This window comes from Pseudomonas sp. 300, from assembly GCF_055803035.1.
The window spans coordinates 3,011,847-3,068,174 of sequence record NZ_JAVLRV010000002.1 but is presented as its reverse complement, the minus strand read 5'-3'; the positions used below and the strand labels follow the sequence as shown (position 1 = coordinate 3,068,174).

Annotated in this window: 47 protein-coding genes, 5 tRNA genes and 1 pseudogene (1 of these 53 cut by a window edge); 29 read left to right on the top strand and 24 right to left on the bottom strand. The window is 58.1% G+C overall.

Annotated features, from left to right (window positions below):
* Nucleotides 1-1,391, bottom strand: a 1,391-nt coding sequence (locus Q7W83_RS20470) for a class II fumarate hydratase (protein ID WP_150636000.1), incomplete at its 3' end; no start/stop codon positions are given.
* Nucleotides 1,392-1,583: 192 nt separating this feature from the next.
* On the opposite strand from Q7W83_RS20470, the gene Q7W83_RS20465 reads away from it, so the two are divergent.
* From Q7W83_RS20465 to Q7W83_RS20445, 5 genes are all read left to right on the top strand, one after another.
* Nucleotides 1,584-2,105, top strand: a complete 522-nt coding sequence (locus Q7W83_RS20465; RefSeq protein WP_150631677.1) for a DUF2059 domain-containing protein — start codon at nucleotides 1,584-1,586, stop codon at nucleotides 2,103-2,105.
* A gap of 12 nt (nucleotides 2,106-2,117) precedes the next feature.
* Nucleotides 2,118-2,417, top strand: a complete 300-nt coding sequence (locus Q7W83_RS20460; protein WP_150631676.1) for a BolA family protein — start codon at nucleotides 2,118-2,120, stop codon at nucleotides 2,415-2,417.
* 102 nt (nucleotides 2,418-2,519) lie between these two features.
* Nucleotides 2,520-3,461 carry an oxygen-dependent tRNA uridine(34) hydroxylase TrhO gene (gene trhO, locus Q7W83_RS20455; protein ID WP_008035679.1) on the top strand — a complete coding sequence of 314 codons (942 nt, stop codon included), beginning with the start codon at nucleotides 2,520-2,522 and terminating at the stop codon, nucleotides 3,459-3,461.
* A 3-nt stretch (nucleotides 3,462-3,464) separates the two neighbouring features.
* A complete protein-coding gene (locus Q7W83_RS20450; RefSeq protein ID WP_473656725.1) occupies nucleotides 3,465-4,103 on the top strand; it encodes a DsbA family protein in 639 nt (212 codons plus the stop codon).
* A complete protein-coding gene (locus tag Q7W83_RS20445) occupies nucleotides 4,096-5,913 on the top strand; it encodes an ABC transporter ATP-binding protein (protein WP_150631674.1) in 1,818 nt (605 codons plus the stop codon). The genes Q7W83_RS20450 and Q7W83_RS20445 overlap by 8 nt, the downstream gene beginning before the upstream one ends.
* 1 nt (nucleotide 5,914) lies before the next feature.
* On the opposite strand, the gene Q7W83_RS20440 is transcribed toward Q7W83_RS20445, so the two are convergent.
* Entirely contained in the window at nucleotides 5,915-10,468 is a 4,554-nt protein-coding gene (locus Q7W83_RS20440; RefSeq protein WP_473656722.1) for a hypothetical protein, read from the bottom strand.
* A 377-nt stretch (nucleotides 10,469-10,845) separates the two neighbouring features.
* Between Q7W83_RS20440 and Q7W83_RS20435 the strand changes: the two genes are divergently transcribed.
* Nucleotides 10,846-13,305, top strand: coding sequence for an EAL domain-containing protein (locus Q7W83_RS20435; protein WP_150654626.1), 2,460 nt, complete (start codon nucleotides 10,846-10,848; stop codon nucleotides 13,303-13,305).
* A 78-nt stretch (nucleotides 13,306-13,383) separates the two neighbouring features.
* Complete coding sequence (locus Q7W83_RS20430; protein WP_412071008.1) at nucleotides 13,384-14,145, top strand: TenA family transcriptional regulator; 762 nt, start codon at nucleotides 13,384-13,386, stop codon at nucleotides 14,143-14,145.
* Nucleotides 14,146-14,218: 73 nt separating this feature from the next.
* On the opposite strand, the gene sugE is transcribed toward Q7W83_RS20430, so the two are convergent.
* The 3 genes from sugE to rdgC all read right to left on the bottom strand — a co-directional run bounded on the left by sugE (nucleotide 14,219) and on the right by rdgC (nucleotide 16,685).
* Nucleotides 14,219-14,533 (bottom strand): quaternary ammonium compound efflux SMR transporter SugE, encoded by a 315-nt coding sequence (gene sugE / locus Q7W83_RS20425; protein WP_010456757.1) that lies wholly within the window; start codon nucleotides 14,531-14,533, stop codon nucleotides 14,219-14,221.
* A 119-nt stretch (nucleotides 14,534-14,652) separates the two neighbouring features.
* Complete coding sequence (locus tag Q7W83_RS20420) at nucleotides 14,653-15,618, bottom strand: bile acid:sodium symporter family protein (protein WP_150631672.1); 966 nt, start codon at nucleotides 15,616-15,618, stop codon at nucleotides 14,653-14,655.
* A 146-nt stretch (nucleotides 15,619-15,764) separates the two neighbouring features.
* Entirely contained in the window at nucleotides 15,765-16,685 is a 921-nt protein-coding gene (gene rdgC / locus Q7W83_RS20415) for a recombination-associated protein RdgC (RefSeq protein WP_008035659.1), read from the bottom strand.
* Between the two features lie 160 nt (nucleotides 16,686-16,845).
* On the opposite strand from rdgC, the gene Q7W83_RS20410 reads away from it, so the two are divergent.
* Together Q7W83_RS20410 and Q7W83_RS20405 are read left to right on the top strand one after the other, a co-directional pair.
* Nucleotides 16,846-16,921, top strand: a tRNA-Val gene (locus Q7W83_RS20410).
* 19 nt (nucleotides 16,922-16,940) lie between these two features.
* Nucleotides 16,941-17,017, top strand: a tRNA-Asp gene (locus Q7W83_RS20405).
* A gap of 144 nt (nucleotides 17,018-17,161) precedes the next feature.
* Here the strand turns inward: Q7W83_RS20405 and Q7W83_RS20400 are convergent.
* Together Q7W83_RS20400 and Q7W83_RS20395 are read right to left on the bottom strand one after the other, a co-directional pair.
* Complete coding sequence (locus Q7W83_RS20400; RefSeq protein ID WP_150635993.1) at nucleotides 17,162-18,331, bottom strand: catalase family protein; 1,170 nt, start codon at nucleotides 18,329-18,331, stop codon at nucleotides 17,162-17,164.
* The gene (locus tag Q7W83_RS20395; protein ID WP_473656717.1) at nucleotides 18,328-20,145 is read right to left on the bottom strand and encodes a di-heme-cytochrome C peroxidase; all 1,818 of its coding nucleotides are present in this window, start codon (nucleotides 20,143-20,145) and stop codon (nucleotides 18,328-18,330) included. Before Q7W83_RS20395 ends, Q7W83_RS20400 begins: the two co-directional genes overlap by 4 nt.
* Before the next feature lie 260 nt (nucleotides 20,146-20,405).
* On the opposite strand from Q7W83_RS20395, the gene Q7W83_RS20390 reads away from it, so the two are divergent.
* The 12 genes and pseudogenes from Q7W83_RS20390 (at nucleotide 20,406) to Q7W83_RS20335 (ending at nucleotide 26,125) form a co-directional block, all read left to right on the top strand.
* Nucleotides 20,406-21,122 carry an FKBP-type peptidyl-prolyl cis-trans isomerase gene (locus tag Q7W83_RS20390; RefSeq protein ID WP_150631668.1) on the top strand — a complete coding sequence of 239 codons (717 nt, stop codon included), beginning with the start codon at nucleotides 20,406-20,408 and terminating at the stop codon, nucleotides 21,120-21,122.
* Nucleotides 21,123-21,415: 293 nt separating this feature from the next.
* Entirely contained in the window at nucleotides 21,416-21,871 is a 456-nt protein-coding gene (locus Q7W83_RS20385) for a YkvA family protein (RefSeq protein WP_150635991.1), read from the top strand.
* A gap of 113 nt (nucleotides 21,872-21,984) precedes the next feature.
* Nucleotides 21,985-22,326 (top strand): helix-turn-helix domain-containing protein, encoded by a 342-nt coding sequence (locus Q7W83_RS20380; protein WP_150631666.1) that lies wholly within the window; start codon nucleotides 21,985-21,987, stop codon nucleotides 22,324-22,326.
* Nucleotides 22,323-22,694 (top strand): hypothetical protein, encoded by a 372-nt coding sequence (locus Q7W83_RS20375; RefSeq protein ID WP_003223109.1) that lies wholly within the window; start codon nucleotides 22,323-22,325, stop codon nucleotides 22,692-22,694. The genes Q7W83_RS20380 and Q7W83_RS20375 overlap by 4 nt, the downstream gene beginning before the upstream one ends.
* On the top strand, nucleotides 22,695-23,099 hold the full coding sequence (locus Q7W83_RS20370; protein ID WP_150631665.1) for an SEL1-like repeat protein: 405 nt from the start codon (nucleotides 22,695-22,697) through the stop codon (nucleotides 23,097-23,099).
* Between the two features lie 241 nt (nucleotides 23,100-23,340).
* Nucleotides 23,341-23,532 carry a hypothetical protein gene (locus Q7W83_RS20365; protein WP_473656709.1) on the top strand — a complete coding sequence of 64 codons (192 nt, stop codon included), beginning with the start codon at nucleotides 23,341-23,343 and terminating at the stop codon, nucleotides 23,530-23,532.
* Nucleotides 23,527-23,602 (top strand) — tRNA-Val (locus tag Q7W83_RS20360). Before Q7W83_RS20365 ends, Q7W83_RS20360 begins: the two co-directional genes overlap by 6 nt.
* Nucleotides 23,603-23,621: 19 nt before the next feature.
* Nucleotides 23,622-23,698 (top strand) — tRNA-Asp (locus Q7W83_RS20355).
* Between the two features lie 195 nt (nucleotides 23,699-23,893).
* Nucleotides 23,894-23,953 (top strand) — tRNA-Val (locus Q7W83_RS20350).
* Nucleotides 23,938-24,903 (top strand): annotated as a pseudogene (locus tag Q7W83_RS20345) (RHS repeat domain-containing protein); the annotation flags it as partial. The gene Q7W83_RS20350 and the pseudogene Q7W83_RS20345, both read left to right, overlap by 16 nt.
* 8 nt (nucleotides 24,904-24,911) lie before the next feature.
* Nucleotides 24,912-25,322: a hypothetical protein gene (locus tag Q7W83_RS20340; RefSeq protein WP_150654632.1), complete on the top strand. Its 411-nt coding sequence runs from the start codon at nucleotides 24,912-24,914 to the stop codon at nucleotides 25,320-25,322.
* A gap of 479 nt (nucleotides 25,323-25,801) precedes the next feature.
* Nucleotides 25,802-26,125 carry a hypothetical protein gene (locus Q7W83_RS20335; protein WP_150635975.1) on the top strand — a complete coding sequence of 108 codons (324 nt, stop codon included), beginning with the start codon at nucleotides 25,802-25,804 and terminating at the stop codon, nucleotides 26,123-26,125.
* 128 nt (nucleotides 26,126-26,253) lie between these two features.
* Here Q7W83_RS20335 and Q7W83_RS20330 read toward each other — a convergent pair whose 3' ends face one another.
* Nucleotides 26,254-28,044, bottom strand: a complete 1,791-nt coding sequence (locus tag Q7W83_RS20330; RefSeq protein ID WP_150632243.1) for a bifunctional diguanylate cyclase/phosphodiesterase — start codon at nucleotides 28,042-28,044, stop codon at nucleotides 26,254-26,256.
* A 131-nt stretch (nucleotides 28,045-28,175) separates the two neighbouring features.
* Nucleotides 28,176-30,257, bottom strand: a complete 2,082-nt coding sequence (locus Q7W83_RS20325; protein ID WP_191623703.1) for a carboxy terminal-processing peptidase — start codon at nucleotides 30,255-30,257, stop codon at nucleotides 28,176-28,178.
* A gap of 140 nt (nucleotides 30,258-30,397) precedes the next feature.
* Here Q7W83_RS20325 and Q7W83_RS20320 point away from each other — a divergent pair, with 140 nt between their 5' ends.
* The gene (locus tag Q7W83_RS20320; RefSeq protein WP_150635973.1) at nucleotides 30,398-31,360 is read left to right on the top strand and encodes a zinc-binding dehydrogenase; all 963 of its coding nucleotides are present in this window, start codon (nucleotides 30,398-30,400) and stop codon (nucleotides 31,358-31,360) included.
* Between the two features lie 110 nt (nucleotides 31,361-31,470).
* Here Q7W83_RS20320 and Q7W83_RS20315 read toward each other — a convergent pair whose 3' ends face one another.
* The 6 genes from Q7W83_RS20315 to Q7W83_RS20290 all read right to left on the bottom strand — a co-directional run bounded on the left by Q7W83_RS20315 (nucleotide 31,471) and on the right by Q7W83_RS20290 (nucleotide 36,775).
* On the bottom strand, nucleotides 31,471-32,124 hold the full coding sequence (locus Q7W83_RS20315) for an HAD family hydrolase (RefSeq protein WP_150632240.1): 654 nt from the start codon (nucleotides 32,122-32,124) through the stop codon (nucleotides 31,471-31,473).
* Between the two features lie 34 nt (nucleotides 32,125-32,158).
* Nucleotides 32,159-33,148, bottom strand: coding sequence for an ABC transporter ATP-binding protein (locus Q7W83_RS20310; RefSeq protein ID WP_150632239.1), 990 nt, complete (start codon nucleotides 33,146-33,148; stop codon nucleotides 32,159-32,161).
* Nucleotides 33,145-33,945, bottom strand: coding sequence for an ABC transporter permease (locus Q7W83_RS20305; protein WP_150632238.1), 801 nt, complete (start codon nucleotides 33,943-33,945; stop codon nucleotides 33,145-33,147). The genes Q7W83_RS20310 and Q7W83_RS20305 overlap by 4 nt, the downstream gene beginning before the upstream one ends.
* On the bottom strand, nucleotides 33,932-34,768 hold the full coding sequence (locus tag Q7W83_RS20300; RefSeq protein ID WP_191623702.1) for an ABC transporter permease: 837 nt from the start codon (nucleotides 34,766-34,768) through the stop codon (nucleotides 33,932-33,934). Before Q7W83_RS20300 ends, Q7W83_RS20305 begins: the two co-directional genes overlap by 14 nt.
* 5 nt (nucleotides 34,769-34,773) lie before the next feature.
* Entirely contained in the window at nucleotides 34,774-35,580 is an 807-nt protein-coding gene (locus Q7W83_RS20295) for an alkaline phosphatase family protein (protein WP_150654634.1), read from the bottom strand.
* Between the two features lie 130 nt (nucleotides 35,581-35,710).
* A complete protein-coding gene (locus tag Q7W83_RS20290; protein ID WP_150632235.1) occupies nucleotides 35,711-36,775 on the bottom strand; it encodes an ABC transporter substrate-binding protein in 1,065 nt (354 codons plus the stop codon).
* Nucleotides 36,776-37,124: 349 nt separating this feature from the next.
* Here Q7W83_RS20290 and Q7W83_RS20285 point away from each other — a divergent pair, with 349 nt between their 5' ends.
* Entirely contained in the window at nucleotides 37,125-37,838 is a 714-nt protein-coding gene (locus Q7W83_RS20285; protein WP_150632234.1) for a UTRA domain-containing protein, read from the top strand.
* 30 nt (nucleotides 37,839-37,868) lie between these two features.
* Here Q7W83_RS20285 and Q7W83_RS20280 read toward each other — a convergent pair whose 3' ends face one another.
* Nucleotides 37,869-38,636: a DODA-type extradiol aromatic ring-opening family dioxygenase gene (locus Q7W83_RS20280; protein ID WP_150635969.1), complete on the bottom strand. Its 768-nt coding sequence runs from the start codon at nucleotides 38,634-38,636 to the stop codon at nucleotides 37,869-37,871.
* Between the two features lie 102 nt (nucleotides 38,637-38,738).
* On the opposite strand from Q7W83_RS20280, the gene Q7W83_RS20275 reads away from it, so the two are divergent.
* Nucleotides 38,739-39,395, top strand: a complete 657-nt coding sequence (locus Q7W83_RS20275) for a thiopurine S-methyltransferase (protein ID WP_150632232.1) — start codon at nucleotides 38,739-38,741, stop codon at nucleotides 39,393-39,395.
* A gap of 140 nt (nucleotides 39,396-39,535) precedes the next feature.
* On the opposite strand, the gene htpX is transcribed toward Q7W83_RS20275, so the two are convergent.
* Both htpX and Q7W83_RS20265 read right to left on the bottom strand, forming a co-directional pair.
* Nucleotides 39,536-40,423 carry a protease HtpX gene (htpX, locus tag Q7W83_RS20270; protein WP_008030365.1) on the bottom strand — a complete coding sequence of 296 codons (888 nt, stop codon included), beginning with the start codon at nucleotides 40,421-40,423 and terminating at the stop codon, nucleotides 39,536-39,538.
* A 318-nt stretch (nucleotides 40,424-40,741) separates the two neighbouring features.
* Nucleotides 40,742-41,953 (bottom strand): pyridoxal phosphate-dependent aminotransferase, encoded by a 1,212-nt coding sequence (locus tag Q7W83_RS20265; protein WP_150636425.1) that lies wholly within the window; start codon nucleotides 41,951-41,953, stop codon nucleotides 40,742-40,744.
* A gap of 226 nt (nucleotides 41,954-42,179) precedes the next feature.
* Between Q7W83_RS20265 and msrB the strand changes: the two genes are divergently transcribed.
* From msrB to Q7W83_RS20250, 3 genes are all read left to right on the top strand, one after another.
* The gene (gene msrB, locus Q7W83_RS20260; protein ID WP_150632231.1) at nucleotides 42,180-42,575 is read left to right on the top strand and encodes a peptide-methionine (R)-S-oxide reductase MsrB; all 396 of its coding nucleotides are present in this window, start codon (nucleotides 42,180-42,182) and stop codon (nucleotides 42,573-42,575) included.
* Between the two features lie 141 nt (nucleotides 42,576-42,716).
* A complete protein-coding gene (locus Q7W83_RS20255) occupies nucleotides 42,717-43,202 on the top strand; it encodes a glutathione peroxidase (protein ID WP_150635967.1) in 486 nt (161 codons plus the stop codon).
* Nucleotides 43,199-43,660: a MarR family winged helix-turn-helix transcriptional regulator gene (locus Q7W83_RS20250; RefSeq protein ID WP_150632229.1), complete on the top strand. Its 462-nt coding sequence runs from the start codon at nucleotides 43,199-43,201 to the stop codon at nucleotides 43,658-43,660. Before Q7W83_RS20255 ends, Q7W83_RS20250 begins: the two co-directional genes overlap by 4 nt.
* On the opposite strand, the gene Q7W83_RS20245 is transcribed toward Q7W83_RS20250, so the two are convergent.
* Entirely contained in the window at nucleotides 43,644-45,965 is a 2,322-nt protein-coding gene (locus Q7W83_RS20245; RefSeq protein ID WP_150632228.1) for a hybrid sensor histidine kinase/response regulator, read from the bottom strand. The two genes, Q7W83_RS20250 and Q7W83_RS20245, sit on opposite strands and share 17 nt — an antisense overlap.
* 165 nt (nucleotides 45,966-46,130) lie before the next feature.
* Between Q7W83_RS20245 and Q7W83_RS20240 the strand changes: the two genes are divergently transcribed.
* Nucleotides 46,131-47,021, top strand: coding sequence for an ATP-binding protein (locus Q7W83_RS20240; RefSeq protein WP_150632227.1), 891 nt, complete (start codon nucleotides 46,131-46,133; stop codon nucleotides 47,019-47,021).
* Nucleotides 47,018-47,500, top strand: a complete 483-nt coding sequence (locus Q7W83_RS20235; protein WP_150635966.1) for a GAF domain-containing protein — start codon at nucleotides 47,018-47,020, stop codon at nucleotides 47,498-47,500. The genes Q7W83_RS20240 and Q7W83_RS20235 overlap by 4 nt, the downstream gene beginning before the upstream one ends.
* On the opposite strand, the gene Q7W83_RS20230 is transcribed toward Q7W83_RS20235, so the two are convergent.
* From Q7W83_RS20230 to Q7W83_RS20210, 5 genes are all read right to left on the bottom strand, one after another.
* On the bottom strand, nucleotides 47,501-50,443 hold the full coding sequence (locus Q7W83_RS20230; protein ID WP_150654635.1) for an HD domain-containing phosphohydrolase: 2,943 nt from the start codon (nucleotides 50,441-50,443) through the stop codon (nucleotides 47,501-47,503).
* Between the two features lie 50 nt (nucleotides 50,444-50,493).
* Nucleotides 50,494-53,793 carry a transporter substrate-binding domain-containing protein gene (locus Q7W83_RS20225; protein ID WP_473656683.1) on the bottom strand — a complete coding sequence of 1,100 codons (3,300 nt, stop codon included), beginning with the start codon at nucleotides 53,791-53,793 and terminating at the stop codon, nucleotides 50,494-50,496.
* A gap of 8 nt (nucleotides 53,794-53,801) precedes the next feature.
* Complete coding sequence (locus tag Q7W83_RS20220) at nucleotides 53,802-54,428, bottom strand: response regulator transcription factor (RefSeq protein WP_150632247.1); 627 nt, start codon at nucleotides 54,426-54,428, stop codon at nucleotides 53,802-53,804.
* 512 nt (nucleotides 54,429-54,940) lie between these two features.
* On the bottom strand, nucleotides 54,941-56,272 hold the full coding sequence (locus tag Q7W83_RS20215) for a TolC family outer membrane protein (protein WP_150635962.1): 1,332 nt from the start codon (nucleotides 56,270-56,272) through the stop codon (nucleotides 54,941-54,943).
* 1 nt (nucleotide 56,273) lies between these two features.
* On the bottom strand, nucleotides 56,274-56,328 hold the final stretch of the coding sequence (locus Q7W83_RS20210; RefSeq protein ID WP_150654637.1) for an HlyD family type I secretion periplasmic adaptor subunit. 1,265 nt of this gene lie beyond the right edge of the window; the window shows 55 of its 1,320 coding nt (coding positions 1,266-1,320); the start codon falls outside the window, past its right edge — the gene reads right to left on this strand; its stop codon occupies nucleotides 56,274-56,276.

The window sequence follows — 56,328 nt, the reverse complement described above, 5'->3', positions numbered from 1 at the left end:
CCCTTGGCCCCGGCCTCCAGCATATTCTCCGGCCTCACCCACGCATCAAACTGTTCATCGGTCAGATAACCCAACTGCAACGCCGCCTCCCGCAAGGTCAGCCCCTCGGCATAGGCTTTCTTGGCAATCTCCGCCGACTTGTCATACCCGATATGCGGGTTCAGCGCGGTCACCAGCATCAATCCACGTTCCAGATGCTCAGCCATTTTCTCCGCGTCCGGCTCCAGGCCGGCGATGCAATGCTGCTGGAAGTTGCTGCAGCCATCGCCCAGCAAGCGTATCGATTGCAGCAGGTTGTGGATGATCACCGGTTTGAACACGTTCAGTTGCAGATGGCCCTGACTCGCGGCGAAGCCGATGGCCACGTCGTTGCCCAGCACCTGACACGCCAGCATCGACAGCGCTTCGCACTGGGTCGGGTTGACCTTGCCGGGCATGATCGAGCTGCCGGGTTCGTTGGCCGGCAGTTTCACTTCGGCAAAACCGGCACGCGGCCCGGAGCCCAGCAGGCGCAGGTCGTTGGCGATTTTCATCAGGGTCACGGCCAGGGTTTTCAGCGCGCCGGACAACGTGGTCAGCGGCTCGTGGCCCGCCAGTGCGGCGAACTTGTTGGGTGCGGTGACAAACGGCAGACCGGAGAGCGCGGCCAGCTCGGAGGCGATCGCTTCGCCAAAACCGTGCGGTGAGTTCAGTCCGGTGCCGACCGCGGTGCCGCCCTGAGCCAGTTCACACACGGCGGGCAGGGCGCTGCGGATCGCCCGCTCGGCGTAGTCCAGTTGCGCGATGAACGCCGAGAGTTCCTGGCCGAAGGTGATTGGTGTCGCATCCATCATGTGGGTGCGGCCGGTCTTCACCAGTTTCATGTGCCGCGCGGACAACTCGGCCAAACCTCCCGACAGCTCGTTGATCGCCGGCAGCAAATGCTGTTGCACAGCCTGGACCGCAGCGATGTGCATCGCGGTGGGGAAGCAGTCGTTGGAGCTCTGGGAGCGGTTGACGTGATCGTTGGGGTGCACCGGCGACTTGCCGCCTCGCAGGTTGCCAGCCAGTTCGTTGGCCCGCCCGGCAATCACTTCGTTGACGTTCATGTTGCTCTGGGTGCCGCTGCCGGTCTGCCACACCACCAGCGGAAACTGGTCGTCGTGGCTGCCGTCGAGCACTTCGTCGGCAGCCTGTTCGATCAACCGGGCGATGTCGGCGGGCAGGTCGCCGTTGCGGTCATTGACCCGCGCCGCGGCTTTCTTGATCAGCGCCAGCCCATGCAGCACCGCCAGCGGCATACGCTCGTTGCCGATAGCGAAGTTAATCAGCGAGCGTTGCGTCTGAGCACCCCAGTAGGCCTCATCCGGCACTTCCACCTCGCCAAGGCTGTCGGTCTCTATACGGCTCATCATGCACACTCCTGTCAGTCTGATAGCGCAGTTTAGGCCGTGATCGCCGGCCGTGGTTCCATCGGTCAGTATTTTGACCATTCAACCCCTCTAATTCAGGCCCGACAAGGCTTGGGGTTGAGCGACACACTTTTTTAGGCGCAGAATGGTCGCCCTTGGGGTTTTACCTCGCCTGCTAGAAAAGGAAACTCGATGACTCGTCTTCGTGCCATCTGTACCGCGGTTGCACTGGTTTGCGCCAGCGGCCCTGTTTTTGCCGATACCGCCAGCCACAACGCCAGTGCCGAAGCTTTCCTGACCCTGGCGCACGCTGACAAATTGGGTACTCCGGTGTACATGCAAGTGCAGCAAATGTTCGCTCAGCGCTTTGAACAAACCAAAGCCCCTGAATCGAAAAAAGCCTTGCTGGAAACCTACCAGGCCAAAGCCAACGCTGCTCTGGACCAAGCCATTGGCTGGAACAAGCTCAAGCCGGACATGGTCAAGCTGTACACCACCAACTTCAGCGAATCCGAGCTCAAGGACCTGGTTGCGTTCTACCAGTCGCCACTGGGCAAGAAAGTCCTGGAAAAAATGCCGCAGCTGACTCAGCAATCGGCCCAGATGACTCAAGCCAAGCTGGAAAGCGCCGTGCCTGTGGTCAACAAACTGCTGGCTGACATGACAGCCGAGCTGGAGCCTAAAGGCGCCGCTCCTGCCAAGAAAAAGCCTTAAGCGGAGCCGGGTATGACCATGCAACAACGCATCGAATCGACACTGGGCCTGTTACAACCCGAGTATCTTCAAGTGCTGGACGAAAGCCACATGCACAGCCGTGGGGTGCAGACCCATTACAAGGCCGTGGTGGTCAGCCAGCAATTCGAAGGGCTCAATCGCGTCAAGCGTCACCAGAAAGTCTACGGCACGCTCGGCGAGCTGATGGGCGAGTTTCATGCGTTGGCGCTGCATACCTACACGCCTGAGGAATGGGCACAGATTGACGCGGCTCCGGCCTCGCCGACCTGTGCTGGCGGCAGCAAGCATTAACCCTCGGTTTTTTGCTAGAATCCGCAACGCGCCGCTTACCCGGCGCGTTTTTTTTCGCATCCGGTTCACCCCTTACGAGGGTAGCCACCTGGAGAATCACCCATGACACAACAGATTGTCGTGGCGGCACTGTATAAGTTCGTCACCCTGGAAAACTACGTCGACCTGCGCGAGCCCCTGCTGCAGGCGATGGTCGACAACGGCATCAAAGGCACGCTGCTGATCGCCGAAGAAGGCATCAACGGCACCGTCTCCGGCAGCCGCGAAGGCATCGACGGGCTGATGGCCTGGCTCAAGAACGACCCGCGCATGGACGACATCGACCACAAAGAGTCGTACTGCGACGACCAGCCGTTCTATCGCACTAAAGTCAAACTCAAGAAAGAGATCGTCACCCTTGGCGTCGAAGGGGTGGACCCGAACAAAAAGGTCGGCACCTACGTTGATCCAGAGAACTGGAACGCGCTGATCAGCGATCCGGAAGTGCTGTTGATCGACACCCGTAACGACTACGAAGTCTCGATCGGCACTTTCGAAGGCGCCATCGATCCGAAGACCACCAGTTTTCGTGAATTCCCCGATTACATCAAAGCCAACTTCGACCCGGCCGTGCACAAGAAAGTCGCGATGTTCTGCACCGGCGGCATTCGTTGTGAAAAGGCCTCGAGCTACATGCTCAGCCAGGGTTTCGACGAGGTCTATCACCTCAAGGGCGGCATTCTGAAGTACCTCGAAGAGGTGCCGCAGGAAGAAACCAAATGGCAGGGTGACTGCTTCGTCTTCGATAACCGCGTGACGGTGCGTCATGACCTCAGCGAAGGTGACTACGATCAATGTCATGCCTGTCGTACACCGGTTAGTGTCGAAGACCGCGCGTCCGAGCACTACGTGGCGGGCATCAGCTGTCCGCATTGCTGGGATAAGCTGAGCGAGAAAACCCGTCGCAGCGCCATCGATCGGCAAAAGCAGATCGAACTGGCCAAGGCTCGCAACATGCCTCACCCGATCGGCTACAACTACAAGCAAACCCCTTCCGAGGCTTGAACCATGTCTGTACGCCGCCTGCTCTATGTGATGGACCCGATGTGTTCCTGGTGCTGGGGCTTTGCGCCGGTGGCCAATGCGCTGGTCGAACAGGCGAAGGCGGCGGGTGTGGACGTGCATCTGGTAGTGGGCGGCTTGCGCACCGGCAGTGGTTCGGCGCTGGAGCCGACCACCCGGCGCTACATTCTTGAACATTGGCAAGCGGTCACCGAGGCCACCGGCCAACCCTTCAAGACTGAAGGCGCGTTGCCCGAAGGTTTTGTCTACGACACCGAGCCCGCCTGTCGGGCGTTGGTGACGGCGCGCGGCCTGGCGCCGGATTGCGCATGGAAACTGCTCGGTCTGATCCAGCATGCGTTTTACGCAGAAGGTCGCGATGTCACCCACGCCAGTGTGCTGGTGGAACTGGCAGAGCAGGCCGGTCTGCCGCGCATCGAGTTCGCGGCCGCGTTCGACCGCGCCGATCAACATGTTGCGACAGCGGCTGATTTCACCTGGGTACAGGACCTCGGCATCGCCGGTTTCCCCACCTTGCTGGCTGAACGTGAGGGTCAATTGGCGTTGCTGACCAACGGCTATCAGCCTCTCAGCGTACTGTCACCGCTGCTCGGCCGCTGGCTGGAGCGCGCTGCCTGTGCATGATCTGCCCGACGACGCTCCAACCGCTGCACGTGTCGACCGTCTGAGCTGGGCGGAAATCCGCCGCCTGGCCCTGCATCACAAGAAAGCCCTGTGGATCGCCAACGGCGTGGCTGTGCTGGCGACCTTGTGCAGCGTGCCGATTCCCTTGCTGCTGCCGTTGCTGGTGGACGAAGTGCTGCTGGGCCATGGCGACGCTGCGCTGAAAGTCATGAACCACGCACTGCCCGAAGGCTGGCAGAAAGCGGCGGGGTACATCGGCCTGATGCTGCTGGTGACCTTGTTGCTGCGCTGCGGTGCCTTGCTGTTCAACGTGGTGCAGGCAAAGTTGTTCGCGGCATTGGCCAAAGACATCGTCTACCGCATCCGCATACGGTTGATCGAACGTCTCAAGCGCATCTCGCTGGGCGAATACGAAAGCCTGGGCAGCGGCACGGTCACCACGCACCTGGTCACCGACCTGGATACCGTGGACAAATTCGTCGGCGAAACCCTTAGCCGTTTCCTCGTCGCCATGCTGACCCTGGTCGGTACGGCGAGCATTCTGATCTGGATGCACTGGAAGCTGGCGCTGTTGATCATGCTGTTCAATCCGCTGGTGATCTATGCCACGGTGCTGCTGGGCAAGCGGGTCAAACACCTGAAGAAACTCGAGAACGACAGCACCTCGCGCTTTACCCAGGCACTCACCGAAACCCTCGATTCCATCCAGGAGGTGCGCGCCGGCAACCGCCAGGGCTTTTTCCTCGGGCGACTCGGCCAGCGGGCGCGGGAAGTACGCGATTACGCGGTGACTTCGCAGTGGAAAACCGATGCCTCGAACCGGGCCAGCGGTTTGCTGTTCCAGTTCGGCATCGATATTTTTCGTGCCGCCGCCATGCTCACGGTGTTGTTCTCCGACCTGTCCATCGGCCAGATGCTCGCGGTGTTCAGCTACTTGTGGTTCATGATCGGTCCGGTGGAACAGCTGCTGAATCTGCAATACGCCTACTACGCGGCGGGTGGCGCGCTGTCGCGGATCAACGAACTGTTGGCCCGTGCCGATGAGCCGGAATACCCGGGCGGCGTCGACCCGTTCAACGGTCGCGAAACCGTAGGTATTGAAGTCCAGGGATTAAGTTTCGGTTACGGCGACGAGCTGGTGTTGAACCAGATGAACCTGTCGATCGCTCCCGGTGAAAAAGTCGCGATTGTCGGCGCCAGCGGCGGTGGCAAAAGTACCTTGGTGCAGTTGCTGCTGGGCCTGTATACACCGCTGGCCGGGACGATCCGCTTCGGCGGTTCGACCCAACAGGATATCGGTCTGGAAACGGTGCGGGAAAACGTCGCCGTGGTCCTGCAACACCCGGCGCTGTTCAACGACACCATCCGCGCCAACCTCACCATGGGCCGTGAGCGCAGCGACGAAGCCTGCTGGCAGGCACTGGAAATTGCGCAACTGCACAACACGGTTCGGGAATTGCCCAACGGCCTGGACAGTATCGTCGGGCGGTCCGGCGTGCGCTTGTCCGGCGGTCAGCGCCAACGTCTGGCAATCGCCCGAATGGTGCTGGCCGAACCGAAAGTGGTAATCCTCGACGAGGCCACTTCAGCACTGGATGCCGCCACCGAATACAACCTGCACCAGGCATTGGCGCGGTTCCTGAGTCACCGCACCACCCTGATCATTGCGCACCGTTTGTCGGCGGTGAAGCAGGCGGATCGGGTGCTGGTGTTCGATGGCGGGCAGATTGCCGAGGATGGCGACCATCAGCAACTGATTGCTGACGGTGGTTTATACGCCAAGCTTTATGGGCATTTGCAGCAGTTGTAAGTCACTGCCACAGAACCTCCAGAGTACCCGCCGTACCGTCATAGCCGAACTCTTTCATCACGACAGAACAGCTGTTGCAGGGCGGCATGGTCGTGGCCACGTTGATCGAGGTGATCATTTCGCGATCCGGGTATTTTTGTCGGAGTGCGTTGATCAGCTTGGACTCGCTGTCCAAAGAGGTCGGGCGGCTGGTCATCGTCGGGTTGTAGGTGTCAATGTCCTTTATCGTGTGCGGAATGGCCAGTACCTTTCCTTCGTTTGTGACGTTCAACGCCGTCCTGGTAAATGTCTGGCCTACGTCGATATTGAAGTAGGTGGTCCCGTTGATGATGACTTCATCCGGGGCGAACGGAGGTTTGAACAGCGGTAGTTCTCCGGTAAGTCCTTGCGCACCTGAAACGCTGACATAAACCTCCCGCTTCCCCGCAGCAGTGGTTACTTCGGCGTACGCGATGTTTCTCGCGTTATGAGTGCGCTCGCTTTCAGGGATCAAGTTCTGAAGCTTTTTCATCGTTCTGTCGATCCGCAGGGCGCTGTCCACATTCTTCGGTTTGATGATCGATTCAACGAACAACGTATCGAAAATTTCCACCGTCTTCTGGCGGAACACTTCCGGTGCCTCCTTGCTGCGTGACCAGTTTTTCGCACTGTCTGGCAGACGGGTGACGATCATTCGAGTCGAGTGATCGAACAGGACCGCTTCGCCTGGGCTGGTATCGACCTTGATCAATCTGAGCGTATTGGGTGGGTTGGCATGGCCACCTATCCGTATGGCGATCTCTTCCATCGTTTTTAGCGCGCGTTCAACCACATCCACACCATAAATCCTCGCCATGTTGTTGGCATTCAACGAGCCGGTGTACACCACCATCAATTCGCGCCGCAGTTCGGTGGGCAAGGTTGACGCTTGCTTGAAGACCAGTGAGTCACGCAGGCTTTGTCCTTTCGCCAGCTCGGCAACGTAAAAATCCCCTGCATCAAGACGTGTGAAAACATACCGTTTCGATCCGTCGATCGAATCGGCGATGATGGCTCCGGCGTGGAAGGTATCGGTTACACCCTTTTTCGTGACGCTGACTTTGACCCGCCCGTACATGCCCTTACGGAACTCCATCGTCGCGTCGAGTGTTGTGTGAGTGGCCAACGAAGCCCTTTTCAGGGGGACGCCGGCAGCGCCTGGTGTATAGATGCTGTCGCCGAACCAGGTGGCCCAGCCCTTGGTTTCATCGAACGTGCCCACCGCGGGTGTCGGGGCCGGGTCTCGCATCACATAGCGGGTCGTGCACACGTCTCCCGGGGCGCGTCGCGGTCGGCAAGGTATAGACTTCAACGAATCGCTCGGGTCAATCAAGTCCGCACGGTGCAGTGTGTCGCCCTTCAATCGGTACGGCACGTCATCGATGAACAGCGTGGTGCGGCCGTCCACTTCAAGCACTTCGTGTACGTGGCGAGTCTTGGATACCTCCACAACCGATTGCTGGTTGCGGCTTTCCAGGGTGCTGTAGTGCGATTGCCCAGGCGAGAAATCACTGGCGCGGGTGTTTAACGAAGGGCCGTACGGCTTTGAGGATAAAGGATCGACCAAGCGCAAGTCCGTCTTGCCAGTGGTGCCGATGTTGCGTATTGGCACATCGTGCAGGCCTTTAATACTGGCTAACTGATCAAACTGCGTTGCAGGCTTCCAGCGTCCGGCGTCGCTCAACTGAGGCAAGCTGCGCACGTACTCGTAGTAGCGGACTTTCCCCACGAGTTCGTTGAATCTGAACGTGACGGCTTTATAAATGTATCGCACCGATTTGCCCAATCCCTTGAGCAGCGCGGGAATAATCTCAAGCGGGTTCAACTCTCGCAACGTCGATACCAGCAGCGTTTTTGTCAGTGTGGTGAATGAAGGAAGCGTTGCGCGCGTGGCCAGCTGGCCCGCGTTGCTGATCAGTCTTATCGATCCCGTGGCGAATTTGCCAATGGGGATCACGAACGAAATCACGTCGAAAAACAGGCCGGCTATCCCCAACGCGATGCGGTTCTTATCGCCTGACATCACGTCTTCGACAGGACCCCAGAACGGTACAAACATCTTTGCGATCATCAATGTCTTTCTGCGTTGAGCTTCTTCGAGTTCAAACTTGGTCTGACCCTTCGCAAAGGTGCGCAACTCTTGCGGGTCAACGAACAGGAGTTCGGTGGCTATGTGTCGACTGATAGCCACTGAACGGCTGGAAGACAGGGTCAACGGGGCGCGTTGATGATTTTCGGTGACTTCGGAAACTGCGTTGAGCGCCGGTGGCAGTTGATCGATGATGGCCTCACAGAAAGCCGTAGCCTTGGGCGGGGTGCCGTTTGAGTGCGCGTCCCAATCGAAGGGTAAATGCCTGTCGCGGATGACATTTACATAGGCACCATTGGAAGCGGTTGCCATTGCCCCGATCCGGGGAGTCAACAACGCCGCATCAAAGTTTTCGAGACGACGTATCACACCGGCTCTGGGGAGAAGCTCGTAAAAGGTGGTCACGGAAACCGCGGCTTCATCCCCGATGGCTTCTTTTGTTTGAATCGCTTGCAGTATCACGCCGTTGCGCGCTCTGAGCGGCAAGGTTATTTCGGGCGTCTCGTCCTTGGCCGCGACTTTCTTGGTTTCCTTGCGCAGGCTGTAAATCTTCACTTCGCCCACCTCCAGCGCCAGGCGGTCGGCGTACGGAAGTGAGGTCAATAGCGTTACAATCAATGTTTGATAGGCCGCCGTAATTGTTTCCAGATGCTGCTTGAAGGCATCGTCAAACAGCGCAGGGGCATCGGGGATTTTGGTCCACGGCGACAGGACTAGCTGACGGCCTTCCCAGTTGAATCCGGGAGCTGGCCACGGTCTTTCGGTTTTTACATGCCGGTCCTCGTCCATCCTGATCCATTGTTTGCTTAAGGTCACGCCGTCGGCCTCAGTCACAAACCATCGTTGCTGATCGTCGAACATGCCGGACGCCAACACATCGGCGAACGAGTAATACTTGTATTCCTTGCCCCGCAGTGGCGGTGGGTCGCGAAAGCCGATCGAAGCCAACTCGTCATACCTGGCCAGTTTGCGTCCATCGGTAGTGAAGGCTTCATTTCCGAACAGCGTTTTTATTTTAGCCTTGGCAATGGACAGGCGTTTGGGGGGCTCTTCATTGATGTGCAGAACCGCTTGATTGACCTCTTTCGAGTGTTTTTCCAGTTCGGAGCAGGCGCGTTCGATGTCGGCTTGCGTGTAGTCCTTGAGGGCTTTTTGCGCAAGGAAACCAAGTGTGACGGCCCAATCCAGCGTTGGAAGCAGCCTGGTGAGATTGATGAGGTTCAATTCTTCCGTCGTTGCCACTTCGGCCCGGTGCATGGGCACGTTGACCAACTGCTGGAAACTCAGCCTGTACAGCAATTCAGGTGAGACGGCGTTTACGAAATTGACGCCATTGACGAAATTGACCCAGACGACCGAACTCCGATAGGCGAGATCTTCCGGAATATCCCTGATGCGAAACTCGATCGGAAACCGGGGCAAAAAAAGCTGGGCCATGACGATTGCTTCTTTCACCGTGGCTGCCAATTTTGCAGTGCGCAAATGGGTTTCAAATTCGTTGCGGATAGCCTTGTATCCCTTTCCCCAATTGGAGCGGGACTGCAGGTCATAACCGGCGATCAGGTCGGGGTTGTCCAAAGTCTGTGCAGAAAGCCAATACTGCAGCGCGTTGGCGACCAGTCTGGTCCGGATGAAAGGAGAGGTCTCCTCGTCCGCATTCCCGCCGTACCACTTCATTGTGCTCAGTAAAATGTCGGCCAGCTTTTCGGCCTCAGGGCTTTGCAGGATTTTTTCCAGATAAACAGCCGGTGTCGCGCGGACTTGCCCGATCGTTTCCGAGGAAAGAATGCTTTTGGCGAGATAGTGCAGTAGTAACGGTTCGTCCTCAGGCAAAAACAGATTGACCGCATCGATTATTTCGGCGCGAACCTGGTCGTTATGGAGTATTTGCGCATCGAGTGGAGTGTCAGGAAATGCGTGTTGGAGAAGCTGAAATTTTTCCCGCTCCCGTTCTGTGGGCGGGCGCTTCAGATCGAGCGCTTCGAAATCGTCTTCCAGCCTCAAGCGATGGCTGGCGATTTTTTCTTGAAGGGCTGCAATAGCGCCCGGATGTTCCTGCGGATGTAGGCGCCTCCACGGGGCAAGCCCGTAAAACTGGCATATCCTCTCCATGCTGATGTAGCGGTTAGAGTGTATCGCTCCTCCCAGTAACGTCGCGGCCTGTTCGATCCGGGTCTTCAGCACCTGCCATTTTGAAAACTCCGTCAATGCCAAAGAAACTCGGTTGCCGTCGGTATCCCAGGCTTGATAGATAAAGTTGCCTTCATTGAAGCTAACGTAAAGATCAAAGTGCTGAAGTTTGAGCTTTGTACACATCGCTATGTAGTCGTTGTCGCGCAGTAATTGCCACAGCGCGTTGTACCCGTCCTCGCTCACTCTATGTAGCGGTGAAAAAGGTCGAATCGGTATTGAGTTATGCAGATTGACGTCGCGCATTGCCGTCAGCATGAGTTCGTAATCTTCTAACTGGCCTCTGTACATCTGAGCATGTGAGAGTGTGGAGGGCGGTGTCGCGCTTAAAGTGTCTGTTGGCATTAGGGAGCTTCTCTTGAGTGTCAGTGGATTGGCGCATCGCTCAACGCAATGCAGCCGTGGTCCGATTTCAAGAGAAAATGAGCAAGAAGGAGCGGTACATAGTTATGGGATGGCGTTTTTTTCGGGGAACTGTCGTGCGTGGTGTGTCCACATCTCTCTCTGAAAACAGTTATTTACCTGCACTTGCCCATAGAAAGGGCTTCTCGCTTGCCGGGATCGAAAACGCACCCTAGTCTAGCTGTAGCGATCACGTTGGATGATGATCGGGCAGTGCTAAAACAAGGGACCTCATGAATCGAACGCGGACTCTCGGAACGCCACGGTTGTTGGGCATTGTCTGGCCATTTATCGCCGTCGTGCTGTTTCAGGCCTTGCTGGGCGGCGTCAGCCTTTATGTACTTTCGGCAGTGCGCGGCTATGTCGCCGGTGAAAGCCTCTGGTCCAAAGGCCAGAAAGACGCCATCTATTACCTCAATCTCTACGCCGACAGTCACGACGAGACGATATTCAACAAATACCGGAACGCGATTGCCGTGCCTCAGGGGGGGCATGAGTTGCGGGTGGCGCTGGATGGTCAGCCGCCGAATATCGAAGCCGCGCGCGTGGCGGTCCTCAAGGGCGGCAACCACCCGGATGACGTCAATAGTGTGATCTGGCTGTACCTGAATTTCAGGCACTTCAGTTACCACCAGAAGGCCATTGACCTCTGGAGGGTGGGCGACGCGTATATGGTGCAACTCGATGACATTGCGCGGGAGATGCATCAGCGCATCGCCACCGGCCAGGCCACCGATGCCGATATCAAGCGCTGGAAAGATCAGATATTCGTCATCAACGAAAGTGTGACACCGGCAGCGAAGGCCTTCAGCGATGCCTTGGGTGAAGGCTCGCGGAGGATCCTGCGGCTGTTGCTGGTGATCAACCTCGCCACCGCTCTGGGCTTGATTGTCCTGGCCCTGATGCGCACGCACAAACTGCTCAAACAGCGCCATGCGTTCGCTGACGCGTTGCAGTTGGAGAAGGAGCGAGCACAGATCACCCTGCAGTCGATTGGCGATGGCGTGATTACCACCAATGTCGACGGCGCAATTGCCTACATGAACCCGGCCGCCGAGGCGTTGACGCACTGGAAGGCCGAGCAGGCGACAGGTTTGCCCCTGGCCGCGCTGTTCAATCTGCTGGACGAGAACGCCCAGGCCGACGGCTTTACGCTGATCGAGCACATCCTGAGCGGTCAGCTCAGCGGTGGCAGCGAGCATTCCAAGTTGATTCAACGGCTGGATGGCAGCACGGTTTCGGTCACGCTGGTCGGTGCACCTATCCGCAATGCCGGCAAGGTCAGCGGCACCGTGCTGGTGTTGCACGACATGACCCAGGAGCGGCAATACATTGCCAATTTGTCCTGGCAGGCCACCCATGACGCCTTGACCGGGCTCGCCAATCGCCGCGAATTCGAATATCGCCTGGAACAGGCGCTGCACAACCTGACGCGGCATCCGGGGCGTCATGCCCTGATGTTTCTCGACCTGGACCAGTTCAAGCTCGTCAACGACACCTGCGGCCACGCGGCGGGAGACGAGTTGTTGCGGCATATCTGCGCGTTGCTGCAATCGGGCTTGCGCGAAAGCGATACCCTGGCCCGTCTGGGCGGCGACGAATTTGGCATCCTGCTGGAGAATTGTGCGCCGGAAGCCGCGGAGAAAATCGCCGAGGGTCTGCGCCTGACCGTGCAGAACCTGCACTTCGTTTGGAAAGGCCGGCCGTTCGTGACCACTGTGAGCATCGGGCTGGTGCATATCAATCAGCACCCGACCACCCTCGAAACATCGCTGCGCGCCGCCGATATGGCCTGCTACATGGCCAAGGAAAAGGGCCGCAACCGGGTTCAGGTCTATCACGCCGATGACTCGGAACTGTCCCTGCGCTTTGGCGAAATGGCCTGGGTGCAGCGCTTGCACATGGCGCTGGAAGAGGACCGCTTTTGTCTGTATGCCCAAGAAATCGCAGCATTGGGTCATGTCGAACAGGGGGGCGGGCATATAGAAATCCTGCTGCGCCTGCATGACGAAGCCGGGCGCATGATATTGCCCGACAGTTTTATTCCGGCGGCGGAACGTTATGGGCTGATGACTTCGCTTGATCGCTGGGTTGTGCAGAATGTTTTCAAGATCATTGCCCAATGTATATCGGAGAAACACAAAGAGCCGTTGGCGATGTGTGCGATTAATCTGTCAGGCACAACTATCGGAGATGAGGCGTTCCTGGACTTCCTCCGTCAACAGTTCGTTACTTATTCCATACCTCCTGAAATGATTTGTTTTGAAATCACTGAAACCAGTGCTATTTCCAATCTTGGAAGTGCAATTAGATTTATTAATGAACTCAAAGGCTTAGGTTGTCACTTTTCGTTGGACGACTTTTGCGCCGGTATGTCCTCATTCGCCTATTTGAAACATTTGCCTGTAGACTTCCTGAAGATCGACGGGAGTTTCGTAAAGGATATGCTGGACGACCCGATTAACCGCGCCATGGTCGAAGTGATCAATCACATCGGTCATGTAATGGGTAAGCGTACGATTGCCGAGTTTGTTGAAACACCCCAGATTGAGCAGGCATTGCTGGAGATCGGGGTGGATTACGCTCAAGGGTATGTGATTGAGCGCCCGCATCTGTTTACCTGCGATAGTTTACAAAGTCGTCCTGCCAGGCCTCAGCCGTTGTTGTTCAAGGCGCCTGGCACGTTCCGTTGAAATCTCTTGCTGATCCTTACAATCACAATCAAAAGGAACCCGACAGTGATCGACACATTCAACCGAACCGGCCCCCTCATGGAAGCTGCAAGTTATCCCGCCTGGGCTCAGCAATTGATCCAGGACTGCAGCGAGAGTAAACGCCGGGTTGTCGAACACGAATTGTACAGGCGCATGCGAGACAACAAACTCAGCGCAAAGACCATGCGCAACTACCTCATTGGTGGTTGGCCCGTGGTTGAACAATTCGCGTTATATATGGCACAGAACCTCACCAAGACCCGTTTTGCCCGCCATCCCGGCGAGGACATGGCGCGACGATGGTTGATGCGCAACATTCGTGTGGAATTGAACCATGCCGATTACTGGGTGCACTGGAGCCGTGCGCATGGCGTCAGCCTGGAAGATCTGCAGGCGCAAAAGGTGGCCCCTGAACTTCACGCCTTGAGCCATTGGTGCTGGCACACCAGTTCGGCGGATTCGCTGATCGTGGCCATTGCTGCCACCAACTACGCCATTGAAGGCGCGACAGGTGAATGGTCGGCGCTGGTCTGTTCCAATGGCCTCTACGCGGCAGCGTTCCCCGAAGAAGATCGCAAGCGAGCCATGAAGTGGCTGAAGATGCATGCCCAGTATGATGACGCCCATCCGTGGGAAGCGCTGGAAATCATCTGCACGCTGGCGGGGCTGAACCCGAGCACGTCACTGCAGGCTGAATTGCGCGCGGCCGTGTGCAAAAGCTACGACTACATGTTCCTGTTCCTGGAGCGTTGCATCCAGCTTGAGCATTCGGCAAAGGCTCCGGTCGCGCGTGAGCGCAGGGCATTGGCCGAAAGCTGATCTGTCGTACAACCATTGAAAAAGCCCGCGCCCTCTGTCGAGGGGCGGGCTTTGTCGTATTGGTCGCAAGCCCTCAGGCGCTGACTTTCAGTCCAATCAGTCCGGCAATGATCAATGCCACGCTGGCCAGCCTGAACAATGCCATGGACTCACCAAACAGGATGATCCCGGCGATGACCGTGCCGACGGCACCGACGCCGGTCCAGATCGCATAGGCCGTGCCCAAGGGCAATTCCTTCATCGCCAGGCCGAGCAGGCCAAGGCTGATGGCCATCGCGGCAACCGTCAACGCAGTAGGGAGAGGACGGCTGAAACCATCGGTGTATTTCAGCCCGACAGCCCAGCCCACTTCGAACAGGCCGGCGAAAAACAGAATGATCCAGGACATGAGAGACCTCCATCGATTGACGGGGTCGTCCCCAGATTAATGACTCGATCGAGCCGCGAGGTCGTCCTCACGTTGCGCCGTATGGTGCCCATCATTAACCCGGGGATCAAGTTTGGCGCTTATTCAGTCACTTGCCGAGCCGCCGTTTCCCGATCTTCTTTCTCACTCATCCGGCGGAAATACGTCGAGAGCAGCGCTCCGGAAATGTTGTGCCACACACTGAACAACGCGCTCGGCACCGCCGCCAGCGGCGAGAAGTGAGCACTGGCCAGCGCGGCGCCCAAACCGGAGTTTTGCATGCCGACTTCCAGCGCCAGGGATTTACGCTGAGCCAGGGGCAGCTTGAACAGCCGTCCGGTGAAGTACCCGAGCAAGTAGCCAAAGCTGTTGTGCAGCATCACCACGGCCATGATCAGCAGGCCGGACTCGGCTATTTTCGCCTGGCTGGCAGCGACGACAGCGGTGACGATGATCACGATGCTGACCACGGAAACCAGCGGCAACACGTCCACCGCGTGGCGAACCCGGTCGCCTAGCAGGCGCTGAGCGACCACGCCGAGCACGATGGGCAGCAGCACCACCTGCAGGATCGACCAGAACAGCTCCATGAATGACACCGGCAACCAGGCCGAAGCCAGCAACCAGATCAACGCCGGGGTCAGCAGCGGAGCGAGGAGGGTGGTGACGGCGGCGATGGCCACCGACAGCGCCAGATCCCCGCGGGCGAGCCAGGTCATCACGTTCGAGGAGGTGCCGCTCGGGCAGCAGCCGACAAGAATGACGCCGACGGCAATTTCCGGCGGCAAGTGGAACACCTGGCAGAGCAACCACGCCACACCGGGCATGATCACAAAATGCGCAACGACGCCCAGCGCCACGCGCCACGGATGGCGGGCGACTTCAGCGAAATCTTCGAGTTTGAGGGTCAGGCCCATGCCGAACATCACCAGCCCCAGCAAGGGGACGATGGCGCCTTTCAGGCCGATGAACCACGCCGGTTGCAGGAAGGCCACGACGGCGAAAATCAGAACCCAGTAAGCGAAGGTGTTGCCGACAAAGCGGCTCAATGCAGCCAGTGCACGCATGGCCTGATCCTTATTATTAAGTAGCACTACAAAAACCACTGTGGGAGCGAGCCTGCTCGTGAAGGCGGTTCATCATTCAACACTTATGTCGTCTGACACTCCGCTTTCGCGAGCAGGCTCGCTCCCACAATGGGTATCACCTGTTGTTAGATCCCTTGCGGAGTCTCTTCACCGCCCAGCGCTTCAACCAGTGCCGGGAGGAAGTCGCCGAAAGTCAGCATCATCAGGGTGAAACTGGCATCCAGCTGGCCGAGGGCCTCTTCGCCGCCGTCCTGTTCCGCCTGATCCTGCAGCAGGTCTTCGAACTTCAGGCGTTTGACCACCATCTTGTCATCGAGGACGAAGGACAGCTTGTCCTGCCAGGCCAGCGACAGCTGAGTGACCACTTTGCCGGTGCTCAGGTGCAACTGGATTTCTTCGCTGGTCAGGTCCTGACGCTTGCAACGCACGATACCGCCGTCTTCGTGGGTGTCGCGCAGCTCGCACTCGTCCAGCACAAAGAAGTCATCCGCGGCTTTCTGGGTGGTGACCCATTCCGTCATGGTGGCGGTCGGGGACATTTTCACGGTCAACGGACGTACCGGCAGGGTGCCGATCACTTCACGCAGGGTCGACAGCAGGTCTTCGGCACGTTTCGGGCTGGCCGAGTTGACCAGAATCAGACCTTGTTTCGGCGCGATGGCAGCGAAGGTCGACGAACGACGGATAAAGGCGCGCGGCAGGAAGGCCTGGATGATTTCATCCTTGATCTGGTCGCGTTCCTTTTTGTAGACCTTGCGCATTTGTTCGGCTTCGATCTCTTCGACCTTTTCCTTCACGGCGTCGCGCACGACGCTGCCGGGCAGAATGCGTTCTTCTTTACGCGCGGAGATCAGTAGGAAGTCGCCGCTGACGTGCACCAGTGGTGCATCTTCGCCCTTGCCGAAGGGCGCGACGAAACCGTAGGTGGTCAACTCCTGGCTTGCACATGAACGCGCCAGTTTGGTGGCCAGTGCAGTTTCCAACGCCTCGGCATCAAAAGGCAGATCTTGGGTCAGGCGATAGATAAGCAGGTTTTTGAACCACATGGGGCGAGTCTCTCCTTTATACAAAGTGGGGCATTATTCTCTTCGTGGCGCCATAGGCCAACCCTTCTCTAAGCCTTTGGAAGGCCTGAAAAAATTATTTAAAAAAGTGCTTGCCAGAGGTGAGGTCGCTCCGTAGAATGCGCGCCACACCGAAAGTGAAGGGTGATTAGCTCAGCTGGGAGAGCGTCTGCCTTACAAGCAGAATGTCGGCGGTTCGATCCCGTCATCACCCACCATTTACTTTCAACGCTACGCGCAGCGGTAGTTCAGTCGGTTAGAATACCGGCCTGTCACGCCGGGGGTCGCGGGTTCGAGTCCCGTCCGCTGCGCCATATTCGGTAACCTGGAACGCTGAACGCCAGGTCACCACGGAAAAAGCCCGCTTTAAGCGGGCTTTTTGCTGTCTGGGGTTTGGCTTTTTTGCTGGCTCCTACTGAAAAAGCGACCTTCGGGTCGCTTTTTTCGTTGGTGCCTGCTTACTGTTCGGCGTTTCTGCTGTGCCGGTAATCGCTGACTGCCTCGTAAACAGCTTTGCGCAAGCGGTTGATGCCGCCAATCGGGCGATGGGCCTCCACTCCGAACCATGGATTGAATGACTGGTTGTCGCATTGCAGGTTCAGCGCTGGCGTGTCGAAGTCCTGAGCGGGTACGTTGATCCGCGCCACTGTCTGGAAAGGCGCGTCGCTTTCCCTCCATTCAACACTGGTGTCTTCGATCGGCATGTACTTGTCTGCATCTTGCTGCTGGATTTGCAGGACAAAACAGGCGGGCGCACGGTCGGTCGACAGCTGCTGGTTCAACGCATTGCGCAGAAAGTTCGGTAACTTCTGGTTTTGCGCGGGCAGGGCGTAGGCCGGGCAATTGGCCGGGTCGGGCATGACCCGAAACTTGGCATTGGCCTCACCGAATTTGTAGGGCGAAACCGAAAAGTACGTCGTTTGGGTCGGGCTCGGTGGTGGCGGAGAAAGCGTCGCCAAGGCGATAAACAGATGACGAACCTGCCAGGTGCGTGGATCCCAGCCCGGAAAGAACGCCATTACCTTTTTTCCGTCAGCCTGAGCGGCGACATTCTGACGATACTCGGCGACATCGCTGACAAAGAAGTTTGGATGGCTGAACATCACGAAGTCCTGCTCGCCGCGACGCTGTTGATCGCTGAGCAGTTGTTTGCCTGGCACATCGAGCAGTTTGATCGCCATGCCCCGTGCATCGCGGATGCTGTCGAATTGCGGGTAAGCATTGCCGTTGGACAGGCGCAACGTCGCTTGCCAGGTCTTGCCCGGCTCACTGAACACACCTTGACGCAACTCTGCCGCGAGATCCGGCAACACCTGCACCTCGGCCTTCACGCAGCCATGGGCCTTGGCATGGGCATCACGTAGATAACGGGTGCTTTCGCGGTGTTGATCGACAATCCGCACGGCGGTCTGGATCACATCCTGGGTCATGGCGGCCTCGCCATCCGGAATCTGCTCCAGTGCCGAGACCGGTCCACGGTGCTGCCAGGCAAACCAGGCAGTGGCCAGTGCCCAGCCGAGCAAACCGATGCACAGCAGAATCAGCAGGGTTTTGCCAAGCAGGCGGCCCAGCCACAACCAGAACCGGGCGAGCATCGGCAAATCCTTCTTGAAGGTGGTCATGATCATGGTAATTGCGCCTCCAGCGGGCCGCCCAGCACTTTCAGGTACTCCAGCAACGCCCAGCGTTCCTCGGGTTGCAGGAGTCGGCCAATCACCCCGTTGCCGTGTTTACCGGCGCGGAACTCATGGCCACTGTTGTGGTTGCCGGTAAGGCGTGTATCGAATAGGAAGCCGTTGGTGAAGGCTTCGGTGCGATAGCCCAGATGTTTCGGGTCGTACTCGAATGTGCCTTTATAAAAGGTGGCCGCGCGTTCGTATTGGGGCGAGAGCAATTGATAAATGCTCGGCACCGATCCGTTGTGCAGGAACGGCGCTGTCGCCCAAACGCCGGCCAACGGCCGAGCCTTGTAGGCGACCTTTTCACGAACGCCGATCGGCAGGCCGAAGCCGTCGAGCCGGGGTTTCTCCACTGCTGTGACCTTGGCCTCCCGGTAAGCCCTGTCCTCGACGAAAGCCGTGACGTAGGCCAGCCCCTTGGCCACCGAAAGCTGACTCAGGTCCAGCGGTTCTTCCGGTGTCGGGTGCAGCTTCACGTCCATCTGTGCCAACTCCGTCGGGTCCCATTGCAGCGCGGTCAGGTCGAAACGGTGGCTGGCAATGTTGTTCGCTGCAGTTGGATCGGTGCCGATGACGTCGACGGGCAGCATGTGTAACTGCTGCACCCAACGCTCGCCTTCCTGGGTTGTCCGTGGGACGTGGCAGCCCGCGCAGTTTTCCGTAAACAGCGCTCGGCCCTTGGCCGCGAGCGGTTTGTCGATGGCTCCGAGCAGATCTTCCGGCCAGGCCGGCGGTTTGAGTCGCTGCAGGGTTTCTTCGATCTGGTGTAAGTCGCGCACCCGGACGCTGGACGGGTAGCGATAGTCGCCCTTGAGTGGCTGCCCATTGCTGTCGAAGAAACTCAGCGTGGCGCCTACCCCCAGGGCCTCGCCTATGTTACGAGCCATCGGCTGCTGTGCCGAACCGTTCCACTGCACCCAATCGAAGGTCCACATGTCCCACAGTTGTGGGTAATCGACAGGCGCGTTGGCTACCCGATAGTTGGTGGGTGATATCGCGTCACCAAAACTGGCGTTGGCAATACGCCCGAACGCATCGGTACGGCCAGGGCCTTCCTCGGTAGGGTAGAGCCCACGGTGAGTGTCGTTCCAGGCGACTTTCAGGAAGGTGTCGAGAGAGGTCTTGAAGTCTTTGCGCAGTTGTTGATGCCGGGCGTCGTAGTCCTGGCCCAGCACGTTGCGAGCGAAACGCTCGAATTTCCATGGGTTGTAGTAAGTCGAAGCGAGACTGGCGACCAGTGCCTGTCCGAAACTGCCACCGCGCAGTGTAGGAACGCTGGAAGGCAAGACATGCTGCGCCGAACCGCCATCGATGCGGATAGCCTGGCCGTTGAAACGCAACTCGCCGGTGTGGCAGGCGGCACAGGTGATGTCCAGAAACTGGTCCGGGTTGCCTGGGTTTTGATGGCGGGCAAAGCCCACGGGCAGGTTGCCGGGGTTATTGGGCGTGGCTTTCTGCACGGGATCGACCAGAAAACCGAAGCGCGCGAGGTATTCCGGAGCGGCAAACCGCTGTTGCGAAAAAGGCAGTTCGAGCGCGGTGAACCAGTCGTAGCGCAAGCCTTTGACTTGAGTGCCTTGGGGCGTGAAGTAATAGGTCTGGCGGTCCGTTGCGCTCCACTGCTCCAGGTAATGCACCTGCTGCGCGGGCGTCCAGGTCGGCAGTTTCGGGTTGGCGACGTAATACAGAATCACGGCCAGGCACAGGCCCAGCAACGCAACGATCAGAACCAGCAAGCGATAAAAGAGGCCCAAGATAAACATCCTTGTCGATTTGTCGCTCTCTTATGCCTGAGCTGCAAACGTGCGGCAAGTAGCCATTACGCCAAGTATTGTGGGACAGGTCAGTTGTGTCGGTGAGGCGAAGATGACAGAAGCTTCATCACCCGATTCCGGAAATGCGTTAAAACACCTGAACTTATCAGAAGTTTCCTGCTCTCATGCCGGTAGCCATTGGTCGTGGCCGCCTGATAAGCTCGCGGCTTTACTCGATTGCCCTTTAGGCGCATGAACAAGGAAATAGCATGAAACAGCATCGGTTGGCGGCGGCGGTGGCCCTGGTTAGCCTGGTACTTGCGGGTTGTGACTCGCAGACCAGCGTAGAGCTGAAAACCCCGGCGCAAAAAGCTTCCTACGGGATTGGCCTGAACATGGGCAAGAGCCTGGCTCAGGAAGGCATGGATGATCTGGACTCCAAAGCCGTTGCCCAGGGCATTGAAGATGCCGTCGGCAAGAAAGAACAGAAGCTGAAGGATGACGAATTGGTCGAAGCCTTCGCGGCACTGCAGAAACGTGCTGAAGAACGTATGGCCAAAATGAGTGAAGAGTCGGCAGCCGCCGGCAAGAAGTTCCTCGAAGACAACGCCAAGAAAGCCGGTGTTACCACCACTGCTTCGGGCCTGCAGTATGAAGTGGTCAAGAAAGCCGACGGCGCACAGCCCAAGCCGACTGACGTAGTGACTGTTCACTACACCGGCACCCTGACAAACGGCACCGTCTTCGACAGCTCCGTCGAGCGCGGCAGCCCGATCGATCTGCCGGTCAGCGGCGTGATCCCGGGTTGGGTCGAAGGCCTGCAACTGATGCACGTTGGCGAGAAGTACAAACTGTACATCCCTAGCGAACTGGCTTACGGCGCCCAAAGCCCAAGCCCGGCGATTCCAGCCAACTCGGTGCTGGTTTTCGAGCTGGAGTTGCTGGCAATCAAGGATCCGGCAAAACAAGACGACGCTGCCAAGTAATTAGCGCCTGTCCTGACAACAACGCCTCGCCTATGCGGGGCGTTGTTGCATCTGGCGTCCGGCAAGGGTAAACAAAGCGAACGGATGTTGCAGGCAGGAGTCATAGCCATTGAGAGCGCCTGCGCTAGCGGCGCCGGAGCGCCAAGTCAATGAAATCTTGGGTTTTTTTATGTGAGTAAAAAACGCCCGATCTGAGTTGAGCCCTTATGAAACGGGGCTTTCAGCGGTGAAATGCAGGTCTGTTCACAAGGTTATCCACAATTTGTGTGGATAACATTTCAGCGGGAGGAAAGATGAAAACGCCTTGGAATTTTGCTCGTTTCCTGCCATTGGCCGGACGCCTGCTCGCCCGTGGACGATTGCCGACGCTGCTGTTCGCGGTGGCCAGCAAAGGTGCCAGCCAGGGTAACCGTTTGGGCAAGCTCAAAGATGACCTGCGTTTGTTGCAGGCGCTGTGCCTGGCTTACTGGCGCGGTGAATATCGGGCCATCAGCCCTAAAGCGCTGATTTCGGTGGTGGCAGGTCTGATGTACTTCCTGAGCCCGGTGGATGCTATTCCTGATTTCATTCCGGTGTTCGGCATGCTCGATGACATCGCCGTGCTGGCCTGGCTGATGAAGGTCCTCGACGACGAACTCAACGCCTTCCGGGCCTGGCGCAACCGCCAGTTGCCGGAGAAGCTCGCGGTGGTCGAGCGTTTGCCCGATACCCCGGAGCAACTTCAGCTGCAGGGTCCGAAAAATAGCTGAGTCGATTCAGGATCATCCCTATATTCATACCCCCGCGACCTTGGCCGCTGTTAGGATTACACTTCTAAGGAAAAGCGCCGACTCGCTAAGTGTCGTTGTCCTACGGGGAAGTCATGGATATTCAGATAATCACACGCGAAGGCGAGCCCGAGTATGCGGTTGTTCCGTGGGCTCAGTATCAGGCTCTACTCAAAGCAGCAGGTATCGATCAACAACCGTCGCGGGTCGCCCCGGAGCGTCACGCGGCAACACCAGACCAGATTCTTCCGGGTCTGGATCAACTACGCAGTTTGCGCGAAGGGAAGGGCATCGCCATCGAGGCGCTGGCCCGCACGGTAGGCATCAGCCCGTCTTATCTGGCCTTGATCGAAAGTGGCGAGCGTCAACCCGACGCAGCGATTCGCCGCAGCCTGGCCTGGGAATTGACGGTGCCAGGGTGGAGGGATGAATCGTGAGCGTACGCATCAGTCGTCAACATTGGGATGGGTTGCTGGGTGAGCTGGATCAGGCGCGCCGCCAGCGTCATCTGCTGACTTACCGCGCGTTGCTGGAGCGTCTGCAATTGCCGACGCCGGCCATGCAGACCCTGACCGCGGCCCTTGAACACTTGGCCGCACTGGACGCCAAGGCCGAGCAGCCACTGCGCAGCTCGCTGGTGATCAGCCAGGGCGCGAGTCGCCTGCCGCGCACCGGTTTCTTTGAATGTGTCGAGCGCCTGGGGCGTTTCTCCGGTCCGTCCGATGGCGTCGCCGCCGCCTCGTGGCATGCCTCGGAAGTGGTGCGAGTCTTCGAATACGAATACCCCGAATCGGCGGAAGCCTGAGTGTTTTTACGACTCAAGGCACGGGCCTCTTACTGGTTGGCCCGCAGGCTGTTTCACTGGTCATGGTTTGTGCGCCAGCCCCGTGGCTGGAAATGGCTCGAGGGCCAGTTCGCGCGCATGGCTAACCTGGGTGATGTTGGTGCCCAGAGCTTCTATGGCCATATCCTGACCTTTCGCGGCGTTGGCCTTGGGGCACGTGAGGAAGGTGTCCGATTGTTGCGTCTGGCGGCGTTGGCGGGCGATGGCAAGGCGGCGTATCAGGTGGGCGTGATCTGCCTGGCAGGGACGGCGAGCAAAGCGCCGGATCCGGATGAGGCGGCTCGGTTTTGGGCGATGGCTGCAGAAGCAGGACATCCGTTGGCCGAGATCAAACTCAAAGAGTTGGTGTCTCGCGGGTCTGAGTAATAACCCCACAGTTGTCCGATAAACGAACGTGGCGTGAGGGAAACCTCTCGCCACGTTTGCGTTTTTGCCTGCGTGTTTTTCGGTGATCAATATTTAGAGATTTGCCCTACAGCCACACCCTACTTTCCTGACTTCTTTCTGGACTGATCCCCCGCAAAGTCTCGCGCGCCCATTTTCTGCGCGAGGGATTGCTCATGATCGACCCGATTTTTCGCTTCACTTCATGCCGCGCGGTGGGTTGATGGAGCACATCGACCGTATCGAGCGGGAACTCGACAGCTTTCCGGACACCTTGTCCCTGTACCGCGAACAGCTGAAGCGTTGGTTCAACCGAGCGGCGGACACGGTCAGTCGCGCCACGGACATGCCTTCGCTGTTGGACATGGAGCGGCTGATAAAGCTTGGCGATTCGACGACCGCGGTGAAAGGGTGATTAGCTCAGCTGGGAGAGCGTCTGCCTTACAAGCAGAATGTCGGCGGTTCGATCCCGTCATCACCCACCATTTACTTTCAGTGTTACGCGCAGCGGTAGTTCAGTCGGTTAGAATACCGGCCTGTCACGCCGGGGGTCGCGGGTTCGAGTCCCGTCCGCTGCGCCATATTCGGTAACCTGGAACGCTGAACGCCAGGTCACCACGGAAAAGCCCGCTAACGCGGGTTTTTTTCTGCCTGAAGTTCCTGCAGGATGCGTCGTTTCACTGGTTTTCAGATTTTTTTGAATTATTTATCAATTAAATCAACACTTTATGAAAATCTGTGGCACAATGCGCCCCGCAACGAAGGTAAAGGGTGATTAGCTCAGCTGGGAGAGCGTCTGCCTTACAAGCAGAATGTCGGCGGTTCGATCCTCGTCGCCGAAAGCAGCCGCGAGCATTACCGCAGCTACGTCTACGAACCCGGCACCTTCCGCCCCCTCGCCATGCTCGACGGCAAAGGCCCGCGCAAGGCCTGCCCGTTTTACTACCAACTCGACCACCTCGGCACACCGCAGGAACTGACGGATTACGGCGGCGAAATTGTCTGGTCGGCGAAGTACAACGCCTACGGCAAAGTTACGCATCTGGCGTTTGGCGGGGGGGAGCAACTCGACCAACCGCTTCGATTCCAAGGCCAATACTTCGACAACGAGAGCGGCCTGCATTACAACCGGCATCGGTACTATGATCCGGAGGTGGGGCGGTACCTGACGCCGGATCCGGTGAAGCTGGCGGGTGGGCTGAATCAGTATCGGTATGCGCTGAATCCGACGGGGTGGGTTGATCCGTTGGGGTTGAGCGGGAATTGTCCGCCGCCGGATAAGCTTGGGTGTAGGGCGCCGGATGATGCATCTGGCGCTAAGGTTGATGAGGGTGAGCCTGAGTTACCGAGGCCTAAGTTAAGTGCTGCGGAGCTTTCCGAGAACGAAATTAGACGGTTGGATAAAAGCCAGGGCATGCATATGGTGGGGAAACATAGTCCAGCGGTACCAGATGCCAAATGGAAGCAGCGAGCTATTGATGGTACGGATCCCATAACTGGTAGAACTCCTAAAAATAAAATAGGTAACCCCAGTTCTCGATTTTACAGCTGGGAACTGATGCATAAGGCTTATATCCTCGGAACCACGAGAACTGAACAAGGACTACCTCGTTTTACAGGAAAGGATAATAGAGATAATGACATTGTTCGGATGGAGCTCCCCGGCGCAGGGGAAGGGTATAAGCCGAATTCAAAGTCGAAACAAAACCCGAAACTCGTTGAACTTAATGGGTTTGAAATGAAATTTGATAAATTTGGCGTGCCTTTCACGCTATATCCAAAGTAGGTAATACGATGCTTATTGATCCTGGAACTGAGCAGCCATATATTCCGACACCTTCATATTTTTTAGGATGTTTCGATATATATGATCGTGAGGAGACCCTCGGAGAAGAGCTTGAGAGATACGACCCTAATAATCCAATAGATCGGGAGGAGTTAATACTGAAGTACTGCCTAACCAACAAGCGATCCTATCGTCACAGATATTTGCTTTATAAATGTTTAGAGGAGAGCCTTCAGGACAAGAATTACGATTTTCAGGCATTGCTTGAACATGATCCTGAAGAGTATTCGTCTCTCCCCGATGGTTGGGACGAGATGAATTGTCCACGGTTATTTTTCGAAGACATCTTTCGCTTGGCGACTATTCAGTGGAAGGACGACCTCCACAAGGCCAGTCTTGAAGATCAATCAACCTGGTAAGACTTGTTATCTCTGAGACAGATAGATTTATGACCGCTTCGCGCTCAATTCGCGAGCAGGCTCGTTCCTACAGGGTTGGAGTCGTGCCCAAAATTTTGGCGGAATGCCTCCATTCTGTAGGAGCAAGGCTTGCCCGCGAAGGCGGTCTTACAGGCTGCGAAATTTCTGGGCAAGGTCGTCGGAAGTTTCCTTCAAGTTGTAGCGGTTTCCATGAACTGGTGCGCATCGGGCCACATCGATAGTCTCTAGCGGTCACTGCAAATTCAGTGACAGGGTGTGGAAGCCCTTCTATCGTTAGGCGCGTCAAGCGCCACCAGTTCGGCGTTTTTTATCGTCTGTGATTTATGGTGGCTGTGCGCGGGGCGCTTTCGAGTGCGCCGAGTGCCTAACGTCTCGGTCTTCCACACCTGCGTACAGCCGCCACCCATTGCGTGGAAGTGATTGTTGGCGGTCCAATTCATACGTTAGGAATCTGACTGATGACAACTCTTCACCCCGACCCACCCTACGAAAAGCCAGCCCCACCCCCCGAAAACCGCTTCATGGCGCTCACCAGCAACTGCGACGACATGCCCACCTTGTTCGTCGATACCCTCGCACCACTCGACGTTTTATACGACGCGGCCAGCTATCGAATCCGCGCCGTCACCCAAGTCATGGAAAACCTGTCGATGCGCGGCTCGATCGAATGTCAGTCGTTCATCCTCAGTGATTTCGCCTTGCTCTGCGCCATTCCGTTGCGGGATGGGTGTGATGTGCTGGATGTGTTGGGGCGGCGATTGAAAGCGCGGCGTTCGGAGTAGCGCCGATCGCTGTTGTGGCGAGGGAGCAAGCTCCCTCGCCACCAAGATCAAAAGATCAGAGCGTTCGGCAGCTACAGGGGAATCGCGTATATCTGAGCTGCCGAAGGCTGCGATCTTTTTTGTGATTATCAGCGCTGCCCGGTTAATAACGCCTCTTCGCTAGCTGGCACCGCCAAACTATCAATCACATGCACGCTATACCCCGGCACATTTTTCGCGTGATGTTTGGCCTGCGACGCCATCTCCGCCAACTGGCTCGCATCGAGTTGTCCGCAGGCCTGTGGATGCAAATGCACCACACCAATCGACAGCGATAACAACGGAAATTCCTGCCGCACACCCTGGCGGTTCGGGGCGATGAAGCAGCCGGCTTCCAGGTGTTCGGCGCGGTAGAAGCGTCGGCACTGACTTTGGAAATCGTCGAGCAACTGGGTCAGGCGTTTGCGCCAGTCTTCGGGGCCGAGCACCAGCAGAAAGTCATCACCGCCGATATGGCCGACGAAGTCGCGGGACGGGTCGACGCGATCATTCAGACATTGCGCCAGGCACAGCAGGACTTCGTCCCCGCGGCCGTAGCCGTAGATGTCGTTGAAGGGTTTGAAACTGTCGATGTCCACGTAGCAGATCACCGATTCCCGTTGCTGTTGCAGCAGGCGCGTCAGGCATTGCTGGATCGGTACATTGCCCGGCAGCAGGGTCAGCGGGTTGGCGTAGCGGGCCTGCTGGATCTTCAGTTCGGTAATCAGCTTCAGAACGTCGATCACCCGGCCCAACCCCAGATACCCGCCGTTCAGGGTAATGATGAAGTCCTCTTCAATGCGTTGTCGTGCGCGGCTGGTGATCAGCCGGCTGACCTGTTGCAGCGACTGGCTCATTTCGACGGCGAGAAAGTCATCGTTCATCAAGCGGCTGATGGGCTTGCGGGCGAACAGGTCGGTGGCAAAGGGTTTGAGCAGGGCGTCCGACAGCGAATGCCGATGGACAATGCCACAGGGGTGGCCTTGTTCATCAAGCACAGCCAGCGAGTTGAGGTTGGCTTGGCGACGGAAAGCTTCCAGTACCGTGGCAGTCGGCGTATTGCGCGCGACCGCTGGCTGATCGATCAAAAGAGCGCTGAGGTCGCTGCCTTCGTCGTTCAGCGCCACAGCGGAACTGTCCTGTTTGGGCATCAGGTTTCGCGCATCCCTTGGCGGATGTTCTTGAGGACGGCAGAGCAAGTAACCCTGAACCAGATCAACGCCCATATCGGTCAACACCGCGAGTTCCTCCGGCAGCTCGATACCTTCTGCAATCACTTGTGCCCGAGAGGCTTTGGCGATTTGCATGATGGAGCCTACAAATTCGCGCTTGAGTGCATCCTGATGGATACCGTCGATGAAGTGTCGATCGATCTTTACATAGTCAGGTCGCAGCTCAGACCACAGGCGCAGGCTCGAATAACCGGCGCCCAAATCATCCAGGGCAATGGAAAATCCCATCGCCCGATAGTGATGCAGCGCATTTTGCAACAGCTGGAAATCGTCGGTCGGCGTCTGTTCTGTCAGTTCGATGACCACCTGGCTGGGCGGTATACCGAAATCCTGCAGCAGTTGCAGGGTCCGACCCGGTTGATGAGCCGCTTCAAGCAGCGATTCCGGTGACACGTTGAGAAAGAGTTTGCCCGGCAGTTTTTGTTCATTGAAGCGCCGGCAAGCGCTCTCACGGCAGGCAATTTCCAGCTCGTTCAAACGGCCAGCCTGGCGGGCGACGGCGAACAAGGCGATAGGCGAGTGCAGCGGGCTGTTGGAGGGGCCGCGGCTGAGCGCTTCGTATCCGACAATGCGTCGTTCAGAGAGCGAAATGATTGGCTGGAACAGGCTGTGCAAACCGCTTTGAGTCAGTATTGAACTCAATGCACTCAGCTGTTCGGTAGTGGTCATGGCAATCTCTGGCGAAAAAAAAGGACTGAGAGCCAAAGCTCTCAGTCCTTTATTTCACGACAGAATGATGACTGTTTGATGACGCTAAGGAAGAGTCAGCATTAAATTGCCATCATCTTGCACGTCACCACTCAGTGCTTGGCGACTGCGGTGTTGAGTTTCAGGTAGTCCAACAGAATCCGACCGGTTTCGCTCAGGTAGGCATCGTCTTCTGGTTTGGTCTTGTCCGGCTCGGCCGCCAGGGCATCTTCGTCTTCTTTTTTCAGCTCTTTGAGCGGTTCTTCGCCTTTGGCTTTGCGACGGATGTTTTCCATCGCCAGTTGCTTGGCTTCGATATCGCTGTGTTGCGCACGACGTTCAGCTTCATTGAGGCTGACGGTTTTTTCTGTCATCAGTTTCTGCGCCAGGGCCAATTTGTCGCGGATGAACACGAACTCCGCATCCTTGGTCGAACGTACGTCATGCTCGGACTTGAGCTGCGCAATGTACGGTTTGAACGGATCGATCGCAGGCTTGATGGCCGCGCGGATGGTGTCCCACGGCATGGCTTCCGGCAAGGCACTCTCGCCAATTTCCTTGGTGTCAATGATCGACGGGTAATCGATGTCCGGCAGTACGCCCTGATGCTGGGTGCTCTGCCCGGAAACCCGGTAGAACTTGGCCAGGGTCAGTTTCAGTTCGCCATGGTTCAGCGGCTGAATGGTCTGCACGGTGCCTTTGCCGAAGGTCTGGCCGCCAATGATCAGCGCGCGGTGGTAGTCCTGCATGGCGCCGGCAAAAATCTCCGAGGCCGAGGCGGACAAGCGGTTGACGAGCAACGCCATCGGGCCTTTGTAGAACGCGCCCGGGTTTTCATCTTCGAGCACATCGACCCGGCCATCGGCGTTACGCACGAGTACGGTCGGCCCCTTGTCAATGAACAGACTGGTCAGCTCGGTGGCTTCCTGCAAGGAACCGCCGCCGTTGTTGCGCAGGTCGATGACCACGCCGTCGACCTTGTCTTTCTGCAACTCGGTCAACAGTTTCTTGACGTCGCGCGTGGTGCTCTTGTAGTCCGGATCGCCGGCACGGAAGGCCTTGAAGTCGAGGTAGAAGGCCGGGATCTCGATGACGCCGAGCTTGTAGTCCTTGCCGTCCTGTTTCAGGTTGAGAACCGACTTCTTCACTGCCTGATCTTCAAGCTTCACCGCTTCGCGGGTGATCGGCACGATCTTGGTGGTCTGGTCGTTCGGCGCATTGCTGGCCGGGATGACCTCCAGGCGCACCACGGTGCCTTTCGGGCCACGGATCAGCTTGACCACTTCGTCCAGGCGCCAGCCAACCACGTCGACCATCTCTTTGTTGCCCTGGGCAACGCCGATGATCTTGTCGGCCGGTGCGACCTGCTTGGTCTTGTCGGCCGGGCCGGCAGGCACCAGGCGCACAACTTTCACCTGGTCGTTATCGCTCTGCAACACAGCGCCAATGCCTTCGAGGGACAGGCTCATGTTGATGTCGAAGTTTTCCGCATTATCCGGCGACAGATAGTTGGTGTGCGGGTCGTAGGACATGGCGAAGGTGTTGATGTACGCCTGGAAGATGTCTTCCGCGCGGGTCTGGTCCAGGCGAGCGAGCTGATTCTTGTAGCGCTTGGTCAGCGTTTCCTGAATCTGCTTGGGTTCTTTGCCCGCAATCTTCATCCGCAGTACTTCATCCTTGACGCGTTTGCGCCACAGGTCGTCGAGCTCTGCGGTGGACTTGAGCCAAGGAGCGTCCTTGCGGTCGATCAGCAAGGTTTCCTTGGCGGTGAAGTCGATCTTGTCGACGCCCTTGTTCAGCTCTGCAAGGGCAAAGTCCAGACGCGTTTTTACGCGGTCCAGGTAGCGCTTGTAGATGGTGAAACCGGCATTGAGGTCGCCGCTTTTGAGGAAGTCGTCGAACTGGGTTTTCCACTTGTCGAATTCGGCAATGTCGCTGGCCATGAAGTAGCTGCGCGACGGATCCAGCAGCTTGAGGTAGCTGTCGTAGATGATTACAGAGCGCGCGTCGTCGAGCGGCGGCTTGCTGTAATGGTGACGCTTGAGCAACTCGACGACATTCAGACTGGCGATCACTTCGTCACGATCTGGCTGAAGCTTGTCCCAGCTATTGGCTGCGAACGTATTGCTCGACATCGGCAGCAGGCCGATACCAATAAATAGGGCGAGGGCGGTGCTGGGGAACAGATGCTTCATGCTGATTCGACGCGGGGACAATTGATCACGCATATTAGGCCGTCTTTGAAGTCGCCGGTTCCACAAAGGGCCGGTCACATAATGCAAGAAAGCCCGGAGCTACAGCTACGGGCTCAGTCCAGACTCACTATGGAGGCACTGTGAAAGCATTGCAAGGCGTGGAAGGTCAAGTGGAGTGGCTTGAAGAGCCCAGTCCTACATGTGATGTAGGGCAAGTTCGCATTCGGGTAGCGGCAGCGGGCCTCAATCGCGCCGATTTGTTACAGAAGGCGGGACTTTATCCGCCACCGCCGGGGGCCAGTCAGGTACTGGGTCTGGAGTGTTCCGGGGTGATCAGCGAGGTCGGCCCTGGCTCGTCGTGGCAGGTCGGTGATCGGGTCTGTGCCTTGCTGGCCGGGGGCGGGATGGCCGAAGAGGTGGTTGTCGACGGACGGCATGTTCTACCGGTGCCCGAAGGATTGTCCCTGGTAGAGGCGGCAGCGCTACCCGAAGTCTATGCGACCGTTTGGCTGAATTTGTTTCAATTGGCCGCGCTCAAGCCGGGTGAGAAAGTTCTTCTGCACGCCGGAGCAAGTGGAATCGGTTCAGCTGCCATTCAGCTGTGCAAGGCGTTTGGCAACCCGTGCTGGGTCAGCGTCGGTTCTGCCGAGCGGCTGGCTTACTGCGAAGCGCTGGGTGCCCAGGGTGGTGTGGTACGCACCGACGAACTTGAAAGCTTGAGCGACTTGGGTCCGTTCGATGTGATTCTCGACCCGGTCGGCGGCAACTACGCCGCACTGAATCTGAAGCTGCTGGCCCGTGATGGCCGCTGGGTGCTGATCGGCTTGATGGGCGGCCGTGAGGCAAAACTGGATCTGGCGCAGGTACTGGCCAAACGTGCGCAGTTGCTGGGTTCGACCTTGCGCAACCGGGACGATCAGTTCAAGGCGGATCTGTTCAGTGATCTGAGCCAGCATGTCTGGCCGTTATTTGCCGAAGGGCGGTTGAGCCCGCAGTTGGCGAAGACCTTCCCGATCAAGGATGCCGAAGCGGCGTTTGCCGAGTTGGCGACGAACAAGGTGGCGGGGAAGTTGGTGTTGGTGATCGACGAAAGCCTTACCTGACAACACCGAACCTGTGGGAGCGGGCTTACCCGCGATGAACGATGACGCAGTTATCACAGACATACCGCGTCGCCTGAATCGCGGACAAGTCCGCTCCCACCGGATCTGCGTTACTTCCAGCTATGGATCGGCCAGCCGGCTTTTTCGGCGTGCTCGAGCAGTACCGGATCAGGGTTCACCACGTGTGGGAAATCTACCTTCAGCAGCAGCGGCAAATCGTTGCGTGAATCCGAGTAGAAACTCGCGCCCTCCAGGTTTTCTTCTTCCGCATCCAGCCACTCCAGCAAGCGCGTGATCTTGCCTTCACGGTAGGTCAGCGTGCCGACGGTGTGGCCGCTATAAACCCCATGCAACACTTCCAGCTCGATGCCGAGAATCTCGTCGATGCCCAAACGGTCGGCAATCGGCCTGACCAGGTGCGTACCCGACGCCGAAATCACCAGAATCCGGTCGCCCGCCTTGCGGTGCGCGGCGATGGCTTTGGTGGCGTCGCTGAAGATGATCGGTTCGATGAAGTCTTCCACCCACGGGCCCACCAGATGGTCGACCTCTTCCGGCGTGCGTCCGATCATCGGCTCGAGGCTGAAGGTCATGTAGTCCTCCATGCGCAGCTTGCCGTGGCTGTAAGCGTCCATCAATTCGTTGTTCTGACGCATGAACGACTCGGGATCGACCCAGCCCAGCCGGCCCATCTGTTCGCTCCAGAGGGTGGCGCAGTCGCCGTGGATCAGGGTTTCGTCCAGATCAAAAATTGCCAGGGCCATCAGTGCAGTTCTCTCTTCAACATCAGCAAAGTCATCAGGCTACCTCACACAGGGCCGACGGATCGATGGAAAGCGCCAAGCGCTGACCATCGGGGTGCAGATCGGCCGCCGAGCGGTTGAGCACATCCACCACCAATTCCACGCCGCGAGCTTCAACCCGGTAGCGAATCACGTTGCCAAGCAGGCTATGGCTGCGCACTTGAGCGTCTAGCTCGCCATTCAGGCTCAGTTCGATGGCTTCCGGGCGAATCGCCAGGCGATGGGTGATTGGTCGTTGCAGCAGTTTCGTGGCGCTGTCGGCGTCCAGCAGGTTGTAGTTGCCGATGAAGCCGGCGGCAAAAACATCCACGGGCGCGGTGTACAGGGTTTCGGCGTCGCCGCTCTGTACGATTTTTCCTTGATTCATCAGGAAAATCCGGTCAGACATGGTCAGGGCTTCTTCCTGATCGTGTGTGACGAAGATCGTAGTCAGGCCGAGTTCGCGCTGGATCTGACGGATCTGTTCGCGCAAGTGCTTGCGAATCCGCGCATCGAGGGCCGACAGCGGTTCGTCCAGCAACAACAGGCGTGGACGAGTCACCAATGAGCGGGCGAGGGCGACACGCTGACATTGACCGCCGGACAGTTGATGCGGATAGCGCGCAGCGAAATCGTTGAGTTCCACCAGTTGCAACACTTCGGCGACGCGCTTCTGGCTGTCGTCGCTGTTGACCTTCTGCATGCGCAAACCGAAGGCGACGTTCTGCTCCACGGTCATGTTGGGGAACAGCGCATAACTCTGGAAGACCATGCCGATGCCGCGCTTCTGCGGGCTCAGCGGTACGAGATCGTGACCATCGAGCAGGATCTTGCCGCCATCTACCGACGTCAGCCCGGCGATGCAGCGCAGCAGCGTCGATTTACCGCAGCCGGACGGGCCGAGGAGGGTGACGAATTCACCCTTGCGGATTTCGCAGTTGATGTCGCTGAACACCGTGGTGCCCGCGTAGTTTTTCTGTAAGTGTTGGACGCTGACATAGCTCATTCGCTTTTGTCCTTGTTCAAGATATTGGCCGCCCAGGTCAGAACCAGCACAAAGAGGAAGTAGGAAATCACCACCGCACTGGTGAAGTGGCCGCTGCTGTTACGCATGTTGTTGAGGTAGACCTGCAGGGTTTCGTAACGGGTACCGACAAGGATATTGGCGAATACGAACTCTCCGAACAGGAACGAGAACGACAGCAGCAACGCCACCATCAAGCCCTTGCGCAGGTTCGGCAGTACGACCAGGAACGCAGCTTGCCAGGTGCTGGCGCCGAGGAGTTGAGCGGCGTCCATCAGGTCGTGCAGGTTGATGGCTTGCAGGTTATTGGTGATTGCCCGGTACATGAACGGCAGCGCCACGGTGAAATAGCAGCCGATCAGAATCCAGGGCGTGCCGACCATCGCGAGCGGCCCCGACCCGTAGAGCTGCAACAACCCCACCGATGACACCACCGGCGGCACCGCGAACGGCAGCAGGATCAGGATGTTCATCCACGCGTCGAGTTTCGGGAAGTGGTAATGCACCACGAACAGCAGCGGCAGAATCAGCACCACTGCCAGGATCAGCGAGCCGACGCAGACGAGCAGCGATTGGCCGAAAGCACTCAGGAAACGCGGATCGCTCCACAGCTCTACGTACCATTTGATGCTGAAACCGCTGGGCAGAATGGTTGCCGACCAACTGCTGGAAATCGAGTAGATAAACGTGCCGACCAGCGGCAGCAACAGAATGGCAAACAGCAGGTACACCACGACGCGGTGATACACACCGGCGGGGCCCAATTCAGCGCGAGACATGGTAGCTCCTCTTCAACAGCAGCTGATGCACGACGGTCACCAGGGTCATCAACGCCACCAGCACCACGGCCAGGGCACTGGCCAGGTTCGGGTCCAGGGAAATGTCGCCGGAGACCATCGCTGCAATACGGATCGTCAGCACGTTGAAGTTGCCGGTGGTCAGGGCATACACCGTGGCGTAGGCGCCGAGGGCGTTGGCCAGCAGGATCACGAACGTGCCGAGCAGCGCAGGCGTCAGCACCGGCAAACCGATGTGTCGCCAGAATTGCCAGCTGTTGGCGCCGAGCAGTTCGGCGGACTCACGCCAGTCTTCGCGCAGGGCGTCGAAGGCCGGGTAGAGCAGCAGCACGCCCAGGGGAATCTGGAAGTAGGTGTAGAGAATGATCAGCCCGGTTTTCGAGTACAGGTTGAAGTCCTCAATGATCCCGGCCTGCTTGAGCATGATGGTTATGCTGCCGTTGAAACCCAGCAGGATGATGAACGCGAAAGCCAACGGGACGCCGGAGAAATTGCTGGTCATGTTGGCGAAGGCGTTGACGAAGTTGCGCAGCTTCGAGTCGACCCGGCGCAGGGAGTAGGCGCCGAGTACGGCGATGATGATCCCGAACACACTGGACCAGAAACTGATCTCGAGGCTGTACTGGATCGCCTGCAGATAGAACTTCGAATTGAAGATCCGGGTGAAGTTGGCCAGGCCCCAGCCGAACTCTTCCGATTGCAGGCTGTTGATCATCACCCATACCAGCGGGGCGATCTCGAACACGATAAAGAACAGCGCGAAGGGCACCAGGCACAAGGCCGCCAGCCATTTGCCGCGAGTCATGGCATTCACTTGAGCAGCTCCCGGCACACTGGTTTGTCGTGGGTCACGCCCAGCAGTTCGCAGACAGTGCCGCAGATTTCGGTTTGTTTCGGTGCGGCGCTGGCGTTGAAGCTGAAGGCGTCGCCGAACACGAACAATGGAACTTCGCGCTCCTCTGGCAACAGGCCGTTGTGGGAGCGGTCGTTGTTCATGCCGTGGTCAGCGGTCACCAGCACCTGGTAACCGGCGTCGAGCCAGCCTTGCAGGTAGTCGGCGAGGATGATGTCCGCCGAGCGGGCGCTGTTGCGGTATTGCGGTGTGTCGAGGCCGTGCTTGTGTCCGGCGTCGTCGATATTCATGGGGTGCACCAGCAGGAAATTCGGCGCATGGCGCAGGCGCAGGTTTTCCGCGTCGGCGAACAGGTGCGAATCCGGGTAATGGTCGTTCCAGTAGAAATGTCCGTGCTGGATCGGCAATTCGGGGGCGTCGGTGTGACGGTCCCGGGCGGGCACGAACGGCGAGCGGTTATACAGCTCACTGACCCAGTGATAGGCCGCGGCGGCGGTTTTCAGTCCGGCGTCAGTCGCGTAGTGATAGATGCTGCGCTGATTGGACAGGCGCGAGACGTTGTTGTGGACGATGCCACTGTCGATCGGCGTGACGCCGGTCAGGATGCATTCATACAGCGGGCGGGACAGGGCCGGCAGTTCGCACTCCAGTTTGTAGAGCGCCGCGCGTCTTGCGCCAACATACGCCTGCAGGTGCCCCATGGCGTGGCGCGCAACTTCGTAACTGAGGCCGTCGAGCACGACAAGGATGACGTTGTGCTTCATAGGGGCGGAACTCCGCGAAACAGATGGATCGACAAAATCTGCAGGAGCCGGCTTGCTGGCGATCAAGGCACCGCGGTTCATCAGAGCACCGCGGTGATGCATCGCCAGCAAGCCGGCTCCTACACGGGTGTTACTTCATCTCGACGATGACTTCTTCGTTCCACTTCTGAGGAAGGGCCTTGGAAGTCTTTTCCCACGCGTCCGCGTCCTTGATCGGGGTCACGCCTTTGTACTGCTCGTTAGGCAGCAACTGAGCCTGAACATCGGCTGGCAATGTCAGGTGTTCGGCACGGATCGGACGAGCGTTGCCGCGCGCCAGGTTGATCTGGCCGGCGTCGCTGAAGATGTATTCGCGGGCCAGTTTGGCGGCGTTCGGGTGCTTGGCGTATTTGTTGATGATGGTGGTGTAACCGGAAATCACCGAGCCGTCGGAAGGAATCAGCACGGTGTAGTCATCCGGATTAGCCATCTTGGCCTTGTAGCTCAGGCCGTTGAAGTCCCAGACCACACCGACTTCGATCTCACCCTTTTCCATGGTGGCAATCGTCGGGTTGGCCATGGACAGGCGGCCTTGCTTGGCGATGTCGGCGAACAGCAACAGCGCCGGCTGAAGGTTCTTCTCATCGCCACCGTTGGCAAGGGCTGCCGCCAGGACGCCGTTGGCGGCTTGTGCGGCGGTGCTGACGTCACCGATGGAAACCTTGTATTTACCGGTCTTCAGATCAGCCCATTTGGTCGGGGCATCCGAACCATGCAGCAGCTTGTTGTTGATGATGAAGGCGATGGTGCCGGTGTAGGCCAGCGCCCAGTTGCCGTCCTTGTCTTTAGCCCAGCTCGGAATCTGATCCCAGGTGCTTGGCTTGTAAGGCTGGACGACGTCTTGCTTGACCGCAATCGGACCGAACGCTGCTCCGACGTCGCCGATGTCGGCCGTGGCGTTGTCTTTTTCAGCTTTGAACTTGGCGATTTCCTGGGCCGAGCTCATGTCGGTGTCGATGTGTTTCAGGCCGTAGTTCTTGGCGAGGTCATCCCAGGTGCCTTTCCAGTTGGCCCAGTTGTCGGGCATGCCGACACTGTTGACGGCACCTTCCGCTTTCGCCGCGGCTTCCAGGGTTTTCAAATCATCAGCCGCCATGGCGGCGGTGCACATGGCAATGGTCGAGCCTAACAGTGATGCCAGGAAAAGCTTTTTCATCCGAAGCTCCTTTGGGCGTTTTCAACGCTGCGATTGCGGTGGTGTTGGTCTAGGTCAGCAATACCTGAGCCAATCTAGGCGCCTCTGATGACATTTTGATGTCGACCAGCGGTCCTCCTCTATTTTTTGTGCAACAACGCTCAGGCTTCGGGATAAGCGTAGACCATGGCTAACGAGCTGATATAAAAGGACTTGGCCATGATATTGCAGGCACCTGACGGAACCGTTCGGCGCCTTTGTCATCTGTCAGTCATCTGCAGTGCCTAGGCTTGCAGACAGTTGACGGAGCCGTTTCAAAGGACGGTTTCGCTCCGAAACAGTGCTGGTCTAGTCCAGATAGGTAACGTTGATGCGCATCGAGACAACCAAAGCGGTGACAGCCATCGGGCAGGTTCTTCAGGAGCAGCTCGACCACGGCCTGTTGGCACCCGGCAGCAAGTTGCCGGCGGAGCGCAAGCTCAGTGAGTTGTTTGGTACCACGCGCATTACCGTGCGTGAAGCGTTGCTTCAGTTGGAAGCCCAAGGGCAGATTTATCGCGAAGAGCGGCGGGGCTGGTTCGTGTCGCCACCGCGCCTGGCTTACAACCTGATGCAACGCAGCCACTTCCACGCGATGGTCAGCGCTCAGGGGCGGGTGCCGTCCACGGAGGTGATTTCGGCACGCTTGCAACCGGCGTCGGCGGCGGTCTGCGCCTGGTTGCAGTTGCCGGCGTTGTCGAGCGTGATTCAGATCTGCCGCGCACGGCGAATTGATGAGCGGCTGGTGTTGTATGTGGAGCACTACCTCAATCCGCAGTATTTTCCGGGGATTCTCGAGTTTGATCTGAATCAGTCGATCACCGAGCTGTACGCGCGGCATTACGATTTGCACTACGGGCGGGTGCGTTTCGAGATCGTGCCGACAGCGTTGTCGGTGGATGCGTCGGCGGCGTTACGGGTGTCGGTCGGGAGCCCGGGATTGCGCATTGCCCGGGTCAATTACGATCAGCATGAGCGGCTGATCGATTGTGACCTGGAGTTCTGGCGACATGATGCGATTCATGTCGGCGTTGATGTGGTCTGAGTCGGGCGGCCGCAGCTCTCGGTTTTTTCATCAGCCGAAGCGATAAATGTCCATGCCCAGGGCGCCCATGGTGAATCCCTGGTGAATGATGCTGAATGACCCGCCGGCACCGCGGGCAAAGTACAACGGCAACAAATGTTCATCGCTCGGGTGGTTGCGCACGGCGTTCGGTGCTTGCTGACGATAGTCGTGGAGGGCGGCTTCGTCGTTGGCTTCAAGTTTCTCGATCATCCAGTCGCGAAACACCTTCGCCCACGGTTCGACGCTTTCCGGGCCAGCGTGCCAGTCCAGTTCGCGCAGGTTGTGGGTGATGCTGCCCGAGCCAATCAACAGCACACCGTGTTCGCGCAAGCTTCCAAGGGCTTGGCCGACGCGGGTTTGCAGCGCAGGACCGCCGTGTGTGGGCAGCGAGACTTGCACCACCGGGATATCGGCCTGCGGATACATCAACGACAACGGCACCCAGACGCCATGGTCGAAAGGCCGTTTGCTGTCGATGCGGGCGGGCAGGTCACTGCGCTTAAGCAACTCGACAACCTCTGTCGCCAATTGTGGATCGCCGGGCGCAGGGTATTGCACCTCGAACAACGCTTTTGGAAAGCCGCCGAAGTCATGCCAGGTTTCAGGCTGTGGGTTGCCGCTGACCAGCAATTCATTACTTTCCCAATGCGCGGAAACAATCACGATGGCCCGGGGCTTCGGCAATGCAGCCGCCAGGCGTGCGAGGGCCGGCCCGCTGGCGCCGGGTTCCAGTGCCAGCATCGGTGAGCCATGAGAGATGTAAAGGCTGGGAAACATGAATGAGCTCCTGAGAGTAAGATGGCCCTATCTTCAGTCAGATCATTGATCTAAATCTAATATAAGTTTTAGGGTGTTTTGATCGAATTTTCGGGGTTATTTATGCAGCCGGAGTTTTGGCACAAGCGGTGGACGTCGAATCAGATCGGCTTTCATCTGCCGGAAGTGAATCCATATTTGCAACGGTACTGGCCTCAGTTGGGCCTGGAGGAAGGGGCGCGCGTACTGGTGCCGTTATGTGGGAAAAGCCTGGATTTGCTATGGCTGGCGAAATGCGGTCACGAAGTGTTGGGTGTCGAGTTGTCGGAAAAAGCAGTGGAAGACTTTTTCCACGAGCACCAATTTGACCCGGATGTCAGCGATCAAGGGCCTTTTACGGTGTATCGGGCGGGTTCGATCGAGATCTGGTGTGGTGATTTCTTCGCCTTGACTGCCGGGGATGTTGCCGATTGCAGCGCTTTGTACGACCGCGCAGCGTTGATTGCCTTGCCACCGAAGATGCGAGAGCAATATGCGGCTCACCTGATCCGGATTCTGCCGAAAGACTCTTTGGGGCTTTTGATCACGCTGGATTACGACCAGGCGCAAAAAGACGGGCCGCCGTTTGCCGTGCTTGATGATGAAGTGCAACGGTTGTTCGGAGCGGTGTGGTCGCTGAAGATTCTGGAAGACCAGGATGTCCTGGGTGAGAGCTGGAAGTTTATCGAGAGCGGCGTAACGCGACTTGAGGAGCGGGTTTATCGGGTTTCCAGCCGATAAACGTGTGTTGTTTGTACTGACCTCATCGCGGGCTTGGTCCGGGCGGCGTTCCGACGATGAGGTCAGAGTAAGCACCACACAATTCAGACAGACAAAAAAGGCCCGCATCGCTGCGGGCCTTTTCTTTAGTGCGGAACCTCTCAGCCCCGACGACGCAACGCGTCGATGCGCTCTTCCAGCGGCGGGTGGCTCATGAACATGCGGGCGAACCCCTGTTTGATGCCACCGTTGATGCCGAAAGCGTTCAGGGTATCGGGCATGTGCACCGGCAGCCCTTGTTCAGCACGCAGGCGCTGCAGGGCGCCAATCATCGCGTTGGTGCCTGCCAGGCGTGCACCGGCTTCATCGGCACGGAACTCGCGTTTGCGCGAGAACCACATGACGATGGAGCTGGCCAGGATACCCAGCACCAGTTCGGCGAAGATGGTCGCGATGTAGTAGGCGATACCCTGGCCTTCTTCGTTCTTGAAGATCACTTTGTCGACAAAGTTGCCGATGATCCGCGCGAAGAACATGACGAAGGTGTTCACCACGCCCTGGATCAGCGCCAGAGTCACCATGTCGCCATTGGCCACGTGGCCGATTTCGTGGGCCAGAACGGCTTTTACTTCATCCGGCGAGAATCGCTCGAGCAAGCCCTGGCTGACCGCGACCAGCGCGTCGTTCTTGTTCCAGCCAGTGGCGAAGGCGTTCGCCTCGTAGGCCGGGAAAATCCCGACTTCCGGCATCTTGATCCCGGCTTCGCGAGACAGTTGCTCGACCGTTTGCAGCAGCCATTGCTCGTGACGTGTGCGCGGCTGGGTAATGATCTGGGTGCTGGTGCTCATCTTCGCCATCCACTTGGAGATGAACAGCGAGAACAGGGAACCGGCGAAACCAAAGACCGCACAGAAAATCAGCAGCTGATTGAGGTTGAGGTCAACCCCATTGGCCGCCATGAACCCGTTGAAGCCGAAAAGGCTCAGGGTGATGCTGGCAATCAGCACGACCGCCAGGTTAGTGGCCAAAAACAGCAGGATGCGCATCATGGTTGTAGAAATCTCCTTTTGCTAAAGATGTAGCGTACTGCGGGGTATATAAGGTGCTGCAACGGGCTATTCAACCGGGTGACTATTTCAAACTGTGTCCTACAGCAACAGTCTAGCCGCTTGAAGGGCATTTCCGACGTGGGAGGGGGAAGTGTTTGTCAGCCGATTCGCCTCGCAGCCCCCGTCATTGTTGGACGCGGTCGCAAAGCTTGCTACCGGTCAGCGATTGCAGTGAGGATGCCCGGCGAGGCTTAAAGATATGTTGCTGAATTAATCCTCGTGCGACTTTCGCAGAAAAGTCGCACGGGGCCAGACCGATTACTGGCGATAGGATTTGAGGAAGTTGCCGATTCGTCCGATGGCCATGTCCAGGTCGTCGACGCGCGGCAGGGTCACGACGCGGAAGTGGTCCGGCCATGGCCAGTTGAACGCGGTGCCTTGAACCACCAGCAGCTTTTCCGACAACAGCAGGTCGAGCACGAATTTTTCGTCGTTGTGGATCGGGCAGACTTTCGGGTCGATGCGCGGGAACGCATACAGTGCACCCATCGGCTTGACGCAGCTCACACCGGGAATGTCATTGAGCAATTCCCAGGTACGGTTGCGTTGTTCCAGCAGGCGACCTTGCGGCAGTATCAGATCGTTGATGCTCTGATAACCGCCGAGGGCCGTCTGGATCGCGTGCTGGCTCGGCACGTTGGCACACAGGCGCATGTTGGCCAGCATGTCGATGCCTTCGATGTAGCTTTGCGCATGGTGTTTCGGCCCGGAAATAGCAATCCAGCCGGAACGGAAACCGGCCACGCGATAGGACTTGGACAGGCCGTTGAAGGTCAGGCACAGCAGGTCCGGGGCCAGGGATGCGGTGCAGATGTGCACGGCATCGTCGTAAAGAATTTTGTCGTAGATCTCGTCGGAAAACACCACCAGGTTGTGCTGGCGGGCCAGTTCCAGCATGCCCAGCAGGACTTCTTTCGAATACACCGCGCCGGTCGGGTTGTTCGGGTTGATGATCACCAGTGCTTTGGTATTCGGGGTGATCTTGGCCTTGATGTCGGCCAGGTCCGGCCACCAGTTGGCCTGCTCATCGCACAGGTAATGCACCGGGTTGCCGCCCGACAGGCTCACGGCAGCGGTCCACAGCGGATAGTCGGGAGCCGGGACCAACACTTCGTCGCCGTTGTTGAGCAGCGCTTGCATCGACATCACGATCAGCTCGGAAACGCCATTGCCCAGGTAAATGTCTTCAATGCCGACGCCTTCTACCTGCTTTTGCTGGTAGTACTGCATGACGGCCTTACGCGCACTGAACAGGCCTTTGGAATCGCTGTAGCCCTGAGCGGTCGGCAGGTTGCGGATCACGTCCTGGAGGATTTCATCCGGCGCTTCGAAACCAAAAGGCGCCGGGTTGCCGATGTTCAGCTTGAGGATGCGATGGCCTTCCTCCTCCAGGCGTTTGGCGTGCTTGAGCACTGGGCCGCGAATGTCGTAGCAGACGTTGGCGAGCTTGTTCGATTTGCTGACCTGCATGGCGATGTGTTCCCGAAAATGAACGATCCAGGCGGTGTAAGAACTACCGTACTGGGAATCCTGCGTATTCACACAGGCCTGACGCCTTGAGAGGCAGCACCCATAAATCCGTTTGAATGCGCGTGGTCTGGCTGCCAGACTGGCGTTTGACGAGGCGCAATCATACGTGCCGTCCGATCCGTGGAAAAGGTACAGATCGGGCTTTTTCAGCTGCTGAGGTGTGATGATGGAAAAGTTGGAAAAAACCCTGGAAGAATGGCGGGCGATGCTTGATCCGGAGCAATACAACGTTTGCCGCCTCAAGGGCACCGAACGGCCGTTCTCCGGCAAGTACAACGACAGCAAGGTCGACGGTGTTTACCACTGTATCTGCTGCAAAGAGCCGCTGTTCGACTCAAAAACAAAGTTTGATTCCGGCTGCGGCTGGCCGAGTTTCTATGCGCCGATCGGCGACAACGCCATGACCGAGATTCGAGATGTCAGCCACGGCATGATCCGCACCGAAGTGGTCTGCGCCAAATGCGATGCGCACCTGGGGCATGTGTTCCCGGATGGCCCGCCGCCCACTGGCCTGCGGTATTGCATCAACTCGGTGTGCCTGGACCTGGTGCCACGCGAGTAAAATCACCTCGATCCTCTGCAGGAGCCGGCAAGCCGGCTCCTGCAATTTGTGCTGCGTGATGAAAGATCGATTAATTAAATTGCACGCAATTCAATTGCTCGCTATGTTTGCCTCATCTTCTTTCATTCCAGAGTCCAAATCATGAGCGACAACCTGCTGAGCATCCCTTGCACCACCATCAAGGGTGAGCAAAAGACCCTGGCGGATTACGCCGGTAAAGCCGTTTTGGTGGTCAACACCGCGAGTAAATGCGGTTTCACCCCGCAGTACAAAGGCCTGGAAGAACTGTGGCAGACCTACAAGGATCAAGGGCTGGTGGTGCTCGGCTTCCCGTGCAACCAGTTCGGCAAGCAGGAGCCGGGCAATGAAGGCGCGATTTCCGAGTTCTGTGAACTGAACTTCGGTGTCAGCTTTCCGTTGTTCAAAAAGATCGACGTCAACGGTGCCGGCGCCCATCCGCTGTTCGTGCAGCTGAAAAAACGTGCGCCGGGTGTTCTGGGGTCTCAGGGCATCAAATGGAACTTCACCAAGTTTCTGATCGGCAAGGACGGCCAATTGGTCAAGCGCTTCGCACCGGCGACCAAACCGCAGGACCTGAGCCGCGAGATCGAAGCCCTGCTCAAATGAACACCTTGTCCGTCGATTCCCTGAAGCTCGACAGTCAGCTCTGCTTCAAGCTGTACGCCGCCTCCCGAGCGGTGATCCGCGCTTACAAGCCGATGCTCGATCAACTCGGCCTGACGTACCCGCAATACTTGGCGATGCTGGTCTTGTGGGAGTGGCAGGAGGCGGCACCGGAGCAGCCGACGGTCAAGGCGTTGGGCCAGCGCCTGGCGCTGGATTCCGGCACGTTGACGCCGCTGCTCAAGCGTCTTGAGCAACTGCAACTGGTGCAGCGCCAGCGTTCAGCGCGGGATGAGCGTGAAGTGCACCTGAGCCTGTCGCCAACGGGCAAGGCGTTGCGCGATCAGGTCGGTCCGCTCAAGGCCCGACTGTTGTGTGACAGCGGTGTCGATCTGGATCGCTTGAGTGATCTGCGCGAGGGGCTTGATCACTTGTTGGGGCAGATCAAGGCACTGTCGTAGCAGGCATCCATACGTCCAGCAGGGCGGCCAGTTCTTCCCGACGGAAAGGTTTGGCCAAGTAATCGCTCATGCCCGCCGCACGGCAGCGTTCGCGTTCTTCGGACATGGCGTTGGCGGTCAGGGCGACGATGGGCAATTGCGGCCAGCGCCCGCTGCGACGGATTTGCCGACTGGCTTCGTAGCCGTCCATCACCGGCATGTTGCAGTCCATCAGCACCAGATCGAACTCGCTTTGCTCCAGCTGATCCAGGGCCTCGCCGCCGTGAGCGGCGACAGTCACCTCGCAGCCGAGTTTTCCGAGCATGCCCTTGGCCACCAATTGATTGACCGGATTGTCCTCCACCAACAGCACCCGTCCGCGCCGCTGGGGAGTGAGCGCCTCCAGTCGTGCATCATTGATGGTGTTGATTTCCGGCTGCAACACTCGCCGCAGTGTCTGGTACAACGCATTGCGCGCCAGTGGTCGGGCCTGTTGTTGTAACGGCGCCAGGGCGCTGGCCTGTTCGCTGGGCATGAAACTGCCGTAAGCGGTCACCAGCAGAATCGGTGCGGCACACAGCGGGCGCAGGTGAAACAGGCATTCCGGACAATCGGTGATGACCACGTCGGGCTTCAGGCCGCTCATCGCGTCATCGATCGAACGCTGCTGATAGTCGAGCCCCCAACCCGGTAACAGATTCTTCAACAGTTCCGCGAGGCCGCTGGTGGCGGCGGTGATGGCGATCACCCTGCCGCGCAACGTGGCCGGGGCGAAGGCGCGGGTGTGGCACGGCAGCGGCAGATCGGCGCAGAACTGGCTGCCGAAACCCGCTTCCGAGCTGATGGTGAGGCGCCCCTGCATGGCTTCGCACAGGTTGTAAGTCAGCGCCAGCCCCAGCCCGGTGCCGCCAAATTGACGGGTAATGCCGGCACCGGCCTGGGTGAACGGCTGGAAAATCTTGACCTGAGCGTCCTGGGCGATGCCGATGCCGGTGTCGCAGACTTCGATTCTGACGCCGTCTTCGAACGTCGACAGACGCACATCCACCCGACCGAAGCGGGTGAATTTGAGGGCGTTGGACAACAGGTTGCTGACGATCTGCCGGACCCGGGTCGGGTCACCGAGCACGAGCGCGGGGAATGTCGGTTCGATCAGGCACGTCAGTTCAACGCTTGGTGCCGCGTTCTGCGACAGCAGGTTGGCGGTGTCCTCGATCAGCGAACCGAGGTCGAACGGAATGTGTTCGAGTTCGAGCTGACCGGCGTCGAATTTCGACAGATCGAGAATATCGTTGAGCAACTCCACCAGCACTTTGCCCGAGTCGTGGGCGATGGACAGCTGTTGCTGTTGCTCGGCATTGAGCGGGCCGTCGAGGGACAGCGCGATCATCCCCAGCAAACCATTGAGGGGCGTGCGGATCTCGTGGCTCATGTTGGCGAGGAATACCGAGCGGGCCTCGGCCATGTCCAGGGCGGTGCTGCGCGCGACTTCCAGTTCCTGGTTCGACTGGCTGAGCCGGTTGTTGATCGCCTTGAGTTCGGCGGTGCGGGCCGACACGATGTTTTCCAGTTGCCCGAGGTAATCGGTCAGACGGTTTTCGGCGTTGCGCCGCTGCTGGATTTCGGTGGCAATGTTCTCGAACTGCTGATTGGCAACCTTGACCAGCACGCCGATCTCATCGTTTTCATGCCCGCTCGGGTACTCCAGCCAGGTCGGTTCGACGCTGCGCGGATCGCGGCTGCTGAGTTCGCGGATAACCCGCACCAGCGGTTTGGTCAGCATGACGTAGAACAGCGCCAGCAGGATGCCGGTCAGAATCAGGCTGCGGGCAAAGCCATTGAGCAAGGTCACTTCGGCCCGTCGCAGGAAGCGGTTGCCGAAAGAATAGGTATCGACCTCCAGGCGCAAGGTGCCGAGGGATTCGTTCGGCAAGTGATCCAGATACAGCCGGTCTTCGAATGCTCGGGCGGCACCGAACAGGAAGTCGCTGATGACGCGATAGCCGCTCTGCGATGGCGGGCGCTTGACACTGGCCAGCACCGTACCGTTGTTGTCGGTCAGTTGCGCAGCGATGATCGCTGGCGAGCGCAGCAGGCCCAGGGTCAGTTCCTGGGCGAGTTCGGCGTCGATGTTGTAGGCAATGCGCGAAGCGGGGTTATGGCTGATTTCCAGCAGGGACACTATTTCACGGTTGATGGAGGCGTCTTCACTGGCATAATCGATGCCTATTTGCAGCAGGCTGAGCAGCGTGCCCAGAATGAAACCGACCAGCACGGTAAGCCGGGCTTGCTTGTAGGACAGCCGGTTGGTGAACTTGATATCCATGGGGTGTCGAACCACTTCCGTTTCCCTTCGCTGCTCAAGCATAGTCGATCATGCATGGATACCGATGTTCTCGCGAGCCCTTGTGCACGGGATGAACAGGTCACTGGATGCTGAATTTCGTTGCTGTAACGCCATCATTACTGTGAACGTGCCCGAGGAGAAGACGTGGATTCCCGATTGAATGCTTTTCTTGAACGCGCCGATGCCGTTCTGGCCCGTATCGAACCGCTCTTGCCCGCACCTCGGCAAGCCATCGACTGGACGCATTGCCTGGCCGCGCGCTGGCAGCGTGAAGGTCGCAGCGGTTTTCTGCTGCCGCTGCAGGTCAGCCTCGACACGCGGTTGTCCGACCTGATCGGTGTGGACCGCCAGGTTGAGCAACTGGGGCGGAACACTCAACAATTTCTCGACGGCATGCCGGCCAATCACGCGTTGCTCTGGGGCTCGCGTGGCACCGGTAAATCGTCGCTGGTACGCGCGTTGCTGTCCGAACACGCCAGGGCTGGTCTGCGACTGATCGAGATCGAACGCGATCACCTGGCCGATTTGCCGCGGGTGGTCGAGCAAATCGCCAAGCTGCCCCAGCGTTTTGTTCTGTTCTGCGATGACCTGTCGTTCGAAGCGGGCGAGGGCGACTATCGCGTGCTCAAGAGCGTGCTCGACGGCTCCCTCGAACAGGCGCCGGACAACGTCTTGCTGTACGCCACTTCCAACCGTCGCCACCTGGTGCCGGAAAAGGAAAGCGATAACGAAAACTGGAAAAGAGTCGACGGCGAACTGCATCCCAGCGAGGCCGTGGAAGACAAGATCGCGCTGTCGGACCGTTTCGGCCTGTGGTTGTCGTTCTATCCGTTTACCCAGGAACACTTCCTCAATGTGGTCGAGCACTGGATCGGTCAACTGGCCGACAAGGCCGGCCTGAAGTGGCAGCGTGACGAGGAGCTGGACATCCTCGCGGTGCGCTGGGCCACGGGCCGGGGCAATCGCAACGGACGTTGCGCCTATCAATTTGCCCGCTACTGGGTCGGGCTGAAGCTGTTGGAGCACAAGGCATGATCGATTTACAACAAAGCGGCCAAGGCCTCGAAGGCTACGGCATGCTGCACGCGCAGCTGGAGTCCTTGCTGGCGGACGAGCGGGATTTCATCGCAAACGCCGCGCAGTTTTCGGCGTTCCTGTACAACCAGCTCGATGACCTGAACTGGGCAGGTTTCTATCTCAATCGCAACGAAGAGCTGGTGCTGGGGCCGTTCCAGGGGCAGATCGCCTGCGTGCGCATTCCGTTTGGACGCGGCGTGTGCGGGACTGCGGCGGCGACGTTGCAGACTCAACTGGTCGAAGACGTGCACGCCTTTGCCGGGCACATCGCCTGCGATAGCGCGTCGAACAGCGAGCTGGTCGTGCCGCTGGTCAAGGACGGCCGCCTGATCGGCGTGCTGGACCTCGACAGCCCGAAACTGGCGCGCTTCACTGAATATGATAAAGCCGGGATTGAAAAACTGGCGGCCATCTTCCTGCGTCTGACCGACTGCTGATCACGCCCGCAAGCCTGCCTTGGCCAGCAGGCCCGGCGGGTCTACGGCATCGATCTGTTGTGGATCGAGAAATCGCTCGGCGTATTGCTGGTAGATTTCGGCGTTGATGAACAGCCCGAACAGTTCCGGGTCGATGTGGGCGTCACGGCACAGGGTGGCCATGATGCCCAGCGCTTCGCTCAACGACTTGGCTTTCTTGTAGGGACGATCGGCGGCGGTCAGCGCTTCGAAAATATCGGCAATCGCCATCATCCGCGCCGGCAGGCTCATTTCCTCGCGCTTCAACTGTTTGGGATAACCGGTGCCGTCCATTTTTTCATGGTGGCCGCCGGCGATTTCCGCAACATTGTTGAGGTGGCCGGGGAATGGCAGGTGGCTGAGCATCTTGATCGTTTGCACCATGTGGTGGTTGATGATGTAACGCTCCTCGGGCGTCAGCGTGCCTCGGGCAATGCTCAGGTTGTAGAGCTCGCCCCGGTTGTACTTGTAGCGGGGTACATCGAGCTTGAACCCCCAGGGATTGTCTTCGGGAATCAGCTCGCCTTCGGCGCGTTCGAACAGATGCTCCGGTTTGTCCGCCAGCAGCGGCTCGCTCACGGGCAAGGGCGGCGCCGATGTTCGCGCCTGACGCCGGTTCTCTTCCCAGGAAACGCCTAGGCGGTCATCGAGGGTTCGGGTCCAGGTGCGCTGGGCCAGGTTGCGCAAGCGTTGCAGGTCGGACTCGGCCATCGCCTCTCCGCCCAGGTTGCAGCGGGCAACAAACGCGAAATCATCGTCCAGCGCCGCCAGGGTGGCATTGCGCAATTGCGCCAGAGGCTGCTCGTCTCCGCCCAGGGCAATGGCTTGCCAGTAATTGATCCAGGCATCGCGCTTGAGCACTTCAAAGCGGGTGCGGATCTCGTGGATGCGGTCGTTCAGGGTTTCCAGCTTGGTGGCTTTGTCGACCACGTATTCCGGCGTGGTGACCTTGCCGCAGTCGTGTAGCCAGGCGGCAATGTGCAGGGCCTCCCACTCGTCCTCGGTCGGTTGATAAGCGCTGAAGGCTGGGGCCTGACTGGCAGCGGCAGCCTGGGCGAGCATCAACGTCAGCGCCGGGACTCGCTGGCAGTGACCGCCGGTGTAGGGGCTTTTCGCGTCTATTGCGCCGGCCAGCAATTGAATGAAGGCGTCCAACAGTTGCTTCTGTTTGGCTTGCAGGCGCTGACTTTCAATACTCACGGCGGCGGCGCCGGACACGGCTTGAAGGAACGCGATGCGGTCCGGACGAAGCTTCTCCAGATCACTTTGATCGCCACTGTCCGTCAACAGCAGGATCAGCAGGCCCACGGTTTCGTTATGGCGATTGTGCAGGCGGATACCGATCAGATGCACCCGTGGGCACTCCATCGCCAGCAACACGTTCTGCAAATCCCCCGCCTGCTCGAAACCAAACGTGGTGACCACATTGTCGGCATGCGACAGCTGCTGTAGCCAGGCAGGGCTCTGTGGGTCCTGGAGTTCGTGGCCGCGAATGTCGAACGAAGGTAATGCCTGTGAAATATCGTTGATGACCAGGCCATGAGGCTCCATGCGATCGCCGTCATTTTCCCGCAGATAGATCAGACCCGCCTGGGCCTGGCCGATTTTTACGGTTTCGAACAACACCCTTTCCAGCAAGGGCGCAAATCGGGTTTCGGCGCTCAGGCTGTCCGAGATCTGGAAAAAACTCGCCAGGGTGTCTTTCATGCGCGCCATCGACACGCTCAATTGATCGACTTCGAGTACCGGAGAGCGACGGGAAGCCGGAAAATTGAAATCGAAACTACGAATCGCATCGGCTTCCTGCACCAGCGCACGCAGGGGTTTGACCAGAATCCTGGATGTCAGCCAGCCTAATGGCAGGCACAGTAGCAACGTGGCCAGCGTAATCAGCGCGCCTTGCCAACGGATGCGGTAGGCATCGGCGAGCAATTCGTCTTCCGGCACCAGCAGCGCCAATTGCAGTCCCTGCGGACCACCTTCCTGCAGGCTGCTACGGGCAACGATCCACTGCCGACCGGCGGTTGTCAGCCGTTTGCCTGTTGGCGGATTGTTCAACAATGCGCCGAGGCCGGGACTCAGGTCGGCGGCCTTGCTCAGGCGCGCGGTCTGATCATCGACGATCAGTTTGCTGCTATCGGGATAAGCGATGGCATTGCCCTGGGCATCGAACAGCACGATTTCGGTACTGGGGGTTACAACGTGCTTGGCCAGCGTCGCGGACAGTTCCGCCAGGGTCAGGTCGGCGCCCATGACGGCGTGCTCGCCGCTGCGCCGGGCAAGGGTGGTACCGACATTGTGGGTGGAGAAAAAGAGGTAGGGCTCGGTGGTGATCTGATCATTGTCGCCGCGAGCGCTGGAGAACCAGGCGCGAGTACGCGGATCGTAGGTGTCGTCGGGGTGGTCCTGACGGCTGATGAGGTTCAGGTCCTGATCGAAAAACAATGATTGGGAATGCGCCGGGCCGTCATTTTTTTCGATGCTCCAGACTTGATAAGCTGCGGTCTCCGGGGCTTCAAGCAGCGTTTTCAGGGCGGCGGTTCGCAGGGGGCGAACCATGAAGAAGTCACCGTTGTCGTAGCCCAGATACAGCGAGGCCAGGTCAGGATTGTCCTTGAGCGACTGGCTGAATGGCTTGAGCAATGCCAGGCGCTGCTCCAGGTCGGGCGCATGCACCGCCGGGTTGTACACCAACAGGCTCAACAGATGGCGAATGGGCTCATAGGTGGCGCGCAGGTCCAGGCGGACATCCTGCTCGATGCGCTCGAAGAGCTTCTCACTGCTGGAAAGAATGACCTGCGTGGTTTGTCGATAGTTGAAAATGCCCAGCACCACGCCAGTCAGCAGCAACAGGAGGGTGAACATCACGCTGATATGGACGTGCAGGGGGAACCGCCGTTGATCCGGGCGCAGTGGGCTGGGCATTGCGGGGTCTCTCCATGATGTTTAACACACTGCTCAGCGATCAAGCATAGTTAAGGCTCCGTGACTCTGCTTTTGTCGTTTTGTCCAATTTGTTGCTGCAATGCCTGCTCCAGTTCGAGCATGGCGCGCTCCATGGCTTTGCTGCGTTCAACCACGTCGTCGTGATGGAAGGCGCCATGGCAGACCTGCTCAAGCGCCTCGCAGCTGGCGATCAAGCGGGTGGCCTGGACAATGCGCGCGGCGCCTTTGACTTTGTGGGCTACATCGAGAAATGCCTGCGGGTCGTTCGAGCGGGACAACGCCCGCAGCGCTTGCAGGTCCTGGCGGTTACTGCTCAGCAGCTCGGTCAACAATCGCCTGTCCATCAGCGGATTGCCACCGGTCAACAGGTGCAACCCTTGCAGGCTGAAGGCTGGATCGCGAACGGGCGGTTTGATACCTGCGACCCATTCGCTCAACGCGGTCAGCGTCAGAGGCTTGAACAGGCAATCGTCCATCCCGGCTTGTTTGCAGCGCAATAATTCTTCGGGCTGTGCGTTGGCGGTGAAGCCGAGCACGGTGCAGCGCGGTGGTGCCCAGTGTTGTTCATGGCGGCGAATGGCGCGGGTCAGCTCGTATCCGTTCATGATCGGCATGTTGCAATCGACAATCACCAGATCGAACAATCCGGTTTTCCACACCTCCAGCCCTGTTTCTCCGTCTTCTGCAACGCTGAATCGATGCCCCAGAAACTCCAGTTGCTGACACATCAGCAAGCGATTGGCCGGGTGGTCGTCGACTACCAGAACGTTCAAGGGCGTCGTTGTGTGGATGGGCACTTCGGCGACTGTCGGCACCTGTTCTACGGGCAGGGTGGCCAGGTGCAGCGAAACCTGAACCTGTGTGCCTACCCCCGGTCGGCTGCTCAAATGCAGACTGCCGCCCATCATTTCGCACAGACTCCGGCTGATCACCAGACCCAGCCCGGCGCCGCCTCTGCCGGACTGCCCGTTGTCATTGGCCTGGGCGAAAGGTTCGAACAGCCGCTGCTGATCCTGTTCGCTGATGCCGATACCGCTGTCCTCCACCTGCAACCGCATCCGGATGTGCTCGGGCTCGGTGCTCGGGAGCAACTCAACGGTGATTCTGACTTCGCCATGCTCAGTGAATTTAATGGCGTTGCTGACCAGATTCGACAGCACCTGCTTGAAGCGCATCGGGTCCAGCAGGACACCGACTGATGGGTTGGCTGGGTTGAACGCCAGCCGTAGATTAAGGTTTTTCTGACGGGCCAGCCCATCGAAGATCCGTACCACCGAGCCCACGATTTCAAGCGGATTGACGCGTTCCGGGCTCAGGCTCAGGCGCCCGGACTCGATGCGGGCGATGTCGAGAATATCTCCGATCAGTATCAGCAGGTCCTTCGCCGAGTTGTACGCCACGTCAATGGCCGGGCGGTCCGGATGGTTGCGATCAATCCGTTTCAGCGTCAGTTCGAGCATGCCGATGACTGCATTCATCGGGGTGCGGATCTCATGGCTCATGGTCGCCAGGAACGTGCTTTTGGCCCGGTTCGCTTCATCGGCGCGATCTTTCGCACAGCGCAGCTCGTCGAACAGTTGCCGCCGTTCATGCAATTGATCGTTCAACGCACGTTCAGCCGCCTGACGTTGTTTGATCTGGCGACGCATGTAAGCGTTCCAGGCAGCGGAAATCAGCAGCAGTACGCCGGCACCGATAACGATCTGATAGAACAACCGTTGGTAGTTGCGCCAGGTACTGTGCGACGACGCCGAATAGCCCCGCCAGCGGCTGTTGATGATGCCAAGCTCTTCCGGGGCGATGCTCAGCAGCGCCTTGTTGAGGATGGCGTTGAGTTCTTTGGCGTCTTGCCCGGTTACCAGAGAGAACGCGGCCTGTCGGGTGCCGATGGTGGTACTGATCTGAAGTGTTTGCTCGAAGAGCCGCGATGACATGAAGTAGTTGGCGATTACCAGTGCGTTCACCGCACCTTCCGCTTTGCCTTCGGCGAGCAATTCTACCGCGCTGAAGGTGTCTGGCGTCTCAATCAGTTTGATCCGCGGGAACTCGCGGCGCAGGTAATCGACCAGTGGGTTGCCTTGGGCGATGGTCAGGCGCTTGCCTTGCAGTTGCTCAAGGTTGGTCGGGCTGTCGGCGGCTTTGCGCGTCAGCAGTACGAAGGAATTTTGCAGATAGGGACGGGTGAAGTTCAGCATCGTTTCACGTTCGGCGCTGGGGAGCAGGGCGGCGATTACGTCGGCCTGCTGGTCTTTGATCTGTTTGATCATCTCGTCGTCGCTTCGGCTGCGACGGATGTCGAAGCGCAGGCCGGTACGCAATCTGATCAGTTCCAGCAGGTCTGCGGTAACGCCGCGAAAGTTGCCATCGCTGTCGAAAAACGTCAGCGGTGCATAGGCTTCATTGACCACCACGCGCACCACAGGATGTTGCGCCAGCCAGCGTTCTTCGAGGTGGGTGAGCTGCAGTTTCTGGTCGGTGAGCAGAATGTCGCTGCCGGCACTCCAGCGTTCGGCGATGTTTTCCCGCTCGCTGGCCGGGATAGCCATGAGCATCGCGTTGATGATTGCGAGCAGTTCCGGGTTGTTTTTGTGCACGGCAAAACTGAAACCATGGGCTTCGTGTTTGCCGAAGTTGGCCATGCGGATATTGTTCAGGTAACCCTTGTTGATCATGTAATGGGTCGAGATGGTGTCGCCGAGGAAGACGTCGGCCTGGTCGAAAGCCACGGCATTGATTGCATTCTGGTAGGACGGATAGGACGTGATGATGGCTTTGGGATACAGGGCCCTGACTTCCTCCAGTGGCAAATAGTGATACACCATGCTCAGCCGCAGGCCGGCGAGGCCGTCGGTCAGGGATCGGGTGTCTCCTTCCCGTGTCACCAGAACCGGTTGGTCCACGGCGTAAGGGGTCGAAAGAACAATGTCGGTATTGTGAGCCTCGAAGCCATTGGCGGTGCCGAGCAGATCGACCTCGCCTTTCTCCAGTGCCTTGATCGCAGCCCCTCGGGACGCGAAGCGTTGAACCTTGATCGGCAAACCGATGGCCTTGCCGAGGAGGCCCGCGTAATCGGCGGTGAAACCTTCATAGTCCTGGCCGCTGACGGTCAGGTCGAAAGGGGGGTAGTCCGGCGCTGACGTGCCGAGAATCAGTTGCTGTTTACTCGATATCCATTGTTGTTGTGATTGATCCAGTTGGACGTCCAGATGTCCGGCCGTTGAGCGACTGAGCAGGTTGTAGTGCTCGCTGGCAGGCTGTGCGGCAGGCACTGAGGTGGTCAGGCATACAGCGGCCATGAGTAGCAGATAATCCTTTATGCGACTGGGCATCCTGTGTCTCACACTAATGCGTTACGTTTTGCCATCTCGATGAGTTCAACCAGGGATTTGGCTTTGAGTTTTTGCATGAGTCGTTTTTTGTAGGTGCTCACAGTTTTGTTGCTGAGAAACATCCCTTTGGCAATTTCCTTGTTGGTGCGGCCCTGGGCAAAAAGTTGCAATACCATCAGTTCTCGGTCGTTGACTGACTTGAAGAGTTCCAGTTCGGCGCAACGCACTTCATCGCCGCGAACAGGGTTCAAGGCCTGACTCGGGAAGTAGTTGTAACCGGACAGTACTGCTTTGATCGCGCTCACCAGTTCACTCAGGTCTTCCTGCTTGCATACATAACCTGAAGCACCGGATTGCATGCAGCGAATACCGAAAAGTGTCGGACACTGTGCAGTCAATACCAGTGTTTTCAGCGGCGTACTCATTGCGTTGAAGCGGGCGAGAACTTCGAGGCCGTCCAGTTTCGGAATGCTGATATCGAGAATGACCAGGTCGGGCATGCATTCGCGAACCATCTGCATGGCATCGACCCCATTGTCGGTTTCGCCGACGACTTTGTAGCCTTCGTGCTCCAGCAGCATTCTGACGGCGAGGCGGATGACGGGGTGATCGTCGACAATAAAAACGGAGTTCATAATCAAATCCCATACGAGCTCAAATAAAGCGCGCACCTTAGCTCAGATAGTTGAGGGGACGCATGAACTGACCGACCTCAAGCAGCAATATAGGAATAATCCTACAAGCGAAGAGGAAAGGGGCTACGAATCAACTAGGTTTTATATGAGGATGGCTGGGAATGGTGTTTGGCCAGTCGGGCTGTTGTAAGTTTTTATTTGTTGTTTTTAAGTTGTTAGGAAATGTACGGTTTTTTGCAGTTGTGCTGTTTTTGTAGTGAGGCTAGGGTCAATGATTTTCTGAATTCAGATTGTTTCAATTGTTCGATTGAATAACCAAGTATGGATAACCCTTGTGTGATTACAGCTTTTTAAAATCTATCGAATTCTGAACAGCTCAAACTGCTTGGTATTATGGCCCCCAACGTGGATTATTCTCCATTCAAGCAGTATCAAACAATTGTTCACTTCGCTTTTTTGAACCAAAAAGCCTGATGTCGCAGGGTTTCAGACATTATGCAGTGATGCGCACATTACAGTGGCGCGACCAGCCAATCGTTCGCCTGGCGAATATCATTGTCACTCAGTCGGCCACTCCAGCGGTGCAGCACCAGCAGGCTGGCAACAAATTTGTATTGTGATTGGTAGAGATCGCGTCGGGCGCTGAAATCGTTCTTGATGCTGTCCAGTACATCGGTAGCTGTCTTGACACCGTATTGAAAGGCGGCCTCGGTGGCGATGCGTGATTTTTCGGCAGATTCCAGTGCACGGCGGGTTGCCTTGATTCGGCTGAGGCCGGCCGTGATGCCGATGTAAGCGCTTCGCGTTTCCTTGACCACCTGTCGACGCAGGGCTTCCAGGTCTTGCTGGGCGGCTTCCTTGTCGCCTTCGGAGGCCACCACCCTGGCGCTGGTGGAGCCACCGCTGTACAGCGGAACCTGCAGATCGAGGGAGGCTACGAAGTTATCGGAGCGGGGCGTCAGTGTGCCTTCATAGCCGATGTCACTGCGTTGCGCGGTCAGATTCAAACCCAAGCGCGGTAGATGCCCGGCCTTGGCCTCGCGGATGGCCGCTTCAGCGGCGTTGACGCTGTGTTCGCGGGCTTTCAGGGCCGGATTGCTCTCAAGTGCGGTCTGGACCCAGTACGCTTCAGCTTGCGCCGGCAAGCTGAAGGCCGGGTTGTCGCTGATGCGCTTGAGGGGTTCCTGAACGTCGCGACCGACCAGCTCCGATATGGCTTCGCGGCTGATTGCCACCCTGTTGGCGGCTTCGATTTCATCAGCTTCCAGGGTGTCCACCCGGGCCTGGATCTCCAGTGGATCAGTGACCGTCACCATCTGTCGTTTAAATAGACTATTCACCCGCTTCAGGTTGTGCCGGGTCGCTTCCAGCTCGCTACGCACCAGGGACAGTTCATCCTCCGCCGCGAGTACGGTGAAGTAACGATCCGACAGGTCGATACTGCTCAGCACTTGGGCGTCCGTCGATTCGAACTGGCTCTGTTGCGCCAGTTCGGAAAATTTCTGATAGCTGCGCCAGCTTTGCGGGTCGTAGATCATTTGATTGAGCGCCAGCGATGCGCGTTTGCCGTTGTACTCGGTCCGGCTCAGGTCATCATCACGGCGGCTGCGATTGAAGCTGCCGTTGGCATTGAGTTGAGGCAGCATTCGGCCCAGGGCTTCGCGCTGGCGGCCTTCGCCGCTGCGGACCAGCGCCTGCGCCTTGAGAATGCGCGGGTCGGCGCCTCGTGCTTCCTGTTGCAGCTGCCAGAGATCGACATAGTTTGACTGGGCCTCGGCGGCCATCGAGCCAGCGCAAAGGAGTCCCAGCGGCAAGGACAGCCATAATGCAATGCAACGCCTCATATCAGTCCTCGATCAACGAACGGGCGAACGCATTGGTTGCCGGTTGCATCATGTAC

Bases quoted from the DNA above. Each gene is read 5' to 3' on its own strand.
- Q7W83_RS20465 (WP_150631677.1), top strand. From the start codon at position 1,584: ATGACTCGTCTTCGTGCCATCTGTACCGCGGTTGCACTGGTTTGCGCC.
- Q7W83_RS20460 (WP_150631676.1), top strand. From the start codon at position 2,118: ATGACCATGCAACAACGCATCGAATCGACACTGGGCCTGTTACAACCC.
- trhO (WP_008035679.1), top strand. From the start codon at position 2,520: ATGACACAACAGATTGTCGTGGCGGCACTGTATAAGTTCGTCACCCTG.
- Q7W83_RS20450 (WP_473656725.1), top strand. From the start codon at position 3,465: ATGTCTGTACGCCGCCTGCTCTATGTGATGGACCCGATGTGTTCCTGG.
- Q7W83_RS20440 (WP_473656722.1), bottom strand. From the start codon at position 10,468: ATGCTGACGGCAATGCGCGACGTCAATCTGCATAACTCAATACCGATT.
- Q7W83_RS20435 (WP_150654626.1), top strand. From the start codon at position 10,846: ATGAATCGAACGCGGACTCTCGGAACGCCACGGTTGTTGGGCATTGTC.
- Q7W83_RS20430 (WP_412071008.1), top strand. From the start codon at position 13,384: ATGGAAGCTGCAAGTTATCCCGCCTGGGCTCAGCAATTGATCCAGGAC.
- sugE (WP_010456757.1), bottom strand. From the start codon at position 14,533: ATGTCCTGGATCATTCTGTTTTTCGCCGGCCTGTTCGAAGTGGGCTGG.
- Q7W83_RS20420 (WP_150631672.1), bottom strand. From the start codon at position 15,618: ATGCGTGCACTGGCTGCATTGAGCCGCTTTGTCGGCAACACCTTCGCT.
- rdgC (WP_008035659.1), bottom strand. From the start codon at position 16,685: ATGTGGTTCAAAAACCTGCTTATCTATCGCCTGACCCAAGATCTGCCT.
- Q7W83_RS20400 (WP_150635993.1), bottom strand. From the start codon at position 18,331: ATGATCATGACCACCTTCAAGAAGGATTTGCCGATGCTCGCCCGGTTC.
- Q7W83_RS20395 (WP_473656717.1), bottom strand. From the start codon at position 20,145: ATGTTTATCTTGGGCCTCTTTTATCGCTTGCTGGTTCTGATCGTTGCG.
- Q7W83_RS20390 (WP_150631668.1), top strand. From the start codon at position 20,406: ATGAAACAGCATCGGTTGGCGGCGGCGGTGGCCCTGGTTAGCCTGGTA.
- Q7W83_RS20385 (WP_150635991.1), top strand. From the start codon at position 21,416: ATGAAAACGCCTTGGAATTTTGCTCGTTTCCTGCCATTGGCCGGACGC.
- Q7W83_RS20380 (WP_150631666.1), top strand. From the start codon at position 21,985: ATGGATATTCAGATAATCACACGCGAAGGCGAGCCCGAGTATGCGGTT.
- Q7W83_RS20365 (WP_473656709.1), top strand. From the start codon at position 23,341: ATGGAGCACATCGACCGTATCGAGCGGGAACTCGACAGCTTTCCGGAC.
- Q7W83_RS20340 (WP_150654632.1), top strand. From the start codon at position 24,912: ATGCTTATTGATCCTGGAACTGAGCAGCCATATATTCCGACACCTTCA.
- Q7W83_RS20335 (WP_150635975.1), top strand. From the start codon at position 25,802: ATGACAACTCTTCACCCCGACCCACCCTACGAAAAGCCAGCCCCACCC.
- Q7W83_RS20330 (WP_150632243.1), bottom strand. From the start codon at position 28,044: ATGACCACTACCGAACAGCTGAGTGCATTGAGTTCAATACTGACTCAA.
- Q7W83_RS20325 (WP_191623703.1), bottom strand. From the start codon at position 30,257: ATGAAGCATCTGTTCCCCAGCACCGCCCTCGCCCTATTTATTGGTATC.
- Q7W83_RS20315 (WP_150632240.1), bottom strand. From the start codon at position 32,124: ATGGCCCTGGCAATTTTTGATCTGGACGAAACCCTGATCCACGGCGAC.
- Q7W83_RS20310 (WP_150632239.1), bottom strand. From the start codon at position 33,148: ATGAGCTATGTCAGCGTCCAACACTTACAGAAAAACTACGCGGGCACC.
- Q7W83_RS20305 (WP_150632238.1), bottom strand. From the start codon at position 33,945: ATGTCTCGCGCTGAATTGGGCCCCGCCGGTGTGTATCACCGCGTCGTG.
- Q7W83_RS20300 (WP_191623702.1), bottom strand. From the start codon at position 34,768: ATGACTCGCGGCAAATGGCTGGCGGCCTTGTGCCTGGTGCCCTTCGCG.
- Q7W83_RS20295 (WP_150654634.1), bottom strand. From the start codon at position 35,580: ATGAAGCACAACGTCATCCTTGTCGTGCTCGACGGCCTCAGTTACGAA.
- Q7W83_RS20290 (WP_150632235.1), bottom strand. From the start codon at position 36,775: ATGAAAAAGCTTTTCCTGGCATCACTGTTAGGCTCGACCATTGCCATG.
- Q7W83_RS20285 (WP_150632234.1), top strand. From the start codon at position 37,125: ATGCGCATCGAGACAACCAAAGCGGTGACAGCCATCGGGCAGGTTCTT.
- Q7W83_RS20280 (WP_150635969.1), bottom strand. From the start codon at position 38,636: ATGTTTCCCAGCCTTTACATCTCTCATGGCTCACCGATGCTGGCACTG.
- Q7W83_RS20275 (WP_150632232.1), top strand. From the start codon at position 38,739: ATGCAGCCGGAGTTTTGGCACAAGCGGTGGACGTCGAATCAGATCGGC.
- htpX (WP_008030365.1), bottom strand. From the start codon at position 40,423: ATGATGCGCATCCTGCTGTTTTTGGCCACTAACCTGGCGGTCGTGCTG.
- Q7W83_RS20265 (WP_150636425.1), bottom strand. From the start codon at position 41,953: ATGCAGGTCAGCAAATCGAACAAGCTCGCCAACGTCTGCTACGACATT.
- msrB (WP_150632231.1), top strand. From the start codon at position 42,180: ATGGAAAAGTTGGAAAAAACCCTGGAAGAATGGCGGGCGATGCTTGAT.
- Q7W83_RS20255 (WP_150635967.1), top strand. From the start codon at position 42,717: ATGAGCGACAACCTGCTGAGCATCCCTTGCACCACCATCAAGGGTGAG.
- Q7W83_RS20250 (WP_150632229.1), top strand. From the start codon at position 43,199: ATGAACACCTTGTCCGTCGATTCCCTGAAGCTCGACAGTCAGCTCTGC.
- Q7W83_RS20245 (WP_150632228.1), bottom strand. From the start codon at position 45,965: ATGGATATCAAGTTCACCAACCGGCTGTCCTACAAGCAAGCCCGGCTT.
- Q7W83_RS20235 (WP_150635966.1), top strand. From the start codon at position 47,018: ATGATCGATTTACAACAAAGCGGCCAAGGCCTCGAAGGCTACGGCATG.
- Q7W83_RS20230 (WP_150654635.1), bottom strand. From the start codon at position 50,443: ATGCCCAGCCCACTGCGCCCGGATCAACGGCGGTTCCCCCTGCACGTC.
- Q7W83_RS20225 (WP_473656683.1), bottom strand. From the start codon at position 53,793: ATGCCCAGTCGCATAAAGGATTATCTGCTACTCATGGCCGCTGTATGC.
- Q7W83_RS20220 (WP_150632247.1), bottom strand. From the start codon at position 54,428: ATGAACTCCGTTTTTATTGTCGACGATCACCCCGTCATCCGCCTCGCC.
- Q7W83_RS20215 (WP_150635962.1), bottom strand. From the start codon at position 56,272: ATGAGGCGTTGCATTGCATTATGGCTGTCCTTGCCGCTGGGACTCCTT.